Source organism: Vibrio sp. D417a (assembly GCF_030248595.1).
Lineage (GTDB): Bacteria > Pseudomonadota > Gammaproteobacteria > Enterobacterales > Vibrionaceae > Vibrio > Vibrio alginolyticus.
The window spans coordinates 1-56,485 of record NZ_JAHGAM010000008.1 but is presented as its reverse complement, the minus strand read 5'-3'; the positions used below and the strand labels follow the sequence as shown (position 1 = coordinate 56,485).

Here is a 56,485-nt window from a genome sequence, read left to right as displayed (position 1 = left end):
CTGTTGGCTGGTAAGAATGACCCTGGCTTTATTCATAACGGCCCACTAGCTGGCTTGGTTGCTGTATGTGCGGGCTCAGACTTAATGCATCCTATCGGTGCTTTAGTGACAGGTGCGATTGCTGGCGTGCTATTTGTTTATCTTTTTACCCACCTACAAAACAAAACCAAGATTGATGATGTGCTAGGTGTCTGGCCTTTACACGGTGTATGTGGCGCTTGGGGTGGTATTGCCGCTGGGATTTTTGGTCAAAGCGCATTGGGTGGGCTAGGTGGCGTGAGCATTATCGTTCAGCTTCTAGGAACGCTTTTGGGCCTTTCCATCGCAGTGCTTGGTGCACTTGTAGTCTACGGTGCGATTAATACCAGTATGGGACTGAGGCTTTCAGAAGAAGACGAATTCAATGGCGCTGACCTAGCCATTCATAAAATATCTTCGACCAACGAGGATTGAGGCCAATATGGGAGCGGCATAAAGCCGCTCTGTTAGCAATTGCCTTTCTTGGCTTGGCCAGGAGGACAGAAATTACCATTACCTCGATGGTCATCATCATTGGTGCTGACTCTTACCTTTACATCATCGACTTCGCCTTCAACATTGGTAAGTTGACAGCCTGCCAAAGTCATAAGCAATATAAACGCTAGAGATACTTGTCTCATTGCTGTTCCTCTTAAATTGTAATTCTAATAGTGACCATTACGACTATGGTCTAATCCATATTACTACTGTTGCTATTCTTTCAGTGTTAAGCTAATGAAAAAACAGCAAGGATGAGTTATGAATTTCCCTTATAGAAATATTGTAGTACTTACTGGTGCAGGTATCTCGGCCGAATCTGGTATTCAAACATTTCGTGCGCAAGATGGCCTATGGGAGAATCACCGTATCGAAGATGTAGCAACGCCTGAAGGGTTTGCTCGCGATCCGGACCTTGTTCAAGATTTTTACAACCAACGCCGCAAGAAACTTCAAGATAATGCGATAAAGCCTAATGCAGCGCATGAAGCATTAGGTCGTTTAGAGGCTGAGTTAGAAGGTAAAGTGACGGTCATCACTCAAAATATAGACAACCTTCACGAAAGAGGCGGCAGTCAGAATGTGATTCACATGCATGGTGAGTTGCTCAAGGCCCGCTGTAGTGAATCTAACCAAGTAGTAGAGCACAATGAGGACATTAAGACCGGCGAGCTTTGTCACTGTTGTCAGATCCCTTCACAAATGCGACCACATATTGTTTGGTTTGGTGAAATGCCACTGCGAATGGGGGATATCTACGCGTCATTAGAAGAAGCAGATTTGTTTATTTCTATTGGGACTTCTGGCGTTGTGTATCCCGCAGCAGGTTTTGTTCATGATGCAAAAATGCACGGCGCACATACCATTGAAATTAACCTAGAACCTAGTGCGGTAGAAAGTGAATTTGAGGAAAAACGCTACGGAAAAGCAAGCGTTGAGGTTCCAAAATTAGTTGACGAGATACTGGCTCTAGAAGGAAAAGAAAGAGCGTAGTAACTTCAACAGGAAGAGTTTTTGTCTTGTCATTAAGAACAAAAAAGCGGCTCATGAGCCGCTTTTTCATATCTTTAAAACTAACGAATTAGTTGTTCACTTTTAGCTTTTGGAAGTACTCATCGTACATTACGCTCGCTTCGCCAACTTCATCTTGCCAAGTACCGCTGTCCATCACTTCTTGTGGTGGGAAGATGCTTGGATCATTAGCAAATTCTTTCGGTAGCAGATCGTGTGCCGTTTTAACTGGCGTAGGATAACCAATCTCAAGTGCAATCTTAGCTGCGTTCTCAGGACGTAGTAGGAAATCGATCATCTTATGAGCTGCGTCAACGTTCTTCGCACCAGCTGGAATTGCTAGGCTGTCCATCCAGAAGATAGTGCCTTTTTCTGGCCAGATGATGTCGATGTTCGCGCCTTCTTGACGAGCCATGTATGCAGAACCGTTCCAAAGCATGCCTAGTGAAACTTCACCCGCAAGGTAAGGGTTTGCAGGAAAGTCTGAGTTAAATACTAATACGTTTGGCATTAGCTTTTTCAGTTCTTCGTAAGCGGCTTTGATTTCTTCTGGGTTAGTCGTGTTTGGTGAGTAACCAAGCTTAGTCAATGCAATGTGGAATACTTCGCGAGAATCATCCATCAGCATTAGTTGACCTTCCCACTTGCTATCCCAGAAATCATCCCATTTAGAAACCGATGACTTGTCTAGCATGTCAGCATTGATACCAATACCGGTCGCACCCCAAATGTATGGGATAGAGTAGTTGTTGTTCGGATCGAACGGTTTGTTTAGGAAGTTAGTATCAAGATCGGCAAAATGAGATAATTTCTCTTTGTCGATCTGTTGTAGCATGCCTTCTTTACGCATTTTAGAGACGAAATAGGTAGACGGTACTACCAAGTCGTAACCAGAACCTTGAGTTTTTAGTTTTGCGTACATACTCTCGTTAGATTCGTATGTAGAGTAAATAACTTTGATTCCGGTTTCTTTTGTAAAGTCTTCAAGAACTTCGTTTGGAATGTATTCCGACCAGTTGTAGAAATACAGTTCTTGATCAGCAGCCATTGCAGGGGTAGCGATGAGCGTCGCTGCACATAGAGCGCTTGCGTAGAATTTACTTTTCATTTGTTTTCCGTTTTGTTTCGCGATTGGACAAGTCAATACTAGCTGGAGTTATCAAGTTGAGCCAAATCGCAGTAAGCACAAATATGTTCATTTAGCTTGAATATCGTTGTCTCCTTGTTATGAGACGATAAATCTATGATACCAAGACAAATAAACCTAGCAACGCGCGATTATATCAGCCTAAGACAAAAATAGGCAGCGTATTGCTGCCTATTTTCCTATGGTTGATGACTTGTTACACAAGCTAGATTATTGTCCCGCTTTCAGCTTGAGGAAGTAATCTTCGTATTTAACGGTTAGATCACCAACCGCATCTTGCCATTCAACGCGGTCAAGGTCTTCTTGAGAAGGGAATAGTGGGCCAACGTCTTTAAACTTAGCATTCGATTCCTCCACCGCCGTTAGGTAGCCAGTATCACGAGAGATTTGCTCTGCGATTTCTGGGCGCAGTAAGAAGTCGATCATCTTGTGAGCGGCTTCTACGTTCTTCGCACCGGAAGAGATAGCGAAGTTATCAACCCAGCCGATACCGCCTTCTTTAGGAAAAACGAGTTTAAGGTTCAGGCCTTCACTTTGTGCCGCTGCGGCGCTACCGTTCCAAAGCATACCAACGCCAACTTCGCCAGACATGTATGGTGCGCCTGGGTTGTCAGAGTTAAATACTAGAACGTTTGGCATAAGCTTTTGTAGCTCTGCGTACGCTTCATCGATTTGTTTTGGATCCGTAGAGTTACCTGAGTAACCCAGTTTGCGCAGTGCAATGTGGAACACTTCACGAGTGTCGTCCATCAGCATTACTTGACCTTCTAGCTCTGGCTTCCATAGGTCAGCCCAGCTTTGGAAGTCGTTTGGATCGTACATGTCTGCGTTAACCGCTAGACCTGTAATCGCAACAACGTGTGGAATAGAGTAGTCGTTATTTGGATCGTAAGGCTTGTCTAGGTAGTTTTTATCTAGGTTGCCGAAGTTTTTCAGCTTAGTCTTGTCGATCTTTTGTAGCATGCCTTCGTCTCGCATCTTCGCTACGAAGTACGTTGAAGGTACTACTAGATCATAACCTTGGTTATGAGTTTTTAGCTTTGCATACAAAGTTTCGTTCGACTCGTAAGTCGAGTAGATCACTTTGATGCCAGTTTCTTTAGTAAATTGCTCTAGGATATTACTGTTGATGTAAGGACCCCAGTTCATAAATACTAATTCTTTATCATCCGCTGCCGCTGTACCAGAGAACAGAGAAAGCGCACATGCACTACCAGCTAATAGAGTAGCCCATTTTTTCATTGACGTTAGCTCCAAACCAAACGTTGTCCAATTTTGGACGATAGATAGAAAAACAGAATGGCATGTAACCATTCTGTTTCGTGATGTTAACGGGTGCGGATTCTACTTCACTTTTTCTCTTGCTAGCAACTGAGAAATTACTACCAAGACCAAAGAAACAATCAACATCACCGTTGCTAGGGCGTTCACTTCCGGTGAAATGCCCACCTTAACCATTGAGTAAATCTTCAATGGCAAGATTTCGTAAGTTGGACCTGTTACAAACGAGCTGATAATTACGTCGTCCAAAGACAGGGTAAAGCTCAGTAGCCAACCTGCAGCAACCGCTGGTTTAGCAAGAGGAAGGATGATCTGTTTCAAGATAACCCATTCGCTTGCACCAAGGTCTTTTGCAGCTTCCAACATTTTCACATCAAAGCCATTCAAGCGGCTGTACACTGTTACCACAACGAACGGTAGACAGAAGGTGATGTGAGCAATCAATAGAGTAAAGAAGCCAAGCTGTGCGCCTAATACTAGGAACAGAGCAAGCAATGAAATCGCCATTACAATATCTGGAGACATCATTACGACAAACAGCATGCCGTTTACCGCGCCTTTACCTTTGAACGAGTAACGGAATAGGGCAACAGCCGTCAAGCTACCAATAATGGTTGCTGCTGTCGCTGAAAATACCGCTACGTTCAATGAATGCCATGCAGCCTGCATTAGGCTGTCGTTATTTACTAAGGTTTCGTACCATTTCGTGGTGAAACCGCCCCATTTCATACCAAATTTGTTGGCATTAAATGAGTTAACAATTAGGACGATGATCGGCAGATACAAAAATGCATATACCAGCGCCATAAAGCTAAATCTAACTGTGCGTCCCATTAGTCTAGCTCCACTTTCTTATTCAATAGTTTGCCTGCTCTGTAGTAAGCGTAAAGCATCACAGCCATTGCGAAGGTGAGGGCGATACTGGTCGCAGCACCAAATGGCCAGTCACGAGCGTTCAATACTTGGCTCTTAATGACGTTACCGATCAGTAGGTTCTTCGCACCACCAAGAAGGTCAGAGATGTAGAACATACCTAGTGCTGGTAGCAGAACCAACAAACAACCACCGATAATGCCAGGCATTGTAAGAGGTAGAATCACTTTCGTAATGGTTTGGAACTTGTTCGCACCAAGATCTTTCGCCGCCTCGATATAAGTGTTGTCCAACTTCTCGATTGCCGAGTAAAGCGGCAGAATCATAAATGGAAGCAGGATGTACACAAGACCAATCATTACTGCTGTTTCGGTGTACATAATACGTAATGGCTTATCGATGATTTCCATCGCCATTAATGATTTGTTCAAAATACCTTGTGTACCCAGAACAATCTTCAGGCCGTAAGTACGGATAAGAGAGTTTGTCCAAAAAGGTACGATAACTAAGAACAACATGAATGGGCGCCATTTCTCTGGCATTTTCGCTATGATGTAAGCAAATGGGTAACCAATTACTAAACACAACAACGTCGCCACAATCGCCATGTAGAACGAGTGCATCAGCACTTTCGCATACAAGGGGTCGAGTAGACGTAAGTAGTTGTCGAAAGTAAATGTCATTTCGATTAAGTTTGCTTCATCACGCGTTAAGAAACTCGTACCGATAATCATCACATTTGGTACCAACACGAAAAGTGTTAACCAACCGACGATTAAGGTAATGATCGCGTTTTGAAGATTAATCTTCTTGCTTATCATTGAGGACTACCTCCCAACTCTCAACCCAAGTGATAGCGACTTTCTGGCCAAGTGAGTGGTCCACATCAGGATCATCTTCGTTAAAGAATTCGCTAACCATTACACGCATGCCTGAATCCAATTGGATAACGGAATCAAGCGTCATACCTTTATAGGTACGCTCTGTTACGTGACCTACGATGCCTTTTTCTTCAGACTCTTTGATCTCTTCGATACGTAAGTCTTCTGGGCGAAGTAGTACTTGCAGTTTTTCACCTGCTTGCGCTTCCTGATCGTAGTAAACAACAGACTCGACACCTTCGATTTCTGCACGGATACGTTTCTCGTCGATACGCTCTAGCATGGTTGCGTTGAATACGTTGATCTCACCGATAAAGCGAGCAACAAATAGGTTCTTCGGCTCTTCGTAAATCTCACGTGGAGAACCATCCTGCTCGATAACACCGTCGCGCATAACAATAATGCGGTCAGACATCGATAGGGCCTCTTCCTGATCGTGCGTAACGAAGATAAAGGTAATACCAAGTTGACGCTGAAGCTGTTTAAGCTCGATTTGCATTTGCTTACGCAGTTTGTAATCAAGTGCCGATAGAGATTCATCTAGCAGCAGTACTTTTGGTTTGTTAACAACCGCACGCGCAATGGCGATACGTTGTTGCTGACCGCCAGAAAGCTGATGAGGCTTACGCTGAGCCATTTTTTCTAGGCGCACCATGCGTAGCGCTTCCATTACTCGTGGTTCAATGTCCGCAGTAGGCGTTTTCTGCATACGAAGACCAAAAGCGACATTCTCATATACGGTCATGTGTGGAAACAATGCGTAACTTTGAAATACCGTGTTGACGTGCCTTTGCTCTGCAGGAACCTGTGTTACATCCTGGTCATCCAAAATAATTTGACCGTTATCTGCCGTTTCAAAACCTGCAATCATGCGTAAAACTGTTGTCTTACCACAACCAGAAGGCCCGAGAATCGTCAGAAATTCACCATGATTAACATCCAGATTTAAATTACCGATGATTTCCTTACCATCGAAACTTTTACTAATACCAGATAAACGAATAACTGGCTTTCCTGCTTGCGGTTTTGCGTTCAACGTCTGTATTTCCCCCACGTTCAAGCCGGGATTATCCCAGCTGATGTGACACTAACCATTCACTTTTGAGGCGCGCATCATAATCACCAAAAGTGTGAAATTAAAGCATTTTCTTATCTTGAAACAGAAATAATTTTGCAGGAAAAAGCCATCATTCCTTACCATACTGTTTTTATGAGATTAATTGGCATCTAGACACAGTTTGATAGCACTAAACTTTGTTCAACAATTGTTTCAATTTCATGACCTTGAAAGTGGTTAATTATCAACCATACAGTTGAGATTGCAAGGATTGTAGGTGAGTTGTGATGTTAGATGTGGAAAGATTTCTTTATAATGACGATTACATTAATTGACTGGAATTCCAGTCAAAATTTTACAAGTTAGTCTTGGATAAACTATGAACGACGATTTTGAGAAAGATTTCAATCTTGGGGGGAGTGTAGAGCGAGCTTTGTCTGGCAACTACGAGCTTAAAGCTGGCGCGGTTTTTAACGAAGCTTGGCGAGCAACCATCCAGCACTTTTTATCATTTTCTCCTGCCATTATTGTATTGCTTTTTGTCCAGTTAGGTATTTTCTATATTGCATTAAAACTGCAGTTGGGCGATTTGAGCGTTATTCTTGATGCGTTTGAGAACCCAGAGTCGTTCACAAACGATATTGTGTCTTCTATTTATGTCGCGAATTTCAGTTATGAGGTGATTAGCGCCCCAATTTATGCGGGGATAAGTTTGATGGCTATGAGTCATGTCGCTGGCTTAAAGACTAAGTTGCGCCATGTTGGAAAGGGGTTGCAGTTCACCATTCCTGTTATCCTAGCAACGCTCATGAGCTTAATGCTACAAGGTGTGGTTGGTATGATTTTTCCTTTACTGTCGCTGTATCTTTCCTTGGCATTTAGTCACTCTATCTTGTTGATTTGTGAGAAAAGGGTGCCACCAATGCAAGCGTTGCTGTTATCACTTCGCGCAATCAACAAGAAGATTTTTGTGGTCGCGGGGCTTTACTTAGGCGTGATGTTAATGTTTATTATTGCAGCAATGTTCTACGGTATTGGCTTGATTTTTGTGCTGCCATTCTTCTTCCATTTGAAAGGCATACTCTACCGCGAAATGTTTGGAATTAAGCTTAAGATCGTTACAACACAGAAAAACGATAATGATCACGATGGTAACTCACAGGTGTTTGATGCCTAATTCTTTGAAATCAATAAGTTTACGAGTGGCGGCAACCTGTATAGCCGCCACTTTCATTTCTATAGGCCCATATTTACACTACGAGAAACAGTTTAAATATGTGGAAAATCCTGACGTACTCTCTGGCAAGATTAAGCATGTCGATTTATCACACTTGCCATACATCGGTGATATCCCAGACTTCAATTCAATAAAAGATACGAAAGAGAAAAAAGCTGCTTTTTTTGATTTTTTAAGGCCTAAAATTGCTCTTGAGAATCAACGAATTCGTCATGAGCGGGCCTTTCTTACCTCTTTAAAGGTGGGACAAGTGACGCAAGAACAACAAGAGTATGCTCAGCGGTTATCATCTCTGTATTCGTTGCCCTTGAGTAACGATAAGATTGATCAAGCATGGCTAGACGAGATGCTTGTGAGAGTGAACGTCTTACCAGAAGCGTTGGTTCTAACTCAAGCGGCAAATGAATCTGCGTGGGGCACTTCTCGTTTTGCTACTCAAGCAAACAACTTGTTCGGCCAATGGTGTTATAAAAAGGGCTGTGGAATTGTTCCAGCGCAACGTGGCGCTAACAAAGTTCATGAAGTTGAAAAATTCGATTCTGTACAACAGTCTGTTCATGGCTACTTTATGAATGTTAATCGAAACCCAGCGTATGCAGACCTGCGTGAAATCAGAACATCTCTGGCTGAAAAGAACAAGGGCTTGTTAACGGTTGCAACCGCGTCAGAGTTAACGCATGGGTTGCTAGCCTATTCTGAACGTGGCATCGCCTATGTACACGATCTTCGCGCTATGATTCGTCATAACAACGCCTACTGGACGCAATAAAATAACGGATAAAATGAAAAAGTTAAGCCTAAGTCTATTGGGAAGTGCGGCGCTAATTCTTGTATCGCCGATAACCCAAGCTCAAGAGTACATGTTCACGTACTCAAAGTTATACACTCAACTAAAAAACAACAATAAAGAAGGGCATGACGATGTGAAAGTTGGTGTCTTTTTTGTGGACGCAAAAACTAAACAAATTTGTACGATAGAAAAAGCTTGGATGGAAAAAGAAGAGCACTATGAAGAGTTTGTTATCCCTGCTTCACAAGAGTTGCCTTTACCTGTTGATAAAAACTTAAAGTCAGCGAATCCGTTGGTTTTTATCGATACCCCAAAAGATACACGTTGCGATTACTCACTTGTCGTGATGACCAAAGAACCATTACAGGGTAACGTTTCTTACGAGCAACTTAAGCCTCTTCTACCTCAAATGCAGACGATGCTGGAAGATTTAGGCGGTATGTTTGCGGGTTGGTTTACACCGGAAGTTCAAGGTGTGACGATGGAGTTTGCAAATCAACTGAATGATAAAGTGATTTTCTCAAACGGAACCGAAAAGCCAATTGTCAATGGCAAGATACAAGTCGCACTAAGTGAAATAGGGCAAGGTGGCACAATGACACTACCAGAACCGACGATGCGAGTGTTACCTTATCTACCTAACGCAAAGAAATGAACACTGAACGTTTAGAAAGGGCTGCAATCGCAGCTCTTTTTTAATTTTGACCGTAACTAAAGTATCTTTCACACTCTTTTCTTAAAGACTCAATAAGACAAGCATTTAATCCTGCGTAAAAAGCTCGTATAATCCACGCCCCAAAGAAACCCATGTTAGGAAGTCCTAGTCGATTTATCGGCGATGTGAGAGCCCGCAATGAACCAAATAGATACAAGAAAAGAAACCCTAGAATTCAACAAGCTTCAGAAACGCCTGAGAAGACATGTTGGAAATGCCATTACTGATTACAACATGATCGAAGAAGGCGATGTTGTGATGGCATGTATTAGCGGTGGTAAAGATTCATTCGCGATGCTTGATATCCTGCTGAATCTTCAAAAAGCCGCACCTATCAAATTTGAAGTGGTTGCGGTAAACCTAGACCAAAAACAACCGGGCTTCCCTGAGCACATTCTGCCAGAGTATTTCGAAACACTGAATATCCCTTACTACATCGTAGATAAGGACACGTATTCCGTCGTAAAAGAGAAGGTACCAGAAGGCAAAACCACTTGTGGTCTGTGTTCACGCCTGCGACGTGGTACGCTGTATTCATTTGCAGAGAAGATTGGTGCAACTAAGCTTGCGCTAGGTCATCACATGGATGACATCGTCGAAACAATGTTCTTGAACATGTTCCACGGCTCTCGCCTTAAAGCGATGCCACCAAAGCTACGCTCTGATGATGGCCGTAACGTGGTCATTCGTCCATTGACTTACTGTCGTGAAAAAGATCTGATCAAATACGCTGAGCACAAGGATTTCCCAATAATTCCGTGTAACCTTTGTGGCTCTCAAGAGAACCTTCAGCGTCAATCTATAAAAGCAATGTTGATTGAATGGGATAAGAAGACGCCAGGGCGTGTGGAAGCAATTTTTAAATCAATTCAAAACGTAAGCCCAAGCCAACTAGCAGACCGCGAATTGTTCGACTTTGTTAACTTACCGCTAGATCGTGAAGGTAACCGCGAAGAGTATGAATTTAATGAGGCTGTCGTTTCTTCGACGAATATTGATGAATCAATGTTCATCGATGTTACGAACATCTAACTCGTAAAAAAGGAGGTCAATTAGACCTCCTTTTTTGTACCCAACGCTTTAACTGTTCCCAAACAAAAATCCCCCTGTATTCGGGGGATTTATTAGCGTTTATTTGAAAGCGCTCAATACATAGCAATACTAAGGAGAGATTAGGTTGCTGTATTTGGATCGAGAGGACTAATGTAGCCTTTTGGTTTTAGAGCCAACACATCGCAATTTATTTTATCAATTACGTGCTCCGCTGTATTACCAATAAAGACAGCAGAAAGCCCAGTTCGCCCTGTAGTACCTAAAATAACCATTGCAGCATTCAAGCGCTCTGCAGCTGCCGGAATGACATCTTCAGGTAAACCTTGCTCAACTATCGTTTGTTCTTCATCAAGACCATGTTTTTGGCGTAGTGCTTTCATAGCCGTTAAATGATGACCTCGCACTGCATCGGTATAAGTCGTTGGGTCAAATTCAGGAAGTTCAATCGTAATGTTCGCCGGTGTAACGGGGTAGGCGTTAACAAGATATGGCTTGGCCTCAAGCCGAGTGGTGATTTCTTTTAATCGCTCGACCATCGTATCGTTGAGATCAATATGAGTCGGGTTTTCTGAGCCCACATGTACTGAGGCAAGGATACTTGCTTGTTCCGGCCAAGCAGCATTCTTGATAAGAAGCACTGGAATAGGGCATTTTCGCAACAAGTGCCAATCTGTCGGTGTGAAAATGACAGACTCTAAAACATCATGCTTACGTGTGCCTTTGATGACTAGGTCATGATCGCCTGCATAGACTTCAGCAATAATCGCCTCATAAGGGCGGTTGTGCCAGACAACACAAACATCAAAGTCGAAGCCATCGTTTAGGTATGGTTGAGCAATTTTACGCATCCACTGCTCACGCTGATGAATGACACCTCGACGCATAGCATCTCTTTCATCCACTGATAGCATTGACGTCATGTCATACGAGAAATCGTAAATGGATAAAAAGAAAGTGATTCGGCTTCTAGATACACTTTTCTGAGCTAATTGAACAGCTCTTGCAAGTGCGGGCTGCTCATCATTATTGATGTCAGCTACAACAAGGATCTTACTGTATATACTCATAACTAAGCCCACTTCTATTGCAAAACCAGATACTGAATGTAAATTAAATCAGTATTTTGGAGTACTCACCGTACATTTTTACTGTAGCTTAGTTTGGAGAACTTTTTGAGGACTTTCGAAAGGAATTTATGAGAAATATGATGTAGCTCATTTTCGAGCTACATCAATAATTAGGGTGTATTATTCTTTAGTTACACCAGCAAGTTCCATCAATGCATCGTGGTCTAAGATAGTGATATATTTACCTTTTACGCTTAGGATCTCAGATTTCTGGAAACGACCTAACAAACGACTGATCGTTTCGACTGTAAGACCAAGGTAGTTGCCAATATCACCACGAGTCATAGTTAAACGAAACTCTCTAGGGCTGAAGCCACGCTGAGAAAAACGCGTTGATAGGTTGTAAAGGAAAGCAGCTAGTCGCTCTTCTGCATTCTTTTTAGAAAGAAGCAAAATCATTTCCTGATCACCTTTAATTTCGTTACTCATCAAACGCATGATTTGCTGGCGAAGCTTAGGCATTTTACCCGATAGATCGTCTAAAATTTCGTATGGGATTTCACATACCATCGACGTTTCGAGTGCTTGAGCAAAGCTAGGGTGGGAGTCACCAGTGATAGCATCGAAACCGACTAAGTCTCCAGCTAAGTGAAACGCTGTGATTTGCTCATCACCTTGCTCTGTGATCGTATAGCTCTTGATGGTACCAGAGCGGATAGCGTATAGCGATTTTAGCTCATCACCGGCCTTAAAAAGCTCTTGTCCTTTTTGAATAGGCTTCTTACGTTCGATGATTTGGTCAAGCTGGTCAAGTTCTGCCTCATTTAGAGTGAACGGGATACACAGTTGACTAATGCTACAATCTTGGCAATGAATGGCGCAACCGCCTGATTGGATACGCTTTGTTGCAGGTTTTTCAGAAATCATAACAACCTTTCACTATTTGATATACATCAATATTTTAGCATCGCTTAATCCTAAAGGGTAGCAAAAATGTCACCTCAATAGAGTTTAACGTTATATGAAACCGAGTAATGCTAAGGCTCCTACAGCGGTATACGTACCATAGCCAATAAGGATTAATGCTGAAATATTTCTAAATATTAATGATTTTTGTAATTTCTGAAAATGATTGGCACCGTATCCAATAATAAGCATCGCAGGTAGCGTTCCGAGCCCAAACGCAAGCATAATTAGGCCGCCGTTCATCGCACTACCAGAAACCGCCGACCAAGTAAGCGCTGAATAAACTAAACCACATGGTAACCAACCCCAAATAAAGCCAAATGGCAACGCGTGAAGAGGATGCTTTAATGGTAACAAACTCTTACCTGCCGGCGAGATAAAGCGCCAGAGATACTGCCCTAGCTTTTCTATTAAAAGTAAGCCTTGCCACCATTTAGCAATATACAGCGCGACCAGGATCATGAATAACGCAGCAATCAGCCTTAACCAAGCAAGAGAGTGCGTTAACCCACTAAGCTCAGATAAACCTGATATAGCACCACCCACTAATGCACCTATTAAGGTATAACTGAACAATCGTCCGAGGTTGTAGAAGAGGGGGATAAGAGGGGTGGTTTTATTTTTAGCAGAAGAGCCCATGGTAAGTAGAGACGCGATACCACCACACATACCCATACAATGACCGGCTCCTACTAAGCCGATCATCAACGCACCGATAAAATCAGGAGTCATAAAGGTCGCTACTTTTTATCACTATTAGATTGGTCTTCTTCGTCGAGAAGAATGTTGTGCCCTTGCCGTTCAAGATCTTCAAACTGATCGCTTCTTACCGCCCAAAGAAAAACGGCGACAGCAACACAAACGAGAACGATAGCGATGGGAATCAATATATAAAGACTTTCCATGTTTGCTTTCTCTACTTATTTCTCTTTGAGCAGGCGCAAAGAGTTAGATACAACGATAATTGAGCTTGCAGACATGCCAACTACTGCAATGTAGGGAGCCACTAAACCTGCGACCGCCAAAGGCAAAATTAACAGGTTGTAACCCAAAGACCAAGCCAAGTTTTCTCGAATAATCTTTCTTGTACGCAGTGCAAGCAAACGTGCCTCTAGTAGCTTTTCGAGATTATCCCCAAGTAACGTCATATCTGCAGAAGCTTTAGCGACATCTGTACCACCGCCCATTGCGACAGAAAGGTGAGCTCCGGCGAGAGTCGGCGCGTCATTGATTCCATCACCAACCATCATAGTGATACTGTTTTCGTCCAAGCTCTTAAGGTATGCAAGCTTATCTTCTGGCTTTGCTGACGCGACGATGTGATCGATACCAATTTCATTCGCCACTGGTTGGGCGTTTGAAAGAGAATCACCAGTTAGCAGGGTTGTCTTAATTCCAGCGTCAGCAAAGCGTTGAATAAAGGCTTTGCTTTCTTTTCGGATAGGGTCGCGGTAGTAAAAGCTAGCGACATGCTTGCCATCAACCGACAGATAGACCGCCTGGCTTTCACCACTTTCTTTGCCTTGAACAAAAGCAGCACTACCTATCTTAACGATGTTGCCATTCCATATCCCTTCAATCCCTGACCCAATCACGTTTTGCACATCAGACACGATAAAGTCATCATTGGTGAAAGTTGCAAAAGAACGAGCGATAGGGTGGTTTGCATGAGCCTCTAAAGCTGCAGCTAGTGATAGACAATCTTTCTGTGGGAGATCACTAAGTACCTTTGTTTCACAGATCTCAATATCACCTTTCGTTAGAGTGCCTGTTTTATCTACAACTAAGTGGTTGATCTTACATAATGTCTCAAACACATGGCCTTTACGAAGTAAAATGCCAAAATTACCCATTCTAGAGGTAGCACAAGTGAGTGCGGTCGGTGTGGCCAGAGATAGCGCACATGGACACGTAGCGACTAACACAGACAGCATGATCCAAAACGCATCATCTGGTTTTGTTTGATGCCAGTAAAACCAAGTACCAGCAGAGATAATAAGAATCACACCAACAAAGTAACGGGCGACAATGTCTGCAATTTCCGCAATTTTAGGTTTGGAGTGTTGAGCTTCATCTTGTAAACGCACGATGTTAGAAATCATTGAATCGGCCTTTGAGCTTACTACCTCAAGTTCAAATGATTCGTCTCCGTTTAGCGTTCCCGCATAAACAATATCGCCTTCTCGTTTCACAACGTGCACTGACTCGCCCGTTAGCATGGATTCATCAATATGAATACGGCCTGAAATAACTTTACCGTCAGCGGGGATATGTTCACCAGGTAGAACGCGAATACGATCGCCAACTTTTAGCGTCTTCACGGGTATCTGATCACCGTCCAGCGTTGTAGCAATTGCAGGAATCAACTTAAGAAGGTTACCACTCGCTGCAGCAGCTTTGCGACGAGCGCGCATCTCTAAGAATCGACCTACTAACAAAAAGAAGGTAAACATCGAGATAGATTCAAAGAAGACTTCGCCTTGTTCAGTTACTGTTGCAACTAAACTTGCAACATAGGCAAAGATCAACGCGATAGAAACCGGGACATCCATACCAAGGGTTCGGCCTTTGATACTGCGCCATGCGTTTAAGTAAAATGGAAGAGCGGAATAAAGCAAAACAGGAGTAGCAAAAATCAAACTTACCCAACGAAAGTAACTTTTAAACTCTGGCTCTAAATCACCAAAGACTTCGAGATACAGTGCAACGGCGAGCATCATGACCTGCATGGTTGCTAAACCTGCAATACCTAGCCGATATAGATATTGCTTCATCATTCGATGGTAAGAGGCTTCTTGCTTATCTGCTTCAAAAGGTGCAGCTTTGTAACCAAGTTTATGAATAACGGAAAGGAGCTCGCTTAACCGTACCTGAGTTTTATCCCAGGCTAGTAACGCTCGATTGGTGGTTGTATTAACACGGATAGATACCAACCCGGCCGTATTAGAAACTTGCTTTTCGATTAACCACGCACAAGCGGCACATGAAACGCCTTCCAAAGAAAGGGTTACTTCAGAAACATTTTCGCGATTTCGTACGAATTCAGATTGTACATCCGCATTGTCATAATGAATTAAAGCTTGGAGTTGCTCTGGTACTAGGTCTGCCTTTTCTGCAGGCGCAGTGCGGTATTGGTAATATGATACAAGACCACTATCGACAATAGTCTGCGCCACAGTTTCGCAGCCCGGACAACACATGTCGCGAATTTCACCCAATATTTCTACTTTGAAATCCGTGTTGGCTGGTACATCTTCACCGCAGTGATAACAGGATTTACACATATGCTTACTTCATTAACGGTGTTGAAGAGGCAGGAAACTCAACTTTACCTTGGATCATCCATTGCTTGTCGTGTGGTTGTAGTTCAACAAACCATGGTCCTTGAATAGATTCCTCAGCTTTTAGTCGGTAATTACCAGATGCATCCGCTGTTACAAGCTTTGTGAAGTCACGATCAGGAAGAGTACGATGAGTGAAAGTGGCCGTTAGAGCAGGGTAATGAGGTAGCTTCCCTTTAGCGAAAACAATCACAACATTGTTATTTTCAGAGGAAATCTCAGCGTTAAGACCTAGGTCACGAGCGACATTCATTTTACTAATGTCGATATTAATGCCTTTGCCTTTTTTATAGTAATCCTCGGCGACTAAAGAAACAGAGTTGTTCGAGAAAACGACCACAGTAATCACAGTCCAAACTACGACAGTAAGAGGAAGGATGATTAGGAACCACGGCCAAAATTGTTTATACCAAGGCTTTACCATAAAAAAGTTCTCAACAGCTAAATGAAAAAATGTAAGGCGTTAAATTTAAAGGAAAGACAGCCCCTATGAAAGGGGCTGTTATTGCTATGTTACGTAATATCTCAGTTACTTACTCTCTGAGTTACTTAAACTCCAGACATATGAGGCAACGAGCTGAACTTTATCTTCACCCAAAATGTCTTTCCACGCAGGCATTACGCCTGAGCGTCCGTTCATTACGGTTTCGGTTACAGCTGCACGAGAGTCACCAAATAACCAGTCTTGGTCTGTAAGGTCAGGCGCACCGACTGCAGGGTTACCCTTACCATCGGTACCATGACAAGCTGCACACACTACGAAGCGTGCTTTACCTGCCGCGGCTTCACGAGCATTTACTTTACGACCAGATAAACTAAGTGTGTAACTTACAACTTCTTGAACACCTTGCTCACCAAGGGCATCTTTCCATGCTGGCATTTGACCAATACGGCCGTGCATGATGGTTGTAACGATCGCTGCTGGCTCGCCACCATATAGCCATGCATCATCAGTCAGGTTAGGGAAGCCTTTCTGACCACGTGCATCAGAGCCATGGCATTGAGAACAGTTTTGCAAAAACAAACGCTGACCAACTTTTAATGCTTCAGGATCTTGCGCAATTTCAGGAATTGGGCGTAGACCACTGTCATTGTGCGCAAGTTTACGGAATGCTTCGCCGAAGTAAGCGTCGGCATCATCCAGTTCTTTTGCATATTGGTTTAGTTGCTTGTTCTCTTGTGCTGCAGCGATGGCTTCTTTTGACTCTTCTAGTGAGCGAACGGTTTGAGCCGAACTCTGCCAGTTTAAAAAGCCCTTGAAGCTACCTAGACCTGGGAATAGGGCAAGGTAAACTGCTGCGAACACAAATGTGCTTACAAACAGGTAAGTCCACCACTTTGGTAGAGGGTTGTTTAGCTCGCGAATACCATCGTACTCGTGGCCCATGTCTTCCCCTTCCTCGACGCCCATTTTATCTTTAGCGCACCAAGTCAGGAGAATCGCACAGCCTACTAGCGTACCGACAGTAATCACGATAATCCAGAGACTCCAGAATGTAGTCATTACTTCTTCACTCCTTGGTTATTAGGGGTCTTTTGTTCTTCGTCAGCAAACACCAAGTTGGCATCTTCTTCAAAGCGTGCTTTACGCTTTTTACTAAATGCCCACCATACGATGCCAATAAAACTAGCGAAGAGTACAACGGTATAAATACTATGAATTGTACCGAAATCCATATGATCCCCTTACTTCATTGCATGACCAAGAGACTGAAGGTAAGCGATGATTGCATCCATCTCTGTTTTACCTTCTACTTCTTTAGCCGAATTCGCGATCTCTTCATCAGTGTATGGAACGCCGAACTGATCACGAAATAGCTCAAGTTTCTTCTGAGTTAGCTTACCGTCTAAAACGTTTTCAGCTAGCCATGGGAAACCTGGCATGTTTGACTCGGGTACAAGCTCACGAGGATCTAACAGGTGAACACGGTGCCATTCGTCAGAATAACGACCACCAACACGAGCTAAATCCGGGCCTGTACGCTTAGAGCCCCAAAGGAATGGGTGTTCCCAAACACTCTCACCAGCAACAGAGTAGTGACCGTAGCGTTCAGTCTCTGAGCGGAAAGGACGAACCATCTGGCTGTGACAGACGTTACAACCTTCACGGATGTAGATATCACGGCCTTCCATCTCCAAAGGAGTGTAAGCGCGCAGATTTTCTACAGGTTCAGTCGTTTGCTTTTGGAAAATCAGAGGAGTGATCTCTACAAGAGCACCCCAACTGATAGCAAACACGATAAAAATAGCCAACAAACCGACATTACGTTCTAAGATTTCATGGCGATTATTAGAATTATTACTCATTCTTAAATCTCCTTATGCCGGATGTGGGATAGCTTTTAGGCTTTCTTTAGGTGCACTTACCGTTTTGTACGTGTTGTATGCCATTAGGAACATACCAGATAGGAAGATAAATCCGCCTAGGAAACGTACAAAGTAGAACGGATAAGACGCTTCTACAGATTCAACAAAACTGTAAGTTAGCGTACCGTCAGAGTTAACCGCGCGCCACATAAGACCTTGCATTACACCAGAGATCCACATCGCAACGATGTAAAGAACGGTACCGATTGTTGCTAGCCAGAAATGCACATTAACTAGACCAACAGAGTACATACGCTCTTGGCCAAATAGGCGAGGTACCAAGTGATATACAGAGCCGATAGAAACCATCGCAACCCAACCTAACGCACCAGAGTGAACGTGACCAATGGTCCAGTCTGTGTAGTGAGAAAGTGCGTTAACCGTCTTAATCGACATCATCGGGCCTTCAAAGGTAGACATACCGTAGAACGACAGTGAAACGATTAGGAAACGTAGGATAGGGTCATAACGAAGCTTATGCCATGCACCAGATAACGTCATAATACCGTTGATCATACCACCCCAAGAAGGAGCAAATAGAACCAGCGACATAACCATACCTAGAGACTGAGTCCAGTCTGGTAGCGCTGTATAATGAAGGTGGTGAGGGCCTGCCCAAATATATAGAGAAATAAGTGCCCAGAAGTGAACGATAGATAGACGGTAAGAATAAACAGGACGTTCAGCTTGTTTAGGAACGAAGTAGTACATCATACCTAGGAAACCAGCGGTCAGTAGGAAACCTACCGCATTGTGTCCATACCACCACTGAACCATCGCATCCACTGCGCCCGAGTAAATCGAGTAAGATTTACCAAGTGACACAGGAATAGCCATGCTGTTCACGATGTGAAGTACTGCTACTGTGATAATAAAGGCACCGAAGAACCAGTTTGCCACATAAATATGTGACGTGTTTCGCTTCACTAGTGTGCCGAAGAACACCACCGCATATGATACCCATACTAGCGCAATTGCGATATCAATAGGCCATTCTAGCTCAGCATACTCTTTACCCGATGTTAAACCGAGAGGCAAAGTAATGGCTGCTGCCAGGATGATTGCTTGCCAACCCCAAAAGGTGAAGGCAACGAGTGGGCCACCAAAAAGACGTGTTTGACATGTGCGCTGTACAACATAATAAGACGTTGCGAACAGAGCACTGGTACCAAACGCAAAAATTACCGCATTAGTATGCAGTGGACGTAAGCGACTGTACGTCAACCACGGCGTATCAAAGTTTAGCTGTGGCCAAACTAATTGAGCGGCAATCAAAACACCAACAGCCATACCAACTATGCCCCATAAAATGGTCACAAGGGTAAATTGGCGAACGACTGTATAGTTGTAGTTTTGTTCAAGCTGCTTTACTTGGCTCATTTGCATGCTTCCAATTTCTAATTAACTACACTTTTACTTCCAACACGACTTGCGTCGTAACACCACCCAAGTAAACTCTAGAATTCAAGTGTTATCATCACCTTATTTCCATTGCTGACTTTAATAAAAAGTGGCATTTTCAGCGTGACACTATACTTGAATTAACAATTCAATGACAGGGTAGTAACCTTACTGGACCTCTGGAAATCATTTTTTATTTAAAAAGTTTGAAGTTTGTAACAAGGATATTAGTAATTATGCCTGCACAAAAGTTAACAAAGGCGCGACTTGCACAAATCTTAATCATGCTCAGTGTTTTAATAGGCGCATTTTTCTGGCGTACCTTTACACACGAGAGTGTTAATAGCGTTGACTGTTCACAAAAAGAACGATGCGATGTAACAATTGAAGGAGAAATAATCACGATTAATCGTGACTCAATGGGAATTTCGCTCGAAACGACAGAAAGTAGCACTCTAAAAATTGATCTAAATCAATCTGGTAATTTTATCAATCTCAACGAAAAGCATAAGTCAGTAGAATGGGACATCATGCCTGAATCGAAAAAAATCACCTTTAAAAAAGGTGAAAACATTGTTGTAGTTCAATTATAAATACGATCTATCACGAGATAATCGTAACTTATTAATGAAATTAACACCTTCTTACCTAGAGAAAATTGGTTGGAATGGTATAACAGCAGAGTGATATCCAATTATAAAATCGTATGCATTGCCAATCAGTTTTTACTCATATTAAAGATGAAGACTCAGCGATAAAAACGCTCAGGTCCGAATTGACACAACAGAACTTGTCTTACGTGATGTGTTACTACACGGAAGAATACAATTTCGAGTTGATTCGAGAAGCGTTTCTTGCGCATTTTCCTGGTGTGCCTTTTCATGGAGCCAGTTCATGTCAAGCCGTAATGACAGATCAGGGCTTTCATACAGGCCCAGTAATTGCGGCACTTGCTGTTTATGATACAGGTCCTCATGCTTATGGTACTGGTATTTCTAATCACAACTCAGGTGACAGCGTCACCAAGGCTTTGGATATGGCCCTTGAGAGCGCTAACCGTGTAGGAGAGGTACCAAACTTAATTCTACTTCATGCCACACCAGGGCAAGAGGAATCAATCATTGCGTCTATAGATGAAAGATTTGGAACTCTAATTCCAATTATTGGTGGTTCGGCCGCTGATAATAACATCGCTGGGAAATGGTCTGTGATAACCGCCCAAGGCTCTCAAACTTCAGGTTTAAGCTTAACTCTCTTTTACTCCTCTCAACCTGTTGATATCGCTTTTAGCGCTGGACATACACCAACTAATATCAAAGGTGTTGCAACCAAGACCAACGATAGATGCTTACTTGAAATTGATAACGAACCTGCGCTCAATGTTTATAGAAGGTGGACAAATCACCAGGATAACCAAGTAGGTAAAGATAATATGCTGTTTACAAACTCGAGTGCTTATCCATTAGGGCGGATCGCAGGTCATCTCTATGATCGCCCATATTACAAGTTATCCCATCCGATCCGTGAGACGCAAGATGGTGGAATCGAGTTGTTTACACGAATAGAAGAGGGTGACGAACTCACATTAATGAAAGGAAGTCGTGAGCATCTCGTTGCGCGCGCTGCAAAAGTCGTCAATGCCGCTTTTAACCAAAAATTAGAAGAGTCTCGAAAAATTGGAGTGATAAATATCTTTTGCGCAGGTCCCATGTTGCACTTAATGCAAGACATGAATAGCGTTTGTGAACAAATTAACCAAGAACTAGAACATTTGCCTTTTATTTGCCCTTTTACTTTCGGCGAGCAAGGTAGATTTATTGGTGGTGAGAATGGACATGGAAACCTGATGATTTCATCGGCTATATTCCATAAACCTTATGAAAGATAAATACTTAGACATATATCAACAGGAAGCGCTTCAAGAAGCGTTAGTTGAGCTAAAGCAGGCTAGACAAAGAGAACGACTACTCGCCGATGAAAACAAGGCCATTCTTTCCGCGATATCTGCGATGAGTGAGGCAAAGAATCGGCATGAGATATTTACGGGATTAAACAATGTCCTCAAAAAGTACATCAACTTCGATGATTTTATTGTACTGACTCGTGATGGTGAACGATATCCCTTCAAGACATTGATATCAACTAATAGCGTATTTGATAATGTATCCTGGTTACACGGTAACACCTATCAAAGAGCTCTCAATGGTGAATGCATTCTACTGTTCGAGCCAGATAAACTCGCTGAGTTTGTTAACTTAAACAGCTTTATAAAAAGCCATGTAAACTCGGTCGTTTTAACTGGTATACGTTCAGAAGTAACGCAAACCGTAATCCTACTTATTGGAGCTCAGAAAGGGCACTTTAGCATAGAGAATAAGGAAACCTTGAGGCGGTTTCGTCCCTTAATTGAAAGGGCGGTCATTGATATCGAGACCAAAGAGAAGTTACAACGTATCGTTGAAGTAAGAACAACTCAGCTCGCTAAAGCAAGAGAAGAAGCAGAGCTTGCGAACCGGTCTAAGTCGGAGTTCTTAGCGATGATGAGTCATGAAATAAGAACCCCTTTAAATTCCGTTCTTGGAATGCTAGATATACTGAAGCAATCAACCTTGTCAGAAGAACAAATTGATGCTTTGAGCCAAATGGAGTGCTCTGCAGAGTTACTTCTCGCGATAATCAGTGACATTCTTGATCTTTCTAAAATCGAGTCAGGTCGCTTTCAGCTCAATGAACAATGGATTAACTTAAGAGACACTGTCACTTTTGTTATTTCTCAGCAAAAACAAATAGCTAAGAAGAAAAATCTTAAATTCAAGCTCAACTGTACTGTCACTAATGACAAACAATTTTGGATTGACTCCACGCGGTTATCTCAAATTCTGTTTAATCTAATAGGGAATGCAATAAAGTTTACAGACGAAGGTGAAGTAAAAGTTTCTGTATCTGAGCAAGATGCTGAACTTGTGATCTCAATATCTGACACTGGAATTGGTATATCTAAAGCAAAGCAAGAGCACTTGTTTACGGCATTTCATCAAGGAGACCGTTCCATCACGAGACGCTTCGGTGGTACAGGACTGGGGCTCGCAATAACCAAGCATTTAGTCGAAATGATGCGTGGAAAGATTGCCGTTAAAAGTGATGAGCATGTTGGTTCAACCTTTACGATTTCGATTCCAGTTTTGACTCGTTGTAATCAAAATCGTCCAGTTAGAATCGAAACCAATCAACCGACAAAAGCAATGGAGCTTCTCGTCGTAGAAGATACTGAATCGAATCAGTTCGTAATAAAGCTTATCTTAAATAAGCTTGGCCATAATGTTCATATCGCAAGCCATGGAGCAGAGGCATTAACATTTTTAGAAGAGAATGAGGATTTAATCGATTTGATTCTCATGGATGTCTCGATGCCAGTGATGGATGGAATTACCGCAACAAGACTTATTCGAGATAAAGGTCTCAGGACCCCAATTATAGCGTTAACTGCACATGCGCTAGAAAGCGATAGAGATAAATGCCTGGATGCCGGTATGGACGGATTCATTTCCAAGCCAGTTAGAAGACAAGATATCTTTGAAGCTATACAGTCATTTCAATAAGTAAAAAGGCGTTAATATAGATCTTAACAATCGATAGATTATTAAGATCTATATTAAGTATTTTATGGTAAATCAGAATACTGTTAAATATGCATACTCTTATGAACCTAACAAAAACCTAGAAGCACCAACACATGAAGTTAGCGTAGACCTATAACTCACAATAGGCAAGTGATTGGAAAGCAGGGTAAGTGATTGAAACAGACCTGTTTATGAACCTAACTAAAAACCCTACATATTTAACATAACACATATAATGCGCACTTAGCTATAGCTACTTTAAGGTCGCCAAGCCACAACGCAAACATGCCACAAACCATTGAAATACTTGATAATCCTAGCCCGTTAAACTTTTTTGCAATGTTTTCCCACATTCCTTTTATGTGTGGATTTTCGTTGCGATCAGCGTGACATCCCAACAAAGCTATCTCTGGGTCAATTCCTGAATTCTCCGCTAGAAAAACTGCTTCTGAATCAGATATATAGCGTCTTCCTTTTCTCATTTCGCTGATTCTGGACGCGTTTACATTCAAATCGTGTGCGATTTGCTTGTCTTGTACGTAGTTTTTCGCCTTTTTGTAGGCATCTAACAGCTCACTTTGATACATGGGACTACCTCCGTTTTCTTGATTTTAGCTTAGTAGTTACGGAAATTCGCATCTAGTAATTACGAAAATCCGCAATTACACTTACGACAAATCGTAATTATGACCGCCTTAGCTTGGGGCGTTTGCCCTTGACGCTTACGTCTTGGCTTTGGCGGTCGCTCTCACACTCAACTAGTCAAGGTGGTTGGCCATGAAAAAGCTCAAAACGAAAAACGCGATTATTCTCGATACTGAAACTACGGGTCTTGGTTCCAATGCAGAGATTGTCGAGTTCACTGCTATCTGTGCAGAGACTGGTAAAGTTATTGTCAATGAGTTGGTAAAACCAACGTGCTCTATCCCTGTGGATGCAACGGCTATCCATGGCATCACAAACGAAGATGTCAAAAACGCATCTGATTTTCATATGGTGTTTTCAACTCGTTTTCTCCCACTTCTCAATGGTCGTCCAATCATCATCTACAACTCAGATTTTGATACGCGCCTTATCATCCAGTCACTACAAAAGCACTGTAACGACGCTTATGTCGCATCAGTTCAAGAAATGTTACTCAAATTCTGCGTTCCTCAGTGCGCAATGCTTTGGTACGCGGAGTTTTACGGTGACTGGAATGACTACCATGAAAACTACAAGTGGCAGTCTCTAACTAACGCATGCTTTCAACAAAATGTGGATGTGTCAGATTTAGCGGCTCATCGAGCTTTAGCTGATTGCGAAATGACTCGACGTCTTATTCATGCTGTTAACGCGAAATTAGAGGCGTAATCATGGATTCCATTTATTTCGATGATGAACCCCAAATCGGAATCAATGTGTATTTTCCTTGGGGTCACCATTTCTTTAAAAATCAAGCTGAATTCAACCAGTTTTTACACATCCATTACGGCAACGATGCTTATCAACTGGTTGAAATTACAGATGAAAATTACAACGAATTGCTATTAAAGGGGGTCTTTCATGCAATTTAAAGATGAAACACGCCCAGTCAAAATTGACCACTTGGCTTTTACGTTTAACTACGGTGATTTACGCCATCTTGATAAGTCTAATGACCAAGATTTCATTAACTTGCAGATGCCTGAGTTTCGTCAACCTACTTCTAGCACTCCAGATGCCATTGAAAGCGCAATGGAGCGTCATAAAGACAAGGTTCGTAAAGTGCTCTCGCATCGCTTTGATGAATTCATGTCAAAGATTTTCGGTTTCCGTTTGTCGCCTATGCGTGGCCGTGGCTTGCATGGCTATCAAGATTCGATGGTGATTCTTGATAAGACGGGAACCGTTGAATGTGGCTTGGTTGGTATTGGTGGCAACAATGACACGGTATTCGTCCAAATCAACGGTACTGGCTGTACCAAGCTTTTTGATTACACCACTCATAAGAAAATACATTTCTGGTTAGCTACGGTGCTTGGTGTTACTCGCCTCGCCCGTCTTGACTTGGCTGTCGATGATTACACGGGAGTTTTTGACTGTGGCTATGCAGAAATATGTTTTTACAACGGTGCGTTTCGTACGGCTAAGCGTGGTCGTGGTCCTTCAATGGTTCCACATAAGCGCATTACTGAATCTGGTGAGTTAATGGAAGAAGCAACGATAGTAGGTTCACGTTCTTCAACCGTTTATTGGCGCATTTACAACAAAAAGTTGGAGCAAAAAATTACTGACCCTGAGGTCATTTGGTATCGAAATGAAGTTGAACTGAAAAAGTGCGACGTCGATATGCTCGCCTCTCCTGCTTCGGCTTTTGCTGGTCTCTGTGATTTTGCCGCCAGTATTGAACCGTCTGAACCAGTCAAGTTTTCCAAGAACAAAAAGGCTCAAGGTTTGGAGTTTTTCTCTCGTATCGCTTGGGCTCGTCGCCAGTGCGGTAAAGCGTTATCTGAGGTCATTGCGATGACTGAGGGTGACTTAGGGGAAGCGTTTGGAATGCTTATTCCTGAAAAATACAGACGAACAAATTTTAACGAGCTAGGCGTACCGGACGCTTACGCTCATCTCAAATCCTTAACTTTGGAGAGTCAAGGCTATGCCAACAATTACAGCAGTAGTTATTAAGAAGTTCCCGAAATCGGGTATGGAGTTCGCGGAGCTTTCAGTTCTTCGTACGGTTGAAGAAGTTGACGTTGAGAAGTTTCAACAGCGTGGTATCGGTTTAAACACTGATATTCCTTTTAACAAACAACCAATTCGCATCAATCTGGAGTACGCAAACCAGTTAATCAACACCAGAGCGTTTGTGCCTAATCGCGAATATGAACTTCGCTTTGATGTGAATATTGATGACCCTCTTGATATTCAAGTTAAGGAACTCATCCCGCTTGATGACGATATTAAAAAACACTTTCAAGCGAGCCTTAAATAATTATGACTCTCTCAGTCTGTGCGGAAATCCTCACTGATGGAACGATTAAAGCTTTCCCCTACGAGCCGTTAGCCAATTGCACGTTCGTAGTGGTGAGTAATGACGACTATCAGTTGATGGCGACTCGCGCAAACTTGGAGTTTGATATTGATGCAGCATTTTACGCTGAGATAACAGGTTATTTGCTGCTCTCTTTTGTGTCCGGTCACGTGCTCGGACGAATCGTTAAAGGGCTTGGTAAAGCCTAATCCTGTAAAACCTTTTGGAGATATTCCTATGAAAAAACTATCTGTTCTTTTGGCTACTGCGGTAGCGTCTGGCTCTACTTTCGCTGCTGACCACTCTGCGGCTATCGGTACGGCTGTTACTGAAGGTCAAGCAAACTACACGCTAGTTGTGGTTGGTCTGATTGGTCTAGCGGCTATCGGTTTTGGTCTTCGTATGATGATTGGCGCGATGCGTTCGTAATCACTATGCAAGAGACGTTAACCGCCATACTCACCCTACTTTTCGCTCTCTCGATGTTCGGTGGATTCGTTGGGGGTTTTAAGTCTGGTATTAACGCCTCCTAGTGGGGCGTTATTTTTTTATAAGGAATACAAATGAGTATTAAACAAAGCATTGCGTCACTGGTTATTTTGCTGAGTGTTTCGTTTAGTGCTTTTGCGGGTTATTGGAACCATCACGGTACTAACAAGCGCTTCCCTACAGCATCCGCCGTTGACTCTTATGTAAAGGATACTTGGAATAATACGGTTCCTAACGGTGAGCCTGACTATATAAAGTATTACGATTGTTATTTTTCTTATTCTGGCACTTATGGAGTTGGTAAGTGTAAGGAGACTGGTTCAAGCCGTCCGTCTAATATTGCGAGTTTCTATTATTTTGATTCTAATATCTGTCCAGATGGTCAGGAATTAATAGACAATGAATGTCAGATTCCTCCTCCTCCTTTCTGTGAGAGGCCTGACACAATTCAACAAATGGACGACTTTAGACAAGCCTGTTATCAAATGGGTAATGGTTTTTCTCCTGATGTTTCCTGCTCTGATGCAACAGAATCTTTAGATATGTTTTGTGATGCTCCTCCTCCTGAGAGTTGTGAGCCGGGTTCCCCTTCATTTCCTGCATGTTTGGACGATGAAAACAAATGTGATGAAAATCATCCTGATTGGAATCCAGAATACGGTATGTGCTGTACGCCAGAAAACAATTGGTGTGACGTCCCTCCACCTGAATCTTGCACCATCTTTTCCCCAAACTGGCCGGAATGTTCGGGTGATACTGATATCGACCCTCCAACGGGTGGTGATTTAGGCGACCCTGATAAACCATCTGGCGGTGGCGGTGGTGGTTCTACTGACCCTGATAAACCTGAACCGGATGTTGATAATACTAGTGATACTCTAGCGGCTATTAAGGCGATGAATAAGGATGTTAACTCTCAGCTAACTGGTATCAATAACGACATGAATAAAAACCAAGTTGAAACAAAATCCGCTCTGGATGCTCTCAAGGCTTCTGTTGATTTGAATACCGATACGGTTGTCGATAATGCAAACCATGTGGCTAACGCTATCAAAGGGCAGTCAGATATGTTGTCTGGTATTGGTAATAAAACCAACGGCTTGCTTACGTCTGCAAACAACCTTTTAAACAACGGCTTTGGTCAGCTATCCAATGACCTTGATGACTTGGAATCAACTAACCAAAAGGGCTTTGGTGATGTGGTCGATGCTATTGAGGGGTTAGGTAAACCTATGGTTGATGGTGGCGGTGGCGGTGCCGTTGTTCCCCTTTATTCAGCTACCCAATTACACAACTTAAACGCTGAAATTACTGTCCTTAAAAATGAGTATAAGGATTTGCTAAACCAGTACCGCGCCTACTTCAATTTTACGTCTGATGTTAACGGCGGTGATTACAACGCTCATAACATCGAACTCACGGTTCGCGGAAATGTAGTCCGTCAACAGAATGCAGTTATGGCAGCGTTACAGGATAACGCAGGAATCATCGGGGCGGTGGTTTTGTTTGTATTTGGCTTGTTAGGGATAAGAGCAATCGGAGGGGCTTTCTAATGTATGAGTTTTTTCAATACATCACCAATATGGGTGAGACCATTCTTAACTATTTCAGTAATGCAGGTAGCTATTTTGATGCGGCTTTTGTGTGGCTCCAAGCATGGTGGATAAAAATGAAATTCATGGTGATGATTGAGTTTCTGCGTATCTCTTATTTGGTGGCTACAACATTATTAGATGAGATTGGTTTTAGCTCCCTATTTTCTGATTTGTTTAACTTGCTCCCCTCTGAACTTCGTTATTGGGGGATATTATTTAAAGTGCCTGATGGGATGGCTATTTATGCCAATTGCGCCACTACTGCACTTGTAATGAGAATGTCGAGGTAACAACAATGGCGATTAGTATCAGAACGGGTGGCAATGGTTCTTATAAATCCGCTTACACGGCGTGGTTTGTTATTCTCCCTGCCCTTAAGGCTGGTCGTGTGGTTGTGACCAACTTTGAGGGTATGCAGCCCTTAGAAGAAATTGAAAAGCGCTTGAATATTAAATTCCCTTCATCTGCTAAGTTGATTCGTATTTTCTCGCGCTCTGAAATTGGTATTGAACTCTGGCAGCATTTCTTCTGTTGGTGCCCTCTTAACGCGCTCATTGTTATTGATGAGTGTCAGGATATCTTTTCTAAAAACATCGGCTTCGATGGTCGAAAAATTAAATACCGCCCTTTAGAAGAATTTCTTCCAAACCTACCTAAAGGTTATAAGGAGTTTTTCGATTCTCGCCACGTTCCTGTCGATTTGAGTACGTTGCAATCGTGCGAGATAGACGATTTAGGCGTGGCTGAATACGACGAAAATGGCCGCATAATCTACCCGTTAACTTATAACGAGGGCTTTATGCGTCATCGAAAATACAACTGGGATATTGAGTTGCTCTCTCCCGACTGGCAGCAGATAGATAGCTCAATCAAGGCGTGTGCTGAGCAAGCTTTCTTTCACAAAAATAGGGATGGTTTTTTCTTTGCTAAGCGTAAACCGTGGATATATAAACATCCTACCAATGTGACTAAGCCAGTCATTCCTCAAAAGAAAGACGCAAACCTATTCCCTCAAAAAATCCCCTTGGAAGCGCACCTGCTTTATAAGTCTACGGGTACGGGTGCGGCTACTAAATCAGGTGGCTTGAATACGCTGTTTCGTTCTCCGAAATTCTTTCTAGCCTTGTTCTTAATGATTGCTTGTCCGGTGTATTTTATTTATGGCGCTATGGATTTACTTACTGAAGATGAAAGTCAGGTTTCAACAGATGAACTTGAGACGAAAACTAACAGCCAAAATTTGGAATCTGTTCCGGCTGGACGGGCTTCGACGTCTGCTCAAGGGGATTCTGTTTTACCTAGCGGTGGGACTGTTAATTCGAGTAGTCAGCAAAGCGGCTCTCCTTTTGTTCCTGTAACGGATGTTCTCTATTTTGAGGGACTTCAATCTGCTTATCTGTCTGGTTTTCATAAGAAGACGATCATTAAACAGAAAAACGGTATCAACTTGAGAACGGCTAACTTTGATGTTGTGATTAACGCCTATACCGACGATGGGCTTTATTCAATCAATAAGCGCTATCTCGATGCCGTGGATGTTCAATTTGAGCTATTGGACGAATGCTTAATGGTCCTCAAGCAAGGTGAGCTTAAAAGCCTGATAACGTGTGAGCCATCCACTAATGACCGTGGTGGTCGTGATGTAGATTCCATTCAGACGGATGTCGCCAGCATTGGCTCTCTACGAGGTCAAGCGATGAGTGAAAACTCTTTTTTGATGTAAGTTGATTTTGCTATCAAAATGCGAACCGGTGCCAGGACTCGAGAGAATTTTTTGCTATCATAATTAAACCAAGTAATCAGCTGCAGCTAGGTGAAATGATGGCAATTACAATTCGAGATATTCAAGAGCATGAGGAAATGCTCTCACGACTTAAAGAACAAACTGGGACTTCAACAATGAGTAAGGCTCTTTTGAAAGGCGGCTACGATGCCTTGAAGTTCAAAGAGCTTTATTTAGCTGAGTGTAATAAAAACAAGAAGCTTCGTGATGAGCTTTATCGAAGTTCGGAGGCTGTCGGTGATTATCTTGACGCTCTTGACGGTCTTCGTTCTTTTGCACGCTAGTTTCGTCATCCTCCCCGAAGGGATAAGGAGTTGCGGAGCGACGACGGGGCACCAAGCCGCCCACTTAACTAAAGATAGCCTCCCCACTTAATCGGCGCGGTTAGCAACCCAAACTCACTTGGGTTCTGCCGCCCTCCTTTCCTGCTAGACCATTCAAAACGCCCAGGGCACTCCCAAGTGTCGGCTCTATCTCATCTTTTCCCATAGTTCTCTAAATCAATCGAGTGTCGAGATTGATTCTTCTATTTGGCGGTTGCCCGACAATAAGTGACGACGACGAAGACTGAGGAGGAGGAGCGCAGCGGAGGGCAAACCCCCGTTCTGTATCACGGGGGTAAATTCCCCCGTAACTTAAGGCCTTGCACTGACCTAGACTACCTGCAAGCGTAGCGCACCAGTGTTTGAGCGTTAGCGAGTTATAACCCGCATTCTTTCCATAACTTTGTATAAACCTTCTTACTTCCGGCTAGGGAAAAAGTCACCCTACGTTTTCCATTAAAGAAGCTCACCTCGACTGATTTACCACTTACAATTTGCTGAAATAGTTCTTTTGGCGGGTTCCTTGAATAATACATGTCGTCATATTCTTTAGAGCCTCCTTTGATCGAGATACTATTTCCTCCATCTACTTTTAATTGTATGTTTGAAACTCCATGCCAAGAGTAAAAGCTAGGATGTTTCAACCCTATCATGGAGAAAGCTTTCTTATCTGTTCCAATGCCACAACCTATGTGAAATTGTGCTCTGTCACTTATCGTATATTCAGTTTTGAAATATGACCCACTTGCTGAACTCTGACCTGATGTGCCACTAAATCCTGCATAGCAAGGCGTAGATAAACTCACCGCTAGTAATAGTATTTTTTTCATTTATAAGCCCTTGACGCTTGTTATATGAAATTTATTGCCTTTTAAGTCCGGCTATACATCTAGCATATTTAACGAGTCTTGTAAGCGTTTCTGTGTCACTAGGTGATTGAATTTCAAGTAAAGCTATTCCAGTTAGGATCTCTTGGGGTGTAACTAGTTGTCCTGTGGGTAGTTCAAGCGTGTCTTTATGCATTTTGAAATTTTCCCAAGCTTCTGAGGTGGCTAGTTCCCTCCCCTTGGTCATTCTCATCAGTCGTTTGCATTCAGGTGGTATGGGCTTTCCCGAATCCCATAATTTGACCACCCTCACACTTTTAAAACATAGTTTTGCTGCTTCTTCTACGCTTAAACCACACTCAAATTCACGAAAAACGTAATTCTTGCTCATTTTTCGAAAGTTCGTCATATATACCCTGATAATCAAAAGGGTGTATATGTAATTGATATGAAACATTATTCAACATAACGTCGCATAATGCGCACTGTAATAGTGGTTCCTGTGGACTTGCAATCACTAAAGCCAATCCGGCACAAGCCATTGAAATACCTGATAATCCAAGCCCATTAAACTTTTTTGCAATCCCTTCCCATACTGCTTTTATCTGCGGATTATCATTGCGATCAGCGTGACAACCCAACAATGCAATCTCAGGGTCTAAACCTGATTGCTCTGCAAGAAAAATTGCTTGTGTATCAGTCATATAACGCTTTCCTTTGCGGAAATCACTGATTCTCTGCGGCGGCACATTCATATCCGCTGCAATTTGTTTGTCTTGTACGTAACTTTGAGCCTTTTTGTAGGCATCTAATAGTTTGTTCTGATACATACCGCTTCCTCCGTTTCCGTCAGTTTAGCTTATCAATCACCATTTTTGGTGTCTTGCGCTAACCAATTTTGGTGATTAGGCTACTAACCAAATTTGGTTATTCAATCAGTATCAGACCGCCTTAGCTCTGGGCGTTTGCCCTTGACGCTTTCGCGCTTGGCTTTGGCGGTCGCTCTCTCAACTAGTCAAGGTGGTTGTTTAAAAATGTTTGATTATCATAAGCTAGATTGTGATCACATCATCGCTTGCGATGGTATCGAGTTTGGTTTTAACGAAACTACCTCTGAGTGTTGGTTTGCTGTTTGCCATACTTTTAATGCCTGTGCTGTTACGGTTCATAGTGTTTTTGAGCCTCAAACAATCTTCCATTCTGTTGTTTCTATTTACCCAAATCGCTTTCCTGCGGTTAGTTTTGATAAGAATTCTGTTGAGTTCCGTTTTGATGATATTGACTGCTATAAGCAGTTTTGCCGTCACTTTTCTATCAATCCTTGTCAAAAAGTTCTCCAAGATATGGAGGCTCAATAATGCGTGAACTTGTTATTGATTTGGCATCAGGCAAACAAGAATGGATTGATTTTGTTCCTGTCCATTCTTGGGCTTCATGTGAGCACATTCCTGACAACTTATTCGACCATCGTTTTGAGTACGTCGACCACAGATTCACAACGCCTGAGGATTTCATTCCGTCGGCTGTGAAGTCGGCAATGAGTGCGCCAATCTACTCACACGACCTGTCAGATTTTATTGAGCGCCCTACTTCTAACCCTTGCTTGGATTTGCCGAAATCATTACACCGTAACGGCGACTTCGCTCGACACATGACACGCGCTTACACCGACATCCTGAAAACACGCAACGCTTTAGAAGCTGTACGCGCAGTTAATGACGCTCACGACCGTTTGACTGAGCACGGCTACAGCTACGCGATGTCAGATGAGCAAATTACCAATCTAGCCAAGCGCAAATCACGCGACTTTTCTCGCGTGTTAAGTGCAATTCCGCTTGAAGAATCACAAGCGCGTTTTGATAAAGCATGTCAGCTTCTTGATTCATTAGGCTTGGCATTCTCACCTGAGCAAATTCAATACGCAGAAAACAACTGTGAACTTTTCGCATTGGTGAACCGTGCGCTTGATGAGCATTGGCTTGTTCGTCAACTGCGCCGTAAATGTGCTTACGAGGTTGAATGTGTTGCGCGTGATTTAGCGCTTGTTCAACGCCGTAAGCAAGTTTACTGCTCGGATTTTTCTCTAAACCGTCAACGTGATCGCAATACGTCTAACCGCATCGCGCTAGAAAACACGATTGCTTACGATGAGGCTGACCCGTCTAACTACTTCACACTCAGTGAGTTATCGGCTAAGTCGGTTTCTAACGCTGAGATTCGCCGCGCTGAAATGTTCGTTCGTCTGCGTGGCTTTGAGGAAATCGCTCAAGAATCGAATCACGATGCGGTGTTCTTCACTGTGACGGCTCCGTCTCGTTTTCACTCTGTTTCTAAAGGCGACATCAACCCGAAATGGCTTGAGGCTGGCAAGCCTGATGCGAAAGCGGCTCACGCTTATCTAATGGGCGTTTGGGCAAATCTTCGTAAGTCGATTGATAAGAGCAAAATCAAGGTTTACGGGATGCGCATTGTCGAGCCTCACCAAGACGGCACTCCGCATCACCACTTGTTGCTGTTCATGGAGAAATCCGCACGCAAATTTGTGACGTCTGAGTTTCGTCGTCTTGCTATGGCTGACTCTCCTGACGAAAAAGGTGCAAAGAAAGCCCGTTTCAAAGCCGAAGTTATCGACTGGTCGCAAGGTTCAGCCGTTGGTTATGTCGCTAAGTACCTAAGCAAAAACATCGACGGTCAGCACATTGATTCAGACAAAGGTTCGTCTTTGTCTGGCTCGGATGCGGCGGAACGTGTCGTAACTTGGGCGCGTGTGAATCAAATTCGTCAATTTCAATTTATTGGTGGTCCATCTGTCACGGTATGGCGTGAGCTTCGTCGTCTTCGTGATGAATTCAAAGAGGACGATGCTTTGTTTACAGATTTATCTCAAGACGAACACTTTCTATTAGAAAAGGTTCGCCGCTCTGCTGATGAGGGCGACTGGAAAGCGTTTTGTTACGCAATGGGCGGCGTGTTTGTTAAGCGCAAAGACCAACCAGTAAAAGCGGAATATTCCGTTTCAACCTCTATCGAAAAACTGATTGCTTCGGGCGGTGAATACTCATCGACTCGCTACGGTGATATGGCTCAAGCACGTTTGAATGGCTTGATGTTCCATAAGATTTTTATCGCGACTCGCTTCCGTACTTGGAAGACCGAGAACAAGCAACAATTCATCCGTGCTCAACAAGGCATCATGTCTAACGTGGTCGATTACTTCGACGCGCTAGAACGTGAAAAAGAATACGAGCGTATGTATGACGACCTTTACGAGCAATACGAAAAACACCTAGCGCTCTATGACGAAATGGAAGCGCTGTTGCTCACCGACCCTCAGGAAATTAATGCGTCGTGTTGGGTGGGCGCAGCCCCGCCCGACATGATGCATTAATTTCCCTTGGACTTGTGTCAATAACTGTCATTTCAATTTTCAACTAACCAACAACGTAAAAATAAGGGCAAAACACTATGAGAATGGAAGGTTTAATTCTAGATGCTTCGGACATCGTTCAAGAAACCAAAACAGACCGTAACGGCGAACAAAAGCAAAACGGCAAGCTGCGTCTCATTACGACCAACCCGACAGACACTATTGAAGTGCGCGTGTCTCCTGAGCTTTGGGAAAACGGCAAGGCTGGCGAACTACTCAAGCGCTGTGTGGGCAATCGCATGATGTTTGATGTGGAACACAAGAAATTCAGCTTTGGTAACGATGAGGGTAAACACGTCTCTATCGACGGTTTCCACCTCTACGCCCTACCTCAATTAAACGAGAAGTAAGGGCTAAATCATGACCGAGACGCAATTTTCAGAGCTAATGGCTCGACTCGATAACTTTCAGTTGATGGTGTTCTTAGGCATTTGCTTCTTGTTAGTTGCGCTCGGTTGGATGGTCGGAGGGCAAAGATAAATGCTGTCAATAGAGTTCATGCTCGGCTGTTTTGGGGCAGCATTTATCCTTGGCTTCTCGATTGGTTTCCACATTCTTGGATTCAAGAAAGCGGCTGAGGTTTCAACTTCTTCATAAACAACACATAGGAAATAAGACTATGGAAAAGCAAAGCAAAGTACGCGCAGCAATGGCTAAGTCTGGCGCAGTAGTAACAACAAAACGTGCGACATTTGGTGGTGCACTTCTCATGGCTGCATCTGGAGCACATGCAGCATTGCCAGATCAGGCAGCGCAAGCATTCGCTGATTTAAGCACGTTTGTTACTGACATGCTCGCCTCTACTTGGACAATCGCTGTTCCACTAACGGTTGGCTTCATCGGCATCAAGCTATTCAAGAAAGGTGCAAACAAAGCAACGTAATTCTAACGATTGTTTTATACACCACCCCCCACGGCTTTGTGAGTGGCATCAATACTCACTAATCAACGGATAAGGGGGCTCATGCTCCCTTTTTTCTTGGTTTTATACAATGAATCACTATCTGCGTTTTTTTATCGCCCTTATTATTCTATGTGCTAGTAGTCATACGTATGCTTTAGAAGCACGTATTAGTCATATGCAAATGAGGGGTTGTGGCTCTCAAGGTGATTGGGTTGACCCTTACAAGGTGAATACTTGTTTTTTGGATACTGGGTATTTCGACTCATGCACATTTGAGAAGACATCATATGCTAATGCTCGCGATCCCTATCAAACGGTTTGTGATAATGGGCTCGGTCTTTCTTATTCTGAGGTTCGTTGTCCAGAAAATAGCGAATTTGATCCCTCAACCTTACGTTGTAAATCGGTCTGTGAATATGGCGAAAACCCTGACGGTTCTTGTATGGATGCCTGTCAGTTCAAGCAATCCATTGATGACAAACAATCACTTCACTGGTCGGCTTATGTTTATGGTGAGCAAGTTACGGGGGCATGTTATGGCGATTTTGGCGCAACCCGTTGTGAACTTGAGCGTATTCCAAATGACACTACGCTTTGTACCGATGTCGACTCCGGCGAGTTCACTCAAAACACTCGATGCCACGGTAATTTTCAATTCACTGGTAATCAGTGTGAGGGTGGTACGCTGTTTTGGGGTAAAGATGGTCCTGACACCCCTATTATTCCCGATGATCCAATTCACGACCCTGACGACCCAACGAGCGACATCGAAGACCCTAGCGTACTGCCTGACGGCTCAACCAATACGGTTAACCCACCGGACACTGACGCGGAGCCAGAAGTCGAAGACCCTGACACGGATGAATCAACCGATAAGGGCGTTGTCAGTGCGATTAAAGGGCTTAACTCGGATGTGAACAAGGCACTTAACGCACTCAACGTCGACCTCAATCAATCGAGCGCTGATATTCAAAACCAAATCATTGCGCTCAATGCGTCAATGGTGACTAACACCCAAGCGATTCAGAAGCAGCAAATCAACGACAACAAGATTTACGAAAACACTAAGGCGCTGATTCAGCAAGCTAACGGTGACATCACGACCGCGGTCAATCGAAACACCAATTCTGTTGGTGAGGTGGTAAAGGGACTCGATGATTTGCAAACCACTAACGCTGATGGATTTGCAGAGCTATCGGATAAGCTCGACGACCTCAAGCCTTGTGAGCCTACCGAGGAAAACAACTATTGTGAAAACCCTCATGGTTTAGGTTCGGATTATGTCGGTGATGTGCTGACTCAAGCGGATAAAGCCGTGTCCGGTGCGATGAATTCCTATGAAAAGACCGTGACCGATGCGGCTAACAATTTGATTGAGAAGAATCTGACGGCGGAGTCTGAGGGGCATATTAATGCCATATCGGATTCGTTTTTGAGTGTGTTACCTAAGCCTACGCCCTGCATGAATCTATCCTTGCCTACGCTTGGCGGTGGTCGCGCTTCTATTTCTTGTGAGTTTTCGCAGAAACTCAAAATGATCATCTCAATTCTGATTTACATCTACACGATTAAGACGCTTGTTGAAATCCTGCTGACTGAGGTCACGCCTGTACCAAGTAACAAGCCAGGTTCGGGGAGATATTACTAATGATTCAGCTATTACCAATTGTCAGCACCATTGGGACGGCGTTGCGCCTCCCTGCTCTGGTTGCCTTTATCTCTCAGATAGCGACAGCGTTATTTGGTTGGTTCTTCATTGCGAAAGCACGAAACGTCACGATTAACTTGGTCATTTTAACGCTGCTAATCGGCTTGACCGTCACCCTCACCTTGGCAATTTACACCCTTGCAATGGGTCTGTCTTATGTTGCGCCTCCAATGTGGTCACAAGCAGCGGGTATGTTCATCCCTAATAACGCCGTGCCTTGTGTCAGTGCGATTTACTCTGCGCGTCTGCTTCGTTGGGTGTGGGAGTGGAAGTTCTACGCGATTGTGAGGGCGGCGTAATGGCATCGGTCTACTTTGTTACGGGTAAGCTCGGCTCAGGTAAAACACTAACGGCAGTCGGTAAGATTCGCGAGGCATTTATGCGCGGTGTGCCTGTGGCGACAAACCTCGATATCAACTTGAAAGAAATGCTTGGACGCAACAAGCGCAATACTCGCCTTTATCGTCTGCCGGACAAGCCTCAGGTAGAAGATTTGATGGTGATTGGCTCGGCAAACAAGAGCTATGACACCAAAAAAGACGGCTTGATTGTGCTCGATGAGTGCGGAACGTGGTTTAACTCGCGCACGTGGAACGACAAGAATCGACAAAAGTTAATTGATCACCTTTTGCATATTCGAAAGCTTGGATGGGATGTCATTTTCATTGTTCAAGACATTTCGATTGTTGATAAGCAAGCGCGTCTCGCACTGGCTGAACACACCGTGTTTTGTCGCCGTTTAGACCGTCTTCAAGTCCCTATCGTCTCCACTGCGGTATCCGTTCTGACGCTTGGTCAACTCAAGTTGAAAATGCCTAAGTTGCACGTTGGCATCGTGAAGTATGGTGATAACGCAAACTCGCTCACCGTCGATAAATGGATGCTCTGGGGTACAGACTTATACAGCTCTTACGACACTAAGCAGATGTTTAGAAACAACTATGAGGACGGCGTTTATTCAGTATTGCCGCCCTACTATACCCACGGACGTTACACTGTCCCGTATACGTTGAGAAATATCATGCGCATTACGAAAATCTATCTCCGTAAATACTCTCGATTCAGTGTGTTTGCGGCAGGTGTCGCCGTCTCGTTTGCGGTGTTCACCTTAGTTGGCACGCCGAACATGTCGACAGAACCCGAAACGGCTCAAACAGCGGTGCCTCGTGAGTCATTGAGTGACTTGCTCGACGGCTATCGAATCGAATCGTCAATGAATCCCCCAAACGTTGCCCCGTCTTTTGTGTTGGTTAAGGACGATGTACGTCTGTCGTCGTCGCAACTATACGCAAAAGGCTTTACGGCTCAATCTAACGGCTCTTGCTCCATTACGGTGAGTGGCAACGGTCAATCATTCAAAGTCATGTGCTAGGGAAAAAGGTGCGCTTTATGTCATGGATAATCGCAAAACTCACAGCTTTTCTTTCAAAAAACCAAAAAGAATTTTATTGCGCCGGAGGCTCACTGCTTGCGCGCTCATTACTCATCATGCGCTGTGGTAAAGTTGAGAAACAAACAACGGCTTGTTCCAACTTTTCCACATCCAGCATCGCCGCTTTATTGCTCGCGTGCACCCTGCTCAGCTCGACTTCTTTTGCCGCAAGCTCTGCACCTTTTGAGGCAAAGAACACACCGATTGGAGACTTTGCATCGTGGTTCTCGGTTCACACTGGAAACACAGTTGTGCTCGGTCATGGTGTCACTGGTGAGGTCAGCTTTACCGCACCGGATTTGAAAGATGAGGACTATCCTGCCTTTTTCCTTTCGGTACTTCGTGCGCATGGTTACGAGCTTACTCATGACCACGGCGTTTTTACCATCATTGCTGACGCGAACAAAGTGGAGACGTTCGAACCCTCTCAAGTGAAGTTGTACTTCTTTGAGAATGTCCGAAATACCAAGGTCGTTGATTTGATTTCCTCGATGCTTGCTGCAACTCAGAATCAAACACTGAGCAACAAAGCGATTAAGAATTACAAGGTTGAGGTACTGCCGACTACAAACAGCATTATCGTGACTGGCTCTGAGAACCAATTGAAGCACATTGATGTGCTCATCAAAGGGATTGATAGACCACAAAAGCAAGTCTTTATCGAGGCGGTGATTACCGAAACTGAGCTCGGTGATTCTCAAGAAGTCGGTGTGAATATGGACTTGGCACTGAGTGAAGCTGGCTTTGTTTCGCAACCGACCGCAATCAAGAAAGCCGTTGATAACCTGCTGTTCTATGAGGGCGGTGATTTTAACGCGCTTATCAAAGCCGTATCAAAGAATCAGAATACTAAGCTCTTATCGCGTCCAAACATGTTCATTATGGACAGGGAGCGCGGTTACATCACGGTTGGTCAGAACGTGCCGTTCCTTACTTCGTCTGAGGTAACTGACGGCGGTAATCGAGTCCAGCAAATTGAGCGTAAGGATGTGGGTGTGTCACTTGAGGTAGTGCCTCATGTGATTGGTGATCATGTTGTGCTTCAGATAATGCAAAAATCCGACTCGGTGACGGATTCCTCTATCGCATCCGACATCATTACCAATACGCGAACACTGCAAACCGTGGTCAAGGTCAAAGACCGCCAAACGATCTCTTTAGGGGGCTTGATTTCCCAAGAACAGCGCGACTCGGTAAGCGGTGTACCTGTCTTGATGGATGTGCCTTTGCTTGGTGCTCTATTCCGGTCAGAAAAGACCAATACGGTAGATAAAGAGCTTAAAGTAACGATAAGAACCACGATACTTTGAGTTAGAAAGAAAGCCGAACAATTGCTGTTCGGCTCTGCTTTAGCTGTACTGTAATACGCTTTCCAATTCTCTACACTTTATTATCGTGTCACGTTCTAATACGGTTGCGATATGTGTTTTGTCATAAGAACTTCTAGCTTCAAACCTAAGCAACGGATGGTGTCCGTTAAGTGCATTGTTTACGTATATGTCTCGTTCTTGTCTCTTCTTCTGCCTATGAGATGAATCATCTAGCTCTATCACCGCCAATACTTTTGTGTCTCTATCCGTTATCACGTAGTCCATTCTTTTCGCCCAAGTTCGAGAATTGTCTTTAAAGTTGGTCGGTTGAACTAACGCCATCAATGAAACTTGGCTATGAATCACGTATTCATCAGGTATAAGCTCCTGCAACACTTTATAGAATCTGCGCTCTGTCTTGGTGGCCAAATATGTACTTTTCTTGTGAGGTACAGAATTGGTCTTATTGTTGGTGTTTGGAAAAGGTACTTCGACTATCTTTGGGTTCTGTTCTACAACTTTAGGTTCAAAAGAATGTATGCTGTTCGGTCTTCTAACTGCTGCACCTTGTTCCCATTCGTTAAGCCTATGTTTAGGTTTCTTACTCTTTTTTGTGAATAGATACACAATACACGCTAAGGATATAAGTATCAGTAATTCAGGCACTTTCCGTTCCTCACTCATAAAAAAATGAGTGCATGGTAGCATATCGTTTTTGTTCGGTGTGTTATTGAAATCAGCTTTTATGCGCCCCCGTAATGTATTACGGGGGTAAATTCCTCGACAACAAGCCCCTCTAGTTTACCTCTGCCCAAAATCGCCATACCTAATTATGGTCACAGTTGTATACTTTGCTCCCATTTACAAAATTTATGTAAAAAAAAAGCCTATTCGCTTTACTAACACTGCTTGCAAGACTACATTAGAGCCAATTAGAGACAAAAAAACGTCACAAAGGTAGTTAAATGATAAAAAATTATCGTTTTAAGAACTTCCAGTCCTACTACGATGATACTTTCGTAGACCTAGAAGTTTCAAAAAAAGCCGCTCATTCATACTTCGATTATGAAACACAGTACAATTCACGTATTTCTAAAGTTATGTGTGTTTTCGGAGCAAATGGCGCAGGTAAATCAAACTTGTTGAAACCATTGTCGTTTGCAGCTTGGTTTGTCACAAATTCTTTCAAGAAGATGGATGCCAAGCAACTTATTCCTATCATTACTCATTTTTCTTCAAAAGAGGAGCCATTCGAGTTTGAGGTTGAATTTGTTGTGCCTAAAAGACATAACGATGCAAACATGGATATGGACTTTGAGTATCGTTATAGCTTCATTGTTACAAGGAAACGAGTTCTATACGAAGAACTGAAATATAAAAATCATGAAACGAAGTTGTTCAATCGTGTATTTTTGAGAGAGTACAATTCAGAGACTGAGAAATATACTTACAAGCGAGGTCATGATTTCCCTGTAAGTGCAACTATAGTGTCAAAATGTCCAGATAATTGCTCATTAATATCTTATATAAGTCGACTTGTAGACGATGATGCATTAAAAGAAAATGGTACAACTGATGTTCAGTTAGTTAGTTCTTATTTTAGTTTAACTACGACTAACCTATTTCTTAATGGTAGAAACGAGTTATCTTCTCCAGACAATGTCACTGAAGTTTTAGAAAGTGATCCAGAACTTTTTGATAAAGTTAAGTCTCTTATTACGTCTTTTGATATCGGTATTAAGGATATAATAATTGAGGAGAAAGAAGTTATTAATGACACTACTGGTGATGTATCTATGAAAAAGCTACCAACATTCATACATGAATGTGATGGTGTTGAGCATAGACTTCCTCTTTGGATGCAATCAAACGGTACTCAATCAGCTTATATAATGGCAACAATGATTGCCTCTAAATTAGATCAAGGTGGCCTAGCAGTCTTGGATGAGTTTGATAATGACTTTAATCCACTATTGACGCTGCAACTTTTAGAAATGTTCAAACATGAATCCGAAAATATAAGTAATGCTCAATTGTTATTTACGACTCATACACCCCAAGTGTTAGACGTACTAAGAAAACAGCATGTTCATTTGGTTGAAAAGGTAGATAACAAGTCGGAGGTTTGGCGCATTGACGAAATAGAAGGCATTCGTGATAGAGATAACTTATACGCAAAATATATTTCCGGTGTTCTCGGTGGCGTGCCAAATTTTGAATAAGGGATTTAAATGGCAAGAAAAAAACAACAAAAACCAACTCGTCACCAAAGATTACAAAGAACAATCGTTGGAGAAGGTCCTACGGAAAAAGCATTTCTTTCACACCTTCGCCAGTTTTTTAATCATGAAAAAATAAAAATCACAATTAAAACAGCACATGGAAAAGGTCCTAATAATATTATCGGCGATGCTATAGGGACTTACAACGCTACGGCTAAAAATATGCAAGTTGCAGCTTTGCTGGATCTCGATCTTGATTGGGATAAAAGCCAAGTAAAAGACTGTGAAAAATGCGGGATTAAATTAGTCGGGATTAACCCTTGCATTGAAGCCCTAATGATTGAGATCTTGGGGCTGAAACTTCCTCATCCAGCAACAAATGAATCATGCAAGAGCCTCATGCAACCGAAGTTATCTGGTTCTTCAACAGATAAGAGAAGCTACGAAAAGTTGTTTACTGAAGAAGTTATTAACAAAGCATTAGAAACTTCAGAAAAGCTCCGTGAAGTCAAAAGCCTATTCCAGCCTTAGTTTTATTCCCCCCTTTGTTAGGGGGGATTTTTTTAAGACATAATCCCCTTAAGAGCCCTTGCGTACTTCAAAACTTGCCCTGCTGCCTCTAAGTCCGTCAACGCCCCAATCTCTAGTAAAGCTATTCCTGTTAAAACTTGTTGAGCTGTAACAAGTTGCCCAGTCGGTAACTCCAACCTGTCGTAATGCATTTTGAAGTGCTCCCATTGGTTTGATGGGCTTAGTTCCCTTCCCTTTGTCATTCTCATGAGCCGTTTACACTCCGGCGGAATAGTTTTCCCCTTATCCCATTCTTTGACTGTTCTCACAGTTTTTAAACAAAGTTCAGCAGCTTGTTCGACGGATAAACCACATTCAAATTCACGAAAAATATAGTTTTTAGTCATTTCGTGATACTTCATTGAATTGTCCCTCAAAAGAGAGACATTTTATAGGATACGCATATGCAATCGTATTCAACATAAGCAGATATAATGCGCACCAAGGGGTGAGATCTCCAAGCAATAATGTCCGGTTTTAGCTACTTTAAAATGTCCTCCTAAGATTAACAACATTGTTTTCTTTTGAAGCTTTAACCGAGGTTCCTGTGGACTTGCAATCGCTAGTTTGGTTTGTGGTTATGCTTACGAAGCAAATCAAATCTCTTATTGAAAATTGATGCGCGCGTAGTCCTCGACTTACTGGCGTGTTCTTCCGTAAGTACCTGAATCAATCTATGTATGGTGATAATGGCCAACTCACTGAATTTGCCATTCAATGGCATCACGATTACTAACTTAAGCGCTACCAAACAAAAAAGCCTTTCATACTCGCCTCGTACAACAGCAAAAATCAGCTAAACGCTCTAATCGCTCCGCAACGAAATCTGCCAAAAATCACGAGCTCAGTTCACTCGCTCTTAATCAAGGCGTTCTGAAACATTTATAAGCCTGTGGTTATATGGAGGCGAATGTACTTTTCGGGGAATTTGTAACGATAGCGTTTTCCTTTCTTCAAGTTGGACTTAACGTACCTACACACTTTTTGGTCACCACTACTGGTTACTCTTTTTATTACTGCGTTTTTACTTTTGTGCTCCATTTCTATCATGACGTCACAATAACCTTGATAGCCATCAAACTTATTGTCTACTTTCTTTTGAAGCTTAGTCTTAATCTTTTTAGCCAACAGGTTCGTTTCTGAATCGTCAGCAAAAACTGAATTACTTGCAAAGATCAATATCATTAAAGTTACAACGTATCTCATCGTTTTGGTCCGTTTATGTTGTTGATTGTTCGATGATAAGTAATTTTTCTGTAGATACGAAAATGGGACGCCACATTGCGTCCCATTTAACATGATGAAGTAACTGATATGTAATTAAGCGCGCTTCTTGCCTTTGTTTGCTTTGAAGCCCTGGTGCGGAAAAACGTTACGAATCCTCTGTTGAACTTTTTTGGGAATGCCTTTGGAAAAGCTTAAGCGCATTCCTGTTCGTTGGCTATACACCTTCATTTCACCAGTAAACGGGTTATGCTCACTAATATCCTGTAAGTTGTGTTTGAAAGAAGGAGGTAGATGCCCTTTTACGTTACTAATATGGCCATTATCGAACTTTACTTTTAACACCGGCCTATCGACTGCGATCAACCAAAAGATCACGATGGCTGCAATTAAGATTACATATAACATTTGGCACTCCCTATCCTAGCTAGATAGCAATTTACTCAAATCCTCTTTAATTGAGGTAACTTTTTGACTCGCTTTTTCACTTCTCGACGCTTCGGAAAGCAAATATTCAATTGCGTCAGATAACGTACAACCAAGTTCATTCGCTCTACTAGAAAGCTTTTCCCAAACTCGGTAATCTAAATCAATGGATTTCTTCTTTGTATGGACTTGCTCTGCATTGAAGTGACGTTTCCGTTTCGCTCGGATAGCCTGCTTGAGTTTATTATCTAACTCTTCTGACATGTGGTTTTCTATCCAAGCCAAGACAAGTGTAGGCTCGTGTTCAAGGCGTTTTAGTTCTGCGACCGCTGCATCTGCTTCGCTTGTATCAATATGTCGGGTAATCGCTTCACCATCTTTCCATTTTTTGATGAGATACTTCCATTTCCACCCACATTCTAGATTCTCAAGCTGTTGATATTTCATTTGTTCCGACCCATAAACATAACCTAGTGACAGCGTAACCCAGATGGTTTACTTGGGCAAATAAAACTCTTAGAAGTATCGATGTTGATCACTCATTTGTCTAAGTATTGTTCATTGAGAGTTGAATGCCGAGAGCAAACCAAATTGGTGCTAGGGTGTTATAGTCCGTTTCGTTATAATGTCGGCAAGATTGAATTACGATGAATTTTAATGAACCAACTTAATTGGCAAGACGTAACACCTTCACTTGAGCAGTACGAAGCACTTTTAAAGTCTGCACCTTCGTTACCAAAGAAGTCTTTTACTGATCTCCAACCGAGAATGTCGGCAACGATATCTCGTTTTTCAAAAATTTCCGGATTGACGCGAGTACTACTCATTAACTGCGTAGATAATTCTGTATATAGAGAGTTCATCAGTAAAGCTCTTCAGAGCCAGTCTAACGCTGCGATAGTTTTTTCGGAATCACTTGATGCCAAACGTTTATTTGACCGTTACAGTGTTGATGTAAGTGGTGATATTGCCTTCCAACCTGGTTTAATTTCACAGGCAGATAACGGTTACTTAATTGTACCGGCTAATCTAATTTTGGCTAACCCAGGACTTTGGCCAAATATAAAGTCTGCAATTCAACAAAACCTTATCGAACCACTGAACCTAAGCCCTACTCGTTTACCTACTTCAGTACCGCAAGCTAAAGCTTATGATGTAAAACTGATTGTAACAGGAGAAAGAAGTCAGTTAGCAGAGCTAGAATACATCGATGAAGACTTCTGTTCTGGCTTTGCCATGTATACGGAAGTTGAAGAAGATATTCATCTGTCAGGGCAGAATTTGACAGATTACTTTGGTTTAGTGAACTGGATATGTTCTCAATATCAGCTGCCTCACTTAACTGAATGTGGTTTTAGAAGATTGTTGCTAGCCGGTATGAGATTTACTGAAGATCAACATTATCTGCCTTTAGGAGTAATGTGGCACTCTCAACTTCTAACGCTTGCCAGCCAGTTCAGTGATGGTCACGCATTAGATTACAAGTCGTTAGATAAAGCGATTGACGACAAGTATTACCGAGAATCTTACCTTCCTCAGCGTGCCGTGTACGATATTTTAGATGGCCAAGTCATCATTGAGACAACTGGGGAACAAGTTGGTCAAATCAATGGCCTAACCGTTATTGATATGGCTGGGCACCCTGTCAGCTATGGTGAGCCTGCACGAATATCTTGTGTAATTCATTTTGGTGATGGCGATGTTTCCGATGTTGAGCGCAAAGCTGAGCTTGGAGGCAATCTACATGCAAAAGGCATGATGATTATGCAAGCTTTCTTGAGCTCTGCTCTGAAACTGGATGAACCACTGCCTTACTCAGCCTCCATCGTATTTGAACAGTCTTATAGTGAAGTTGATGGTGACAGCGCATCTCTTGCAGAACTTTGTTGCTTGGTAAGTGCTTTATCTGAATCTCCAATTAATCAACAAGTTGCGGTTACAGGAGCTGTTGATCAGTTTGGTCGAGTGCAAGCCGTCGGTGGCTTGAACGAAAAAATTGAAGGCTTTTATCAGGTTTGTAAACATCAAGGTTTTACAGGAAATCAAGGTGTTGTGATGCCAAAATCAAACCTTAAACACCTTGCATTACATAAAGATGTAATAGAAAGCATTAAAAATGGTGAGTTCCATATTTGGTCCGTTTCTACCGTAGATGAAGCTATTCCGATTGTAATGAATAAACCTTTTAGAGGTGAAGACGATAGCATTATTGGCAAAATAGCGGAACGTATTGAAAACTTTGAAAGACATGAGCATCCAGAAGGAATTGTGCAGCGCATCAAAAACTGGTTTGTCTAGTACTGATCGGAGTTGTTTAGCGTACACGTGTTCACTAAGATGCAGCTATCAAAAATTGGAGTAATTGATAATGCAAAACAAACGTGATTCTTATAACCGTGACGATCTACTTGCTTCTAGCCAAGGCGAACTGTTTGGGCCTGGTTACCCTCAGCTTCCTGCGCCAAACATGCTAATGATGGATCGTGTTACTAAAATGTCTGAGACTGAAGGCGATTTTGGTAAAGGTTTGATCTTGGCGGAATTGGATATTACTCCAGATTTGTGGTTCTTTGACTGCCACTTCCCTGGCGACCCTGTAATGCCGGGTTGTCTTGGCCTTGATGCGATGTGGCAACTTGTTGGTTTCTTCCTTGGCTGGGTTGGTGGCAAAGGAAAAGGTCGTGCTCTGGGTGTTGGCGAAGTGAAGTTTACAGGTCAGATCCTGCCAACAGCGAAAAAAGTGACGTACGAAATCCACATGAAACGCGTTGTAAACCGTAAACTTGTGATGGGTTTGGCCGACGGTCGAGTATGTGTGGACGGCAAAGAAATCTACGTAGCAAAAGATTTGAAAGTTGGCTTGTTCCAAGACACTTCAAGCTTCTAATCACGATTTTAATCGATTTATTAAGGCTCCTATTTAGGAGCCTTTTTGTTATCGAGTGTTAACCTACTTCCCTATGTCCCTATAATGTAGAAAAGGCTCCGTAGAGCCCTTTCGAATCCTTCTTTTTGTATGTGGAGAGTTTATTTGTAGAGACCAGATTGTCTTTCATCTCTGGCATCACGCCAACCACCTAACCAATACGACCGAGCATCAACTTGTTGATATGGGCAAGCCTCTTGAGACCTTCCATTCAACCCAGCTTTGTAGCCTTGAGATTGAGCTCGTTCTAGGCGATCACGCTTTTGTCTCTTCATAGTTAATTCCTCATACAGGTCCATTTACTAACGTACAGCTGTTATTGTGAAACTTTGATGGAGTTTTTATGACTCCACTTATAAGAATCGATCAAAGTAGGCAATTTCTCAAGGCATAAAAAAAGCAGAGACTCAAATGTGTGAGCCTCTGCTTGATTTAAAAATTACTGACGATTTTTAACTATTTTCTACGGAACCCAAACAATCCAAGCATGGTCAAAGCTAACCAACCAAGACCTGCACCTTGACGCTCTGTCGTCGTTGAGTCAATGCTTCGAGATACGATGTCGTCCTTCGTTGCGTCAGCAATAGGTACTAGTTTGACGGCTACAATTTGCTCTTCAGAGCTACATGTCGCATTGTTTGCTGTTGTGCTATAACCACCTGCACATTTCATAGCAGTACCAGAGATCACACCTGCATCATTGATATCAGTTGCATCGATAATACGAAACTGATTGTTTTGTTCAGAGTAATCACCGCCATTAGTCAAACTGTCTAGGAACCAAGCTTTTCCATTAAACAATGTTGCAGCACGTTCACTAGTCTCGCCACCTAGGCTATATGGATAGATAAAACCGCGCTTACGACGTGGCTTGCCATCGTCTTCACGAGTCGTTTCTGCATCAAGTTGCCCGACGATCTCATTGTAAGAGTTGATACCGCCCATCTTACCGCCCGCACCGCTAAAGAAAATGCCAGTAGTTGGGTAAAAAGCGCTAATAGAATCCTTACGAACATCATCTACGATAAAGAGACGATTCGGAGCAGAGCCCGTTGGCATTAAGTATCCGCCCGAACGTTTCGCTTCACCAATAGCAACAAAATTAGAGTTAACGTCGGTTAATCGTGAGTTTGTATGAACCGTATCATCACCTTCGCGCTGTCTAGCTCCTACAACAACTTTATTTTTCCAAGTTGCGTTTTCAACGCTACCTTCGGCTTCTAGAGTTCCAACAAAAACAGTCGCATTCAGGTAGTTATCATCACTGTAAGTGTTGTAACCTACGCCATAGACCGTAGTTCCATCAGTGATCAGGTCACGCATGCTCCCTTGAGCTAACCTTTCTCCATCTTTAGATGTGCCACTTGGCCAAGCCAATTCACTGACGGTTCCGCTTTGATCCCAAATCGCTGCTTTTGATGTGTGGTGAGATCCATTGGTATTGCTTGCTGTTCGAGAAACACTGCCAACAGTAAAATTGCCGTCTGTGCTCCAAGCATGGCTTTGCACAACACTTGCGTCACCATCGCCAGTAAGAATATTTGGCTCTACTGGTGCAACTACGGTATTTCGTGTTTCTAATGTAGAAGTATTTTCTGTGCTAACTTTACTCTGATTACCGACAGCTGCACCATCCTCGGTAAGCTGGTTGATAACATTGTTATATTCATTTTTATAAGCAGCAGAATCTTCTTCTATGAACGCTAACGCATTAGAAGTAAAGTCTTTACTACGTTCTTTGTTCCACGGCGTCCAGTTTACTGAAGCCCAAGAGTCACAGGTGGAATAGCGAAGCTGGTTGTAACAGTAACGCTCAAAGTCTTTGAGTTCTTGGATGTAATAAAAGCCAGCGTCTAATCCGAATGGGATTTCTTCACGATAGCTGTTCCCATCCACGGCTTGTGTCGCTGAAATCGGTGTAGTGCGAGTTTCCATTGCAAGTTTAAACTGCTCTGGCGTGCAGTTTGCTGCTGCATCAAAGCAGCCTAAAGCGAAAGGTGAACCTGTTGAAGGATCTGTACCTGCATCGCCCTGTTGAATTGCAACCCCGTAAGCCGTTTGGTAGTCACCGTTTGAACCATGATCCTGAGGTGAAACCTCAACAACTTGATACAATGCCGCCTGTGCGTTCATTGTGGTACCAACCATCATTGCAATGGCGGTCAATTTGAATTTATTACTACAATTCATTGAATTCTTAACTATCCTGTTGCATTGCTTCGAGTTCTTCCCATCTCTCGAATGCGATTTCCAACTCCTGCTCTAGTGCAGCAAGCTGTTCCAATACCGGCTGAGTTTGCTCTACAGGTTTAGCAAAGAACTCTGGATCGTTCACTTGCTCCTGAAGGCTCTCGATATCCGACTCTAATTGTTCAAGTTTAGCTGGTAGAGCCTCTAATTCTCTTTGCAGCTTATACGATAACTTCTTCGAATTGTTCTTAGGTTGCGTAGTTTTGGGAGTTTCCTCAACCACTTTCTCTTTCTTCGTTGGTTTTTCAACCTGACTGCGCGAAGCAAGAACTTGGTCACGCTGCTGTTTAGCATCATGATAACCACCAACGAACTCTTCGATTATACCGTTACCCTCAAAAATCCAGCTGGTTGTTACTGTGTTGTCTACGAACTCACGGTCGTGACTCACTAACAATAATGTACCCTGATAATTGGCAAGCATTTCTTCTAAAAGTTCCAACGTTTCGATATCCAAATCGTTAGTTGGTTCATCAAGAATAAGTAAGTTGTTTGGTTTCAACAAGATACGGGCTAGCAATAATCGGTTTTTCTCACCACCGGAAAGTGCCTTAACCGGGGTTCTGGCGCGCTTAGGTGCAAATAAGAAGTCTTGGAGATAACTCAGCGCATGACGCTGACGTCCCCCAACCATTACTTCTTGTTTCCCATCCGCTAAGTTATCGATCACTGTCTTTTCTGGATCCAAAATCTCTCGGTACTGATCAAAGTACGCGACTTCTAATTTTGTTCCGCAGTGTAAACGACCAGACTGCGCTTCCAATTGCCCTAGTAGCAATTTAAGTACCGTACTCTTACCGCAGCCATTTGGTCCGATAAGTGCAATACGGTCACCACGCATGATGTTAAAGCTAAAGTCGTCGACAATTGTCTTGCCTTCGTAAGCAAAAGATACATTTTCTGCTTCAAATACAATCTTACCTGAACGAGAAGCATCATCGATGTTTAGGTTAACTTTACCTTGAACTTCACGACGGTCACGACGCTCTTCACGAAGTTTTTTAAGGGCTCGAACACGGCCTTCATTACGAGTACGACGTGCTTTAATGCCTTGACGAATCCACACTTCTTCCTGCGCTAGTTTCTTATCGAACTCAGCATTTTGCATTTCTTCGACGCGAAGCATTTCTTCTTTGTCATTCAAATACTGTTCGTAATTACCAGGGAAAGAAGCTAATTGACCGCGATCTAAGTCAACGATGCGTGTCGCCATCGACTTGATGAATGCACGGTCGTGAGAAATAAAGATGATCGAGCCTTTGAAGTCTTTTAAGAAGTTCTCTAACCATTCGATCGTTGTCACATCGAGATGGTTTGTTGGTTCATCAAGAAGCAATACATCAGGATCACAAACCAGCGCACGAGCTAAAGCAGCTTTACGTTGCCAGCCACCGGATAGATCGGTCAGTTTGGTTTCTGGGCTTAGTTTTAAAGCGCCAAGTACGTTCTTAACACGGTCATCAAAGCGCCAAGCGTTAGAATGATCAAGTTGCTCTTGAACTTTCGCCAAACGGTTAATGTTCTTCTCACTTGGGTCTTGAGCAACAAGATCGAGAAGATCGTGATAGATCTTCAATTGTTCGCCGATTTCAGCCAAACCGCCAGATACGTATTCGTAAACCGTACCCTCTTGATTGCGCGGTGGATCTTGTTCAAGCCGAGAAACTACTACGTCTTGAGTTATTTGAATCTTGCCATCATCCAACAAAATGTCGCCGGCAAGCACTTTCATTAACGTGGACTTACCTGCTCCGTTACGACCAACTAAACAAACGCGTTCGTTTTCTTGAAGAGCGAACTCCGCTTTGTCTAGCAATGGGTGGTCACCAAATGCAAGTTGTGCGTTATGAATGGTAAGTAATGCCATTATTATCCAACCAATGTGTGAGTTGTTCTAAGTCAAACGGCCAGTTCAACTCAGAATCTTGATATTTTAATACGGGTATTGTGACGCCGTAACGAGAAAATAGTACATCATCGAACGCAATATCAATGATATCTGTTTGCTCGGCCAAACCGACTTGGTCTACTAGAGCAAATGCCATCTCACAAAGATGGCATCCCTCCGTGCTATACAATATCAGCACGTATTAATCCTTTTGTTTATACTACGCGTGCGTTACTAGCCAACAGTTATGAATCTGTTTATTACGCGCAAAATCTAATGGTAACGTTTGAGAAGAAATATTCTGAGCCTTCAAACCCAATTCAGCGAGTGATTCTTCATCCATCTTGAAATGACGTTTGTTATTTGAAAATACGATTGTGCCTTCACTTCTCAGTAAACGTTTGAGGTTCTTCATCAGCTTAATGTGGTCACGTTGTACATCGAATGATGTTTCCATACGCTTAGAGTTAGAGAACGTAGGTGGGTCAATAAAGATCAAGTCGTACTCACCTTTTGCGTTTTCTAGCCATTGCAAACAGTCCGCTTGTTCATATTTATGTTGGCGCCCTACACAGCCATTAAGCTGCATATTGTCTTTCGCCCAGTTCAAGTAGGTGTTTGACATATCGACAGTTGTAGTGGAACGCGCCCCACCAACTGCAGCGTGCACTGTTGCACTACCAGTGTAAGCAAACAAGTTAAGGAAATCTTTACCCTGTGCCATTTCGCCAAGACGACGACGAGTGATCTTATGATCCAAGAACAGGCCTGTGTCTAGGTAGTCATGAAGGTTAACGATCAGCTTCACACCGTACTCGTTTACTTCGAGCGTCTCTGATACCTGACCTAATTTTTGGTACTGGCTTCGACCTTTCTGCTTCTCACGAACTTTCAGTACAACTTTGTTCGCTTCGACACCGGTCACCTGAATCGTCGCACGGATAATGTCCGTTAGACGACGCTTGGCTTTTTCTTCAGGGATGTTCTTAGGTGCTGCGTACTCTTGAATCACAATTTGATCGCCGTACACGTCGATCGCTACGTTGTATTCTGGAAGGTCTGCATCGTAGATACGATAGCAGTCTAGTTTCTCTTTACGCGCCCACTTGCCAATCTTGCCAATGTTTTTCTTCAAACGGTTTGAGAAGTCTGGTGCGATTTGAACGTTAGTATCTGCACCTTTCACTTCATCAGCGCTGCGCTCGGCAATGCTGTAGTTCTTTTGGTGACACGGTAACGCACCATTGTTCAATTTAAACTGTTTATCAGCGCGCATACGAAGGCAACTCAAGAGCTCGTCTGAGCTAGAGAAGATAGATGCTTTACATCCGCCAAACTCAGATTTTAGCTGTCCACCGAACGCGGTATAGAGCGCAATCAGCCCCGGCTCAGTTCCTAGACGCTCACCGTAAGGTGGGTTTGAAACGATAACACCGTGTTCAAATCCTGCGGGACGAGTAATAGTTGCAGCATCACCTTGCGCAAACTCAATCAACTCTTCAACACCTGCTCTGCGGGCGTTTTCTTGAGCGACTTTTAATACTTTGGGGTCGTTATCGAATCCAAAAAACTTAGCGTCAACTTTCTTGACACCTCGTCTAGCTTGAACATTAGCCTCTGATTTAATCTCAGCCCAGGTCTCCGGTTCAAAGTCTTCCAAAACTTCGAAGCCCCATTGTTTGCGCTTAACGCCAGGTGCCATGTTGGCTGCCATCATTGCCGCTTCAATAAGCAAAGTACCAGAACCACACATTGGATCGAGTAATGGTTGATGCCCATCCCAGCCACAACGCATGATAATCGCAGAAGCAAGCGTTTCACGTAATGGCGCACGACCCGATTCTGGTCGATAACCACGCTGATGAAGACCACTACCTACCATGTCTACCCCAAGCAACGCTTTATCTTTATGCAAACGAACGTGAATACGAATATCTGGGCGTTCTTTGCTGATATTAGGACGTGGCAAGCCTTTGTTCTCAAAGCAATCTACGATGCCATCTTTGACCTTCATAGCCCCGTATTGGCTATTTCTAATCTCACGGTTTGTGCCGTTAAAGTCCACAACAAAGCGTTTAGAGCTATGAAATTGGTTAACCCAGTTAATAGTGGAAGTGGATAGATACAAGTCCATGTCGTTGTTACACGTGAACTCAGATAAAACACGTACAAATCGAGACGCTAAACGGCTCCACAAACAACAGCGATAAACCTGTTCGTTTGTCGCTTTAAATTTTACGCCTGCCTGTACTGGTTTCGCATTTTCAATGCCTAGTTTAGTCAGTTCTTCAACAAGCAAATTTTCCATGCCATTTGAAGTTACCGCGAGATATTGATTCATAGTGTTCTTTCGCTGATAAAAAATGGCTTCAATTATACCTGACTTTACGATCAATGCCTCGTTTTTAAAGGTATTTTCCCACCCGTTAGTTCAAATCATCACCACTCAAATGATCTAAAACTTTCAACATCTTTAGTTTGAATGTTTTTCATTTATGAACGTATTTTGTTTCCTTTAGAAGAAGTGAATACTTATTTACATGCATTTTGGTATACACCAGTTTGGATTGGTTGATGTAAATTACTTACAAATGCCCTTTATAGGGGAATAAATAGGGTTGTTTTAGGCGCTAGGTTGCCTAATTAAAGGAGTAATCAAATTGAAATAAGTAAAATAAAAGTGACCAGCTTCATGTTTGCATGCATAGAAAACAAACAGTTTCATGGTCTTTCGGATTGGAGTGTCAGAGGAAAGGACAAAAAAAATCGACCCAGTAAGGTCGATTAAGGCAAACAAAGGAACGAAATAAAGAAAAATTAAACAGCTTTAACCCACCATTGCCATAGGGGTCATTGCAAAGAGGTGGTTTGCACAAGCCATGCGATCATGCATTACTTTAATCGGCTGCCCAAATTGAAGCGCCTTATTGCCATCAAGAACAAAGGCTTCTTGGTTAACATAAGCACATAAGCTCGATGTTTCGCCTGGTTCTAGAACGATGAACATACCATCAGAATATTGATTTGTGAGGAAGACCATGTCCCCTTCTTGAGGTTCATAATCAGAGGACTGTGCATCGAAGAACCAGCTCTTAGGCTGTACAGGTTTATGAAAACGCTTTGCAGCAACACAATACAGTGTTAATTCAGCTTGGCGATATTCACTGATATCGAGACAGCGAATGCGCTCATTAAACGTTTGAAATGCGCTGGCGTCATCAACGGTAAATTCACTGTTTGAGAAGGCACAGTTAACCAACAATTTTCGGGATAGATTGGTTTGGAAAATCATTTCCTCCCCCAGATCCAGCATTAAGCAAGCTTTTTGCTCGTCAAAATACCAATTCCATTTGTCGCTGGGTTTAAGCATTATTCCGTTCTCTCTTGACTAGTTAAATCAGTGGTAAAGAGGTAAGACGCTTAATTACCTACTCGTGATTTTTAAATTCTACAAACGAACGGATAAAAAAAAAGAGGAAACAAAGTCCTCTTTTTTATGTAACAGGTACTGATTTTTCAGTAGTTTTTGATGTATATGTTAAAGATTCTTAACAATATTACGTACGAGACCTGGGCCGTGGTAAATAAAGCCAGTGTAGACTTGAACAAGTTTAGCGCCTGCCATGATCTTTTCTTTGGCCGCAACATAGGAATCTACACCACCAACACCGATAATTGGAAGTTTGTCTCCAAGCTTTTCATGAAGCTTACGTACGACCTCCGTAGAGCGTGATTGCACAGGGCGACCACTCAAGCCACCTGCCTCATTGGCGTGTCTCATCCCTTCTACGATCGTGCGATCCAAAGTTGTGTTAGTCGCGATCACACCATCTATATTGTTTTTCAATAAAGAATCGCAGATTTGGCAGATTTCATCGTCACTTAAATCTGGCGCAATCTTTAATGCTAACGGGACATACTTGTTGTACTTCTCTGATAACTCCGCTTGTTTCGCTTTTAATTCGGAAAGCAGTTCATCAAGCGCTTCACCATATTGAAGTGAACGAAGACCTGGAGTGTTTGGCGATGAGATGTTTACTGCAATATAGCCAGCATACTCATACACTTTTTCCATACAAATCAGGTAGTCCTCTGCCCCTTTCTCAATTGGCGTATCTTTATTTTTACCGATATTAATTCCGAGAACACAATTGAATTTTGCTCGTTTAACATTCTCGATCAAATTATCAACGCCTAGGTTATTAAAGCCCATGCGGTTGATGATCCCTTCTGCTTCCACTAAACGGAATAAGCGTGGTTTATCATTACCTGGTTGTGGTCGTGGCGTTACAGTGCCGACTTCGACAAAGCCAAAGCCCATGGCATCAAATGCTTCAATACATTCGCCGTTTTTATCTAAACCAGCCGCAAGACCAACAGGGTTACGGAATGTTAGACCCATACACTCAACTGGACGAGTTGGTAACTGTTGGCGGTAAAAGAGATCAAGTGGTGTGCCGTTAAAGCGTTGGAAGTTCTTGATTGCAAGATCATGTGCCTTCTCGGCATCGAGTTGGAAAAAGCCAGTTCTGGCTAGACGGTAAAGCATTGTGCCTCCGAAAGAAAAAAGCCCCGTATAAACGGGACAATATTATTTACCGTTTTTCATCGTAATTCAATGAAAATGAACGTAATAAGTAAAAACCTATATCTTTATAAGATTTTTAAATATAAAACAAACAATTACAATCAAGTTTCTGCGATAAAAATCGTAACTAACCGCTTAAAAGCAATCGATTTCACTCTGTTTTAATTTCAATTCAATGTGACAATGTAACTATTTTCGTTCCAAATGTGAATAATAGATAATAAAAAGCCCCGTTAAATAACGAGGCTTTTACTTATGACTTTGTGCCGTCCTAAATA

At 42.8% G+C, this 56,485-nt stretch carries 62 protein-coding genes and 1 pseudogene (1 of these 63 cut by a window edge); 31 read left to right on the top strand and 32 right to left on the bottom strand.

Annotated elements, in window-relative coordinates:
• A protein-coding gene (locus KI742_RS09275) for an ammonium transporter (RefSeq protein ID WP_130544947.1) crosses the window boundary here: on the top strand, nt 1–453 show its end. It extends 768 nt beyond the left edge of the window; 453 of the gene's 1,221 nt are visible here — the last part of the coding sequence; its start codon lies beyond the left edge, outside the window; its stop codon occupies nt 451–453.
• Nucleotides 454–485: 32 nt separating this feature from the next.
• On the opposite strand, the gene KI742_RS09270 is transcribed toward KI742_RS09275, so the two are convergent.
• Entirely contained in the window at nt 486–659 is a 174-nt protein-coding gene (locus KI742_RS09270; RefSeq protein ID WP_165401620.1) for a hypothetical protein, read from the bottom strand.
• Nucleotides 660–777: 118 nt separating this feature from the next.
• Here KI742_RS09270 and cobB point away from each other — a divergent pair, with 118 nt between their 5' ends.
• Complete coding sequence (gene cobB / locus KI742_RS09265; RefSeq protein ID WP_005377522.1) at nt 778–1,509, top strand: Sir2 family NAD+-dependent deacetylase; 732 nt, start codon at nt 778–780, stop codon at nt 1,507–1,509.
• Between the two features lie 88 nt (nt 1,510–1,597).
• Here the strand turns inward: cobB and KI742_RS09260 are convergent, their stop codons facing one another.
• The 5 genes from KI742_RS09260 to potA form a co-directional block, all read right to left on the bottom strand.
• Nucleotides 1,598–2,635, bottom strand: a complete 1,038-nt coding sequence (locus KI742_RS09260) for an extracellular solute-binding protein (RefSeq protein ID WP_005377521.1) — start codon at nt 2,633–2,635, stop codon at nt 1,598–1,600.
• Between the two features lie 249 nt (nt 2,636–2,884).
• Nucleotides 2,885–3,916: an extracellular solute-binding protein gene (locus tag KI742_RS09255; RefSeq protein WP_213964468.1), complete on the bottom strand. Its 1,032-nt coding sequence runs from the start codon at nt 3,914–3,916 to the stop codon at nt 2,885–2,887.
• 102 nt (nt 3,917–4,018) lie between these two features.
• Entirely contained in the window at nt 4,019–4,789 is a 771-nt protein-coding gene (potC, locus tag KI742_RS09250) for a spermidine/putrescine ABC transporter permease PotC (protein WP_005389180.1), read from the bottom strand.
• On the bottom strand, nt 4,789–5,649 hold the full coding sequence (potB, locus tag KI742_RS09245; RefSeq protein ID WP_005377512.1) for a spermidine/putrescine ABC transporter permease PotB: 861 nt from the start codon (nt 5,647–5,649) through the stop codon (nt 4,789–4,791). Before potB ends, potC begins: the two co-directional genes overlap by 1 nt.
• Nucleotides 5,630–6,745 (bottom strand): spermidine/putrescine ABC transporter ATP-binding protein PotA, encoded by a 1,116-nt coding sequence (gene potA, locus KI742_RS09240; RefSeq protein ID WP_017634901.1) that lies wholly within the window; start codon nt 6,743–6,745, stop codon nt 5,630–5,632. The genes potB and potA overlap by 20 nt, the downstream gene beginning before the upstream one ends.
• Nucleotides 6,746–7,145: 400 nt before the next feature.
• On the opposite strand from potA, the gene KI742_RS09235 reads away from it, so the two are divergent.
• From KI742_RS09235 to ttcA, 4 genes are all read left to right on the top strand, one after another.
• On the top strand, nt 7,146–7,943 hold the full coding sequence (locus KI742_RS09235; RefSeq protein ID WP_005389175.1) for a hypothetical protein: 798 nt from the start codon (nt 7,146–7,148) through the stop codon (nt 7,941–7,943).
• A complete protein-coding gene (locus KI742_RS09230; RefSeq protein WP_017634900.1) occupies nt 7,936–8,772 on the top strand; it encodes a glucosaminidase domain-containing protein in 837 nt (278 codons plus the stop codon). Before KI742_RS09235 ends, KI742_RS09230 begins: the two co-directional genes overlap by 8 nt.
• Nucleotides 8,773–8,785: 13 nt before the next feature.
• Complete coding sequence (locus tag KI742_RS09225; protein WP_042522976.1) at nt 8,786–9,448, top strand: DUF2987 domain-containing protein; 663 nt, start codon at nt 8,786–8,788, stop codon at nt 9,446–9,448.
• 198 nt (nt 9,449–9,646) lie between these two features.
• Nucleotides 9,647–10,540, top strand: a complete 894-nt coding sequence (gene ttcA / locus KI742_RS09220) for a tRNA 2-thiocytidine(32) synthetase TtcA (RefSeq protein WP_005377502.1) — start codon at nt 9,647–9,649, stop codon at nt 10,538–10,540.
• A 140-nt stretch (nt 10,541–10,680) separates the two neighbouring features.
• Here the strand turns inward: ttcA and uspE are convergent, their stop codons facing one another.
• From uspE to ccoN, 10 genes are all read right to left on the bottom strand, one after another.
• Nucleotides 10,681–11,628, bottom strand: coding sequence for a universal stress protein UspE (gene uspE / locus KI742_RS09215; RefSeq protein WP_064353932.1), 948 nt, complete (start codon nt 11,626–11,628; stop codon nt 10,681–10,683).
• Nucleotides 11,629–11,808: 180 nt separating this feature from the next.
• Nucleotides 11,809–12,555 carry an FNR family transcription factor gene (locus tag KI742_RS09210; protein WP_005377497.1) on the bottom strand — a complete coding sequence of 249 codons (747 nt, stop codon included), beginning with the start codon at nt 12,553–12,555 and terminating at the stop codon, nt 11,809–11,811.
• Between the two features lie 90 nt (nt 12,556–12,645).
• Nucleotides 12,646–13,326 (bottom strand): sulfite exporter TauE/SafE family protein, encoded by a 681-nt coding sequence (locus KI742_RS09205; RefSeq protein WP_064353933.1) that lies wholly within the window; start codon nt 13,324–13,326, stop codon nt 12,646–12,648.
• 8 nt (nt 13,327–13,334) lie between these two features.
• On the bottom strand, nt 13,335–13,499 hold the full coding sequence (ccoS, locus tag KI742_RS09200) for a cbb3-type cytochrome oxidase assembly protein CcoS (protein ID WP_005377493.1): 165 nt from the start codon (nt 13,497–13,499) through the stop codon (nt 13,335–13,337).
• 15 nt (nt 13,500–13,514) lie between these two features.
• Nucleotides 13,515–15,878 (bottom strand): heavy metal translocating P-type ATPase metal-binding domain-containing protein, encoded by a 2,364-nt coding sequence (locus tag KI742_RS09195; protein WP_285385986.1) that lies wholly within the window; start codon nt 15,876–15,878, stop codon nt 13,515–13,517.
• 4 nt (nt 15,879–15,882) lie between these two features.
• On the bottom strand, nt 15,883–16,359 hold the full coding sequence (locus KI742_RS09190; protein ID WP_005377489.1) for a FixH family protein: 477 nt from the start codon (nt 16,357–16,359) through the stop codon (nt 15,883–15,885).
• A 105-nt stretch (nt 16,360–16,464) separates the two neighbouring features.
• Nucleotides 16,465–17,439 (bottom strand): cytochrome-c oxidase, cbb3-type subunit III, encoded by a 975-nt coding sequence (gene ccoP, locus KI742_RS09185; RefSeq protein ID WP_005377487.1) that lies wholly within the window; start codon nt 17,437–17,439, stop codon nt 16,465–16,467.
• Nucleotides 17,439–17,612: a CcoQ/FixQ family Cbb3-type cytochrome c oxidase assembly chaperone gene (locus KI742_RS09180; RefSeq protein ID WP_005377485.1), complete on the bottom strand. Its 174-nt coding sequence runs from the start codon at nt 17,610–17,612 to the stop codon at nt 17,439–17,441. The genes ccoP and KI742_RS09180 overlap by 1 nt, the downstream gene beginning before the upstream one ends.
• A 9-nt stretch (nt 17,613–17,621) precedes the next feature.
• Nucleotides 17,622–18,242 carry a cytochrome-c oxidase, cbb3-type subunit II gene (gene ccoO, locus KI742_RS09175; protein ID WP_005377475.1) on the bottom strand — a complete coding sequence of 207 codons (621 nt, stop codon included), beginning with the start codon at nt 18,240–18,242 and terminating at the stop codon, nt 17,622–17,624.
• A 12-nt stretch (nt 18,243–18,254) separates the two neighbouring features.
• A complete protein-coding gene (ccoN, locus tag KI742_RS09170) occupies nt 18,255–19,682 on the bottom strand; it encodes a cytochrome-c oxidase, cbb3-type subunit I (protein WP_005396488.1) in 1,428 nt (475 codons plus the stop codon).
• Between the two features lie 257 nt (nt 19,683–19,939).
• Here ccoN and KI742_RS09165 point away from each other — a divergent pair, with 257 nt between their 5' ends.
• From KI742_RS09165 to KI742_RS09155, 3 genes are all read left to right on the top strand, one after another.
• Nucleotides 19,940–20,296, top strand: coding sequence for a hypothetical protein (locus tag KI742_RS09165; RefSeq protein WP_005377473.1), 357 nt, complete (start codon nt 19,940–19,942; stop codon nt 20,294–20,296).
• Between the two features lie 113 nt (nt 20,297–20,409).
• Nucleotides 20,410–21,591: an FIST signal transduction protein gene (locus KI742_RS09160; RefSeq protein ID WP_005389165.1), complete on the top strand. Its 1,182-nt coding sequence runs from the start codon at nt 20,410–20,412 to the stop codon at nt 21,589–21,591.
• Nucleotides 21,581–23,302, top strand: coding sequence for an ATP-binding protein (locus KI742_RS09155; protein ID WP_005377471.1), 1,722 nt, complete (start codon nt 21,581–21,583; stop codon nt 23,300–23,302). The genes KI742_RS09160 and KI742_RS09155 overlap by 11 nt, the downstream gene beginning before the upstream one ends.
• 239 nt (nt 23,303–23,541) lie before the next feature.
• Here KI742_RS09155 and KI742_RS09150 read toward each other — a convergent pair whose 3' ends face one another.
• The gene (locus KI742_RS09150; protein WP_021483992.1) at nt 23,542–23,910 is read right to left on the bottom strand and encodes a DUF3693 domain-containing protein; all 369 of its coding nucleotides are present in this window, start codon (nt 23,908–23,910) and stop codon (nt 23,542–23,544) included.
• A 190-nt stretch (nt 23,911–24,100) separates the two neighbouring features.
• Here KI742_RS09150 and KI742_RS09145 point away from each other — a divergent pair, with 190 nt between their 5' ends.
• From KI742_RS09145 to KI742_RS09100, 10 genes are all read left to right on the top strand, one after another.
• The gene (locus tag KI742_RS09145) at nt 24,101–24,676 is read left to right on the top strand and encodes a 3'-5' exonuclease (protein WP_285385983.1); all 576 of its coding nucleotides are present in this window, start codon (nt 24,101–24,103) and stop codon (nt 24,674–24,676) included.
• Nucleotides 24,677–24,678: 2 nt separating this feature from the next.
• Complete coding sequence (locus KI742_RS09140) at nt 24,679–24,879, top strand: hypothetical protein (protein ID WP_043048356.1); 201 nt, start codon at nt 24,679–24,681, stop codon at nt 24,877–24,879.
• Nucleotides 24,869–25,969: a replication initiation factor domain-containing protein gene (locus KI742_RS09135; protein WP_043048353.1), complete on the top strand. Its 1,101-nt coding sequence runs from the start codon at nt 24,869–24,871 to the stop codon at nt 25,967–25,969. The genes KI742_RS09140 and KI742_RS09135 overlap by 11 nt, the downstream gene beginning before the upstream one ends.
• Nucleotides 25,941–26,276 (top strand): DUF1293 domain-containing protein, encoded by a 336-nt coding sequence (locus KI742_RS09130; protein ID WP_063518146.1) that lies wholly within the window; start codon nt 25,941–25,943, stop codon nt 26,274–26,276. The genes KI742_RS09135 and KI742_RS09130 overlap by 29 nt, the downstream gene beginning before the upstream one ends.
• 2 nt (nt 26,277–26,278) lie before the next feature.
• Nucleotides 26,279–26,524, top strand: a complete 246-nt coding sequence (locus KI742_RS09125) for a hypothetical protein (RefSeq protein ID WP_005376279.1) — start codon at nt 26,279–26,281, stop codon at nt 26,522–26,524.
• 28 nt (nt 26,525–26,552) lie between these two features.
• Complete coding sequence (locus tag KI742_RS09120; RefSeq protein ID WP_031812170.1) at nt 26,553–26,744, top strand: hypothetical protein; 192 nt, start codon at nt 26,553–26,555, stop codon at nt 26,742–26,744.
• Between the two features lie 134 nt (nt 26,745–26,878).
• The gene (locus tag KI742_RS09115) at nt 26,879–28,357 is read left to right on the top strand and encodes a chemotaxis protein (protein ID WP_213916702.1); all 1,479 of its coding nucleotides are present in this window, start codon (nt 26,879–26,881) and stop codon (nt 28,355–28,357) included.
• The gene (locus KI742_RS09110; protein WP_005376274.1) at nt 28,357–28,689 is read left to right on the top strand and encodes a DUF2523 family protein; all 333 of its coding nucleotides are present in this window, start codon (nt 28,357–28,359) and stop codon (nt 28,687–28,689) included. Before KI742_RS09115 ends, KI742_RS09110 begins: the two co-directional genes overlap by 1 nt.
• A gap of 5 nt (nt 28,690–28,694) precedes the next feature.
• Entirely contained in the window at nt 28,695–30,122 is a 1,428-nt protein-coding gene (locus tag KI742_RS09105) for a zonular occludens toxin domain-containing protein (protein WP_285385979.1), read from the top strand.
• Between the two features lie 98 nt (nt 30,123–30,220).
• Nucleotides 30,221–30,466, top strand: coding sequence for a hypothetical protein (locus KI742_RS09100; RefSeq protein WP_086494969.1), 246 nt, complete (start codon nt 30,221–30,223; stop codon nt 30,464–30,466).
• A 416-nt stretch (nt 30,467–30,882) separates the two neighbouring features.
• On the opposite strand, the gene KI742_RS09095 is transcribed toward KI742_RS09100, so the two are convergent.
• The 3 genes and pseudogenes from KI742_RS09095 to KI742_RS09085 form a co-directional block, all read right to left on the bottom strand.
• A complete protein-coding gene (locus KI742_RS09095; protein ID WP_086494970.1) occupies nt 30,883–31,335 on the bottom strand; it encodes a hypothetical protein in 453 nt (150 codons plus the stop codon).
• A 31-nt stretch (nt 31,336–31,366) separates the two neighbouring features.
• Nucleotides 31,367–31,741 carry a phage protein gene (locus KI742_RS09090; protein WP_029851182.1) on the bottom strand — a complete coding sequence of 125 codons (375 nt, stop codon included), beginning with the start codon at nt 31,739–31,741 and terminating at the stop codon, nt 31,367–31,369.
• Between the two features lie 67 nt (nt 31,742–31,808).
• Nucleotides 31,809–32,162: pseudogene (locus KI742_RS09085) on the bottom strand (DUF3693 domain-containing protein); the annotation flags it as partial.
• 93 nt (nt 32,163–32,255) lie between these two features.
• On the opposite strand from KI742_RS09085, the gene KI742_RS09080 reads away from it, so the two are divergent.
• The 8 genes from KI742_RS09080 to KI742_RS09045 all read left to right on the top strand — a co-directional run bounded on the left by KI742_RS09080 (nt 32,256) and on the right by KI742_RS09045 (nt 40,113).
• A complete protein-coding gene (locus KI742_RS09080; RefSeq protein WP_213899892.1) occupies nt 32,256–32,690 on the top strand; it encodes a hypothetical protein in 435 nt (144 codons plus the stop codon).
• On the top strand, nt 32,690–34,720 hold the full coding sequence (locus KI742_RS09075) for a replication endonuclease (RefSeq protein WP_285385973.1): 2,031 nt from the start codon (nt 32,690–32,692) through the stop codon (nt 34,718–34,720). Before KI742_RS09080 ends, KI742_RS09075 begins: the two co-directional genes overlap by 1 nt.
• 83 nt (nt 34,721–34,803) lie before the next feature.
• Nucleotides 34,804–35,109, top strand: coding sequence for a hypothetical protein (locus KI742_RS09070; protein WP_012841822.1), 306 nt, complete (start codon nt 34,804–34,806; stop codon nt 35,107–35,109).
• Nucleotides 35,110–35,378: 269 nt separating this feature from the next.
• The gene (locus KI742_RS09065) at nt 35,379–35,642 is read left to right on the top strand and encodes a major coat protein (protein WP_140104866.1); all 264 of its coding nucleotides are present in this window, start codon (nt 35,379–35,381) and stop codon (nt 35,640–35,642) included.
• A 109-nt stretch (nt 35,643–35,751) separates the two neighbouring features.
• A complete protein-coding gene (locus tag KI742_RS09060; RefSeq protein ID WP_285385972.1) occupies nt 35,752–37,311 on the top strand; it encodes a methyl-accepting chemotaxis protein in 1,560 nt (519 codons plus the stop codon).
• Nucleotides 37,311–37,670, top strand: coding sequence for a DUF5455 family protein (locus tag KI742_RS09055; RefSeq protein ID WP_258670258.1), 360 nt, complete (start codon nt 37,311–37,313; stop codon nt 37,668–37,670). Before KI742_RS09060 ends, KI742_RS09055 begins: the two co-directional genes overlap by 1 nt.
• Nucleotides 37,670–38,743, top strand: coding sequence for a zonular occludens toxin domain-containing protein (locus KI742_RS09050; protein WP_285386047.1), 1,074 nt, complete (start codon nt 37,670–37,672; stop codon nt 38,741–38,743). Before KI742_RS09055 ends, KI742_RS09050 begins: the two co-directional genes overlap by 1 nt.
• A gap of 17 nt (nt 38,744–38,760) precedes the next feature.
• Nucleotides 38,761–40,113, top strand: a complete 1,353-nt coding sequence (locus KI742_RS09045; protein ID WP_285385970.1) for a secretin N-terminal domain-containing protein — start codon at nt 38,761–38,763, stop codon at nt 40,111–40,113.
• 39 nt (nt 40,114–40,152) lie between these two features.
• On the opposite strand, the gene KI742_RS09040 is transcribed toward KI742_RS09045, so the two are convergent.
• A complete protein-coding gene (locus KI742_RS09040; RefSeq protein ID WP_285385967.1) occupies nt 40,153–40,779 on the bottom strand; it encodes a DUF2726 domain-containing protein in 627 nt (208 codons plus the stop codon).
• A gap of 299 nt (nt 40,780–41,078) precedes the next feature.
• Here KI742_RS09040 and KI742_RS09035 point away from each other — a divergent pair, with 299 nt between their 5' ends.
• Nucleotides 41,079–42,335, top strand: coding sequence for an ATP/GTP-binding protein (locus KI742_RS09035; RefSeq protein ID WP_273995159.1), 1,257 nt, complete (start codon nt 41,079–41,081; stop codon nt 42,333–42,335).
• A 9-nt stretch (nt 42,336–42,344) separates the two neighbouring features.
• The gene (locus KI742_RS09030) at nt 42,345–42,866 is read left to right on the top strand and encodes an RloB domain-containing protein (RefSeq protein ID WP_285385962.1); all 522 of its coding nucleotides are present in this window, start codon (nt 42,345–42,347) and stop codon (nt 42,864–42,866) included.
• Between the two features lie 32 nt (nt 42,867–42,898).
• Here the strand turns inward: KI742_RS09030 and KI742_RS09025 are convergent, their stop codons facing one another.
• The 4 genes from KI742_RS09025 to matP all read right to left on the bottom strand — a co-directional run bounded on the left by KI742_RS09025 (nt 42,899) and on the right by matP (nt 45,002).
• Complete coding sequence (locus KI742_RS09025) at nt 42,899–43,267, bottom strand: regulator (protein WP_285385960.1); 369 nt, start codon at nt 43,265–43,267, stop codon at nt 42,899–42,901.
• Nucleotides 43,268–43,787: 520 nt separating this feature from the next.
• The gene (locus tag KI742_RS09020; RefSeq protein WP_158173897.1) at nt 43,788–44,111 is read right to left on the bottom strand and encodes a hypothetical protein; all 324 of its coding nucleotides are present in this window, start codon (nt 44,109–44,111) and stop codon (nt 43,788–43,790) included.
• Nucleotides 44,112–44,225: 114 nt separating this feature from the next.
• Nucleotides 44,226–44,537 carry a DUF3634 family protein gene (locus tag KI742_RS09015; RefSeq protein WP_005377468.1) on the bottom strand — a complete coding sequence of 104 codons (312 nt, stop codon included), beginning with the start codon at nt 44,535–44,537 and terminating at the stop codon, nt 44,226–44,228.
• A 15-nt stretch (nt 44,538–44,552) separates the two neighbouring features.
• Complete coding sequence (matP, locus tag KI742_RS09010) at nt 44,553–45,002, bottom strand: macrodomain Ter protein MatP (protein WP_005396497.1); 450 nt, start codon at nt 45,000–45,002, stop codon at nt 44,553–44,555.
• 210 nt (nt 45,003–45,212) lie between these two features.
• Between matP and KI742_RS09005 the strand changes: the two genes are divergently transcribed.
• Together KI742_RS09005 and fabA are read left to right on the top strand one after the other, a co-directional pair.
• Nucleotides 45,213–46,853: a Lon protease family protein gene (locus KI742_RS09005; RefSeq protein ID WP_154204566.1), complete on the top strand. Its 1,641-nt coding sequence runs from the start codon at nt 45,213–45,215 to the stop codon at nt 46,851–46,853.
• Between the two features lie 70 nt (nt 46,854–46,923).
• Nucleotides 46,924–47,442, top strand: a complete 519-nt coding sequence (gene fabA, locus KI742_RS09000) for a bifunctional 3-hydroxydecanoyl-ACP dehydratase/trans-2-decenoyl-ACP isomerase (protein WP_005390081.1) — start codon at nt 46,924–46,926, stop codon at nt 47,440–47,442.
• A gap of 140 nt (nt 47,443–47,582) precedes the next feature.
• Here the strand turns inward: fabA and rmf are convergent, their stop codons facing one another.
• The 7 genes from rmf to pyrD form a co-directional block, all read right to left on the bottom strand.
• Nucleotides 47,583–47,756 (bottom strand): ribosome modulation factor, encoded by a 174-nt coding sequence (gene rmf / locus KI742_RS08995; RefSeq protein ID WP_005377453.1) that lies wholly within the window; start codon nt 47,754–47,756, stop codon nt 47,583–47,585.
• 181 nt (nt 47,757–47,937) lie between these two features.
• Nucleotides 47,938–49,671 (bottom strand): DUF3466 family protein, encoded by a 1,734-nt coding sequence (locus tag KI742_RS08990; protein ID WP_285385957.1) that lies wholly within the window; start codon nt 49,669–49,671, stop codon nt 47,938–47,940.
• A 7-nt stretch (nt 49,672–49,678) separates the two neighbouring features.
• The gene (locus tag KI742_RS08985) at nt 49,679–51,598 is read right to left on the bottom strand and encodes an ABC transporter ATP-binding protein (RefSeq protein WP_005377449.1); all 1,920 of its coding nucleotides are present in this window, start codon (nt 51,596–51,598) and stop codon (nt 49,679–49,681) included.
• Nucleotides 51,576–51,818: a glutaredoxin family protein gene (locus tag KI742_RS08980; RefSeq protein WP_017821808.1), complete on the bottom strand. Its 243-nt coding sequence runs from the start codon at nt 51,816–51,818 to the stop codon at nt 51,576–51,578. Before KI742_RS08980 ends, KI742_RS08985 begins: the two co-directional genes overlap by 23 nt.
• Before the next feature lie 21 nt (nt 51,819–51,839).
• A complete protein-coding gene (rlmKL, locus tag KI742_RS08975; RefSeq protein ID WP_053350765.1) occupies nt 51,840–53,960 on the bottom strand; it encodes a bifunctional 23S rRNA (guanine(2069)-N(7))-methyltransferase RlmK/23S rRNA (guanine(2445)-N(2))-methyltransferase RlmL in 2,121 nt (706 codons plus the stop codon).
• Between the two features lie 486 nt (nt 53,961–54,446).
• On the bottom strand, nt 54,447–54,989 hold the full coding sequence (locus KI742_RS08970; RefSeq protein WP_005377444.1) for a cell division protein ZapC: 543 nt from the start codon (nt 54,987–54,989) through the stop codon (nt 54,447–54,449).
• A gap of 168 nt (nt 54,990–55,157) precedes the next feature.
• A complete protein-coding gene (pyrD, locus tag KI742_RS08965; RefSeq protein WP_053350766.1) occupies nt 55,158–56,168 on the bottom strand; it encodes a quinone-dependent dihydroorotate dehydrogenase in 1,011 nt (336 codons plus the stop codon).
• Between the last annotated feature and the right edge of the window lie 317 nt (nt 56,169–56,485).

Bases quoted from the DNA above. Each gene is read 5' to 3' on its own strand.
- KI742_RS09270 (WP_165401620.1), bottom strand. From the start codon at position 659: ATGAGACAAGTATCTCTAGCGTTTATATTGCTTATGACTTTGGCAGGC.
- cobB (WP_005377522.1), top strand. From the start codon at position 778: ATGAATTTCCCTTATAGAAATATTGTAGTACTTACTGGTGCAGGTATC.
- KI742_RS09260 (WP_005377521.1), bottom strand. From the start codon at position 2,635: ATGAAAAGTAAATTCTACGCAAGCGCTCTATGTGCAGCGACGCTCATC.
- KI742_RS09255 (WP_213964468.1), bottom strand. From the start codon at position 3,916: ATGAAAAAATGGGCTACTCTATTAGCTGGTAGTGCATGTGCGCTTTCT.
- potC (WP_005389180.1), bottom strand. From the start codon at position 4,789: ATGGGACGCACAGTTAGATTTAGCTTTATGGCGCTGGTATATGCATTT.
- potB (WP_005377512.1), bottom strand. From the start codon at position 5,649: ATGATAAGCAAGAAGATTAATCTTCAAAACGCGATCATTACCTTAATC.
- KI742_RS09235 (WP_005389175.1), top strand. From the start codon at position 7,146: ATGAACGACGATTTTGAGAAAGATTTCAATCTTGGGGGGAGTGTAGAG.
- KI742_RS09230 (WP_017634900.1), top strand. From the start codon at position 7,936: ATGCCTAATTCTTTGAAATCAATAAGTTTACGAGTGGCGGCAACCTGT.
- KI742_RS09225 (WP_042522976.1), top strand. From the start codon at position 8,786: ATGAAAAAGTTAAGCCTAAGTCTATTGGGAAGTGCGGCGCTAATTCTT.
- ttcA (WP_005377502.1), top strand. From the start codon at position 9,647: ATGAACCAAATAGATACAAGAAAAGAAACCCTAGAATTCAACAAGCTT.
- uspE (WP_064353932.1), bottom strand. From the start codon at position 11,628: ATGAGTATATACAGTAAGATCCTTGTTGTAGCTGACATCAATAATGAT.
- KI742_RS09210 (WP_005377497.1), bottom strand. From the start codon at position 12,555: ATGATTTCTGAAAAACCTGCAACAAAGCGTATCCAATCAGGCGGTTGC.
- KI742_RS09205 (WP_064353933.1), bottom strand. From the start codon at position 13,326: ATGACTCCTGATTTTATCGGTGCGTTGATGATCGGCTTAGTAGGAGCC.
- ccoS (WP_005377493.1), bottom strand. From the start codon at position 13,499: ATGGAAAGTCTTTATATATTGATTCCCATCGCTATCGTTCTCGTTTGT.
- KI742_RS09195 (WP_285385986.1), bottom strand. From the start codon at position 15,878: ATGTGTAAATCCTGTTATCACTGCGGTGAAGATGTACCAGCCAACACG.
- KI742_RS09190 (WP_005377489.1), bottom strand. From the start codon at position 16,359: ATGGTAAAGCCTTGGTATAAACAATTTTGGCCGTGGTTCCTAATCATC.
- ccoP (WP_005377487.1), bottom strand. From the start codon at position 17,439: ATGACTACATTCTGGAGTCTCTGGATTATCGTGATTACTGTCGGTACG.
- KI742_RS09180 (WP_005377485.1), bottom strand. From the start codon at position 17,612: ATGGATTTCGGTACAATTCATAGTATTTATACCGTTGTACTCTTCGCT.
- ccoO (WP_005377475.1), bottom strand. From the start codon at position 18,242: ATGAGTAATAATTCTAATAATCGCCATGAAATCTTAGAACGTAATGTC.
- ccoN (WP_005396488.1), bottom strand. From the start codon at position 19,682: ATGAGCCAAGTAAAGCAGCTTGAACAAAACTACAACTATACAGTCGTT.
- KI742_RS09165 (WP_005377473.1), top strand. From the start codon at position 19,940: ATGCCTGCACAAAAGTTAACAAAGGCGCGACTTGCACAAATCTTAATC.
- KI742_RS09160 (WP_005389165.1), top strand. From the start codon at position 20,410: ATGCATTGCCAATCAGTTTTTACTCATATTAAAGATGAAGACTCAGCG.
- KI742_RS09155 (WP_005377471.1), top strand. From the start codon at position 21,581: ATGAAAGATAAATACTTAGACATATATCAACAGGAAGCGCTTCAAGAA.
- KI742_RS09150 (WP_021483992.1), bottom strand. From the start codon at position 23,910: ATGTATCAAAGTGAGCTGTTAGATGCCTACAAAAAGGCGAAAAACTAC.
- KI742_RS09145 (WP_285385983.1), top strand. From the start codon at position 24,101: ATGAAAAAGCTCAAAACGAAAAACGCGATTATTCTCGATACTGAAACT.
- KI742_RS09140 (WP_043048356.1), top strand. From the start codon at position 24,679: ATGGATTCCATTTATTTCGATGATGAACCCCAAATCGGAATCAATGTG.
- KI742_RS09135 (WP_043048353.1), top strand. From the start codon at position 24,869: ATGCAATTTAAAGATGAAACACGCCCAGTCAAAATTGACCACTTGGCT.
- KI742_RS09130 (WP_063518146.1), top strand. From the start codon at position 25,941: ATGCCAACAATTACAGCAGTAGTTATTAAGAAGTTCCCGAAATCGGGT.
- KI742_RS09125 (WP_005376279.1), top strand. From the start codon at position 26,279: ATGACTCTCTCAGTCTGTGCGGAAATCCTCACTGATGGAACGATTAAA.
- KI742_RS09120 (WP_031812170.1), top strand. From the start codon at position 26,553: ATGAAAAAACTATCTGTTCTTTTGGCTACTGCGGTAGCGTCTGGCTCT.
- KI742_RS09115 (WP_213916702.1), top strand. From the start codon at position 26,879: ATGAGTATTAAACAAAGCATTGCGTCACTGGTTATTTTGCTGAGTGTT.
- KI742_RS09110 (WP_005376274.1), top strand. From the start codon at position 28,357: ATGTATGAGTTTTTTCAATACATCACCAATATGGGTGAGACCATTCTT.
- KI742_RS09105 (WP_285385979.1), top strand. From the start codon at position 28,695: ATGGCGATTAGTATCAGAACGGGTGGCAATGGTTCTTATAAATCCGCT.
- KI742_RS09100 (WP_086494969.1), top strand. From the start codon at position 30,221: ATGGCAATTACAATTCGAGATATTCAAGAGCATGAGGAAATGCTCTCA.
- KI742_RS09095 (WP_086494970.1), bottom strand. From the start codon at position 31,335: ATGAAAAAAATACTATTACTAGCGGTGAGTTTATCTACGCCTTGCTAT.
- KI742_RS09090 (WP_029851182.1), bottom strand. From the start codon at position 31,741: ATGACGAACTTTCGAAAAATGAGCAAGAATTACGTTTTTCGTGAATTT.
- KI742_RS09075 (WP_285385973.1), top strand. From the start codon at position 32,690: ATGCGTGAACTTGTTATTGATTTGGCATCAGGCAAACAAGAATGGATT.
- KI742_RS09070 (WP_012841822.1), top strand. From the start codon at position 34,804: ATGGAAGGTTTAATTCTAGATGCTTCGGACATCGTTCAAGAAACCAAA.
- KI742_RS09065 (WP_140104866.1), top strand. From the start codon at position 35,379: ATGGAAAAGCAAAGCAAAGTACGCGCAGCAATGGCTAAGTCTGGCGCA.
- KI742_RS09060 (WP_285385972.1), top strand. From the start codon at position 35,752: ATGAATCACTATCTGCGTTTTTTTATCGCCCTTATTATTCTATGTGCT.
- KI742_RS09055 (WP_258670258.1), top strand. From the start codon at position 37,311: ATGATTCAGCTATTACCAATTGTCAGCACCATTGGGACGGCGTTGCGC.
- KI742_RS09050 (WP_285386047.1), top strand. From the start codon at position 37,670: ATGGCATCGGTCTACTTTGTTACGGGTAAGCTCGGCTCAGGTAAAACA.
- KI742_RS09045 (WP_285385970.1), top strand. From the start codon at position 38,761: ATGTCATGGATAATCGCAAAACTCACAGCTTTTCTTTCAAAAAACCAA.
- KI742_RS09035 (WP_273995159.1), top strand. From the start codon at position 41,079: ATGATAAAAAATTATCGTTTTAAGAACTTCCAGTCCTACTACGATGAT.
- KI742_RS09030 (WP_285385962.1), top strand. From the start codon at position 42,345: ATGGCAAGAAAAAAACAACAAAAACCAACTCGTCACCAAAGATTACAA.
- KI742_RS09025 (WP_285385960.1), bottom strand. From the start codon at position 43,267: ATGAAGTATCACGAAATGACTAAAAACTATATTTTTCGTGAATTTGAA.
- KI742_RS09020 (WP_158173897.1), bottom strand. From the start codon at position 44,111: ATGAGATACGTTGTAACTTTAATGATATTGATCTTTGCAAGTAATTCA.
- KI742_RS09015 (WP_005377468.1), bottom strand. From the start codon at position 44,537: ATGTTATATGTAATCTTAATTGCAGCCATCGTGATCTTTTGGTTGATC.
- matP (WP_005396497.1), bottom strand. From the start codon at position 45,002: ATGAAATATCAACAGCTTGAGAATCTAGAATGTGGGTGGAAATGGAAG.
- KI742_RS09005 (WP_154204566.1), top strand. From the start codon at position 45,213: ATGAACCAACTTAATTGGCAAGACGTAACACCTTCACTTGAGCAGTAC.
- fabA (WP_005390081.1), top strand. From the start codon at position 46,924: ATGCAAAACAAACGTGATTCTTATAACCGTGACGATCTACTTGCTTCT.
- rmf (WP_005377453.1), bottom strand. From the start codon at position 47,756: ATGAAGAGACAAAAGCGTGATCGCCTAGAACGAGCTCAATCTCAAGGC.
- KI742_RS08990 (WP_285385957.1), bottom strand. From the start codon at position 49,671: ATGAATTGTAGTAATAAATTCAAATTGACCGCCATTGCAATGATGGTT.
- KI742_RS08985 (WP_005377449.1), bottom strand. From the start codon at position 51,598: ATGGCATTACTTACCATTCATAACGCACAACTTGCATTTGGTGACCAC.
- rlmKL (WP_053350765.1), bottom strand. From the start codon at position 53,960: ATGAATCAATATCTCGCGGTAACTTCAAATGGCATGGAAAATTTGCTT.
- KI742_RS08970 (WP_005377444.1), bottom strand. From the start codon at position 54,989: ATGCTTAAACCCAGCGACAAATGGAATTGGTATTTTGACGAGCAAAAA.
- pyrD (WP_053350766.1), bottom strand. From the start codon at position 56,168: ATGCTTTACCGTCTAGCCAGAACTGGCTTTTTCCAACTCGATGCCGAG.